The 57,671-nt window shown below is 36.8% G+C and carries 55 protein-coding genes, 9 tRNA genes, 2 rRNA genes and 3 pseudogenes (2 of these 69 cut by a window edge); 16 read left to right on the top strand and 53 right to left on the bottom strand.

What is annotated here, in order from left to right:
- The 6 genes from AB1284_RS23815 to AB1284_RS23790 form a co-directional block, all read right to left on the bottom strand.
- Nucleotides 1-192, bottom strand: the 5' end (the start) of a protein-coding gene (locus tag AB1284_RS23815; RefSeq protein ID WP_429752755.1) for an amino acid permease. The gene continues 1,224 nt to the left of window position 1, outside the view; only the first 192 of its 1,416 coding nucleotides appear in the window; its start codon is at nucleotides 190-192; its stop codon lies off the left edge, out of view.
- A gap of 306 nt (nucleotides 193-498) precedes the next feature.
- Entirely contained in the window at nucleotides 499-1,674 is a 1,176-nt protein-coding gene (locus AB1284_RS23810; RefSeq protein WP_429752756.1) for a homogentisate 1,2-dioxygenase, read from the bottom strand.
- On the bottom strand, nucleotides 1,634-2,590 hold the full coding sequence (locus AB1284_RS23805; RefSeq protein ID WP_429752757.1) for a fumarylacetoacetate hydrolase family protein: 957 nt from the start codon (nucleotides 2,588-2,590) through the stop codon (nucleotides 1,634-1,636). Before AB1284_RS23805 ends, AB1284_RS23810 begins: the two co-directional genes overlap by 41 nt.
- 299 nt (nucleotides 2,591-2,889) lie before the next feature.
- Nucleotides 2,890-4,008 carry a 4-hydroxyphenylpyruvate dioxygenase gene (gene hppD / locus AB1284_RS23800; RefSeq protein WP_429752758.1) on the bottom strand — a complete coding sequence of 373 codons (1,119 nt, stop codon included), beginning with the start codon at nucleotides 4,006-4,008 and terminating at the stop codon, nucleotides 2,890-2,892.
- A 317-nt stretch (nucleotides 4,009-4,325) separates the two neighbouring features.
- Nucleotides 4,326-4,439: a DUF3948 family protein gene (locus AB1284_RS23795; RefSeq protein WP_413789236.1), complete on the bottom strand. Its 114-nt coding sequence runs from the start codon at nucleotides 4,437-4,439 to the stop codon at nucleotides 4,326-4,328.
- 79 nt (nucleotides 4,440-4,518) lie between these two features.
- Nucleotides 4,519-4,629 carry a DUF3948 family protein gene (locus AB1284_RS23790; protein ID WP_336484529.1) on the bottom strand — a complete coding sequence of 37 codons (111 nt, stop codon included), beginning with the start codon at nucleotides 4,627-4,629 and terminating at the stop codon, nucleotides 4,519-4,521.
- A 328-nt stretch (nucleotides 4,630-4,957) separates the two neighbouring features.
- On the opposite strand from AB1284_RS23790, the gene AB1284_RS23785 reads away from it, so the two are divergent.
- Nucleotides 4,958-5,827, top strand: a complete 870-nt coding sequence (locus tag AB1284_RS23785; RefSeq protein WP_429752759.1) for a Cof-type HAD-IIB family hydrolase — start codon at nucleotides 4,958-4,960, stop codon at nucleotides 5,825-5,827.
- Between the two features lie 54 nt (nucleotides 5,828-5,881).
- Here AB1284_RS23785 and AB1284_RS23780 read toward each other — a convergent pair whose 3' ends face one another.
- On the bottom strand, nucleotides 5,882-7,804 hold the full coding sequence (locus AB1284_RS23780) for an N-acetylmuramoyl-L-alanine amidase (RefSeq protein ID WP_429752760.1): 1,923 nt from the start codon (nucleotides 7,802-7,804) through the stop codon (nucleotides 5,882-5,884).
- A 325-nt stretch (nucleotides 7,805-8,129) separates the two neighbouring features.
- Between AB1284_RS23780 and AB1284_RS23775 the strand changes: the two genes are divergently transcribed.
- Nucleotides 8,130-8,330, top strand: a complete 201-nt coding sequence (locus AB1284_RS23775) for a hypothetical protein (RefSeq protein ID WP_429752761.1) — start codon at nucleotides 8,130-8,132, stop codon at nucleotides 8,328-8,330.
- Between the two features lie 16 nt (nucleotides 8,331-8,346).
- On the opposite strand, the gene AB1284_RS23770 is transcribed toward AB1284_RS23775, so the two are convergent.
- The 8 genes from AB1284_RS23770 to AB1284_RS23735 form a co-directional block, all read right to left on the bottom strand.
- Nucleotides 8,347-9,492, bottom strand: coding sequence for an ABC transporter permease (locus tag AB1284_RS23770; protein ID WP_429752762.1), 1,146 nt, complete (start codon nucleotides 9,490-9,492; stop codon nucleotides 8,347-8,349).
- 12 nt (nucleotides 9,493-9,504) lie between these two features.
- Nucleotides 9,505-10,701, bottom strand: coding sequence for an ABC transporter permease (locus tag AB1284_RS23765; protein ID WP_429752763.1), 1,197 nt, complete (start codon nucleotides 10,699-10,701; stop codon nucleotides 9,505-9,507).
- A 14-nt stretch (nucleotides 10,702-10,715) separates the two neighbouring features.
- Complete coding sequence (locus tag AB1284_RS23760) at nucleotides 10,716-11,648, bottom strand: ABC transporter ATP-binding protein (protein WP_429752764.1); 933 nt, start codon at nucleotides 11,646-11,648, stop codon at nucleotides 10,716-10,718.
- A 138-nt stretch (nucleotides 11,649-11,786) separates the two neighbouring features.
- Nucleotides 11,787-12,449: a response regulator gene (locus AB1284_RS23755; protein ID WP_429752765.1), complete on the bottom strand. Its 663-nt coding sequence runs from the start codon at nucleotides 12,447-12,449 to the stop codon at nucleotides 11,787-11,789.
- A complete protein-coding gene (locus tag AB1284_RS23750; protein ID WP_429752766.1) occupies nucleotides 12,446-13,639 on the bottom strand; it encodes a histidine kinase in 1,194 nt (397 codons plus the stop codon). Before AB1284_RS23750 ends, AB1284_RS23755 begins: the two co-directional genes overlap by 4 nt.
- A gap of 220 nt (nucleotides 13,640-13,859) precedes the next feature.
- A complete protein-coding gene (abc-f, locus tag AB1284_RS23745) occupies nucleotides 13,860-15,749 on the bottom strand; it encodes a ribosomal protection-like ABC-F family protein (RefSeq protein WP_429752767.1) in 1,890 nt (629 codons plus the stop codon).
- A 132-nt stretch (nucleotides 15,750-15,881) separates the two neighbouring features.
- Nucleotides 15,882-16,016, bottom strand: a complete 135-nt coding sequence (locus tag AB1284_RS23740; RefSeq protein WP_098309333.1) for an RAxF-45 family protein — start codon at nucleotides 16,014-16,016, stop codon at nucleotides 15,882-15,884.
- A gap of 315 nt (nucleotides 16,017-16,331) precedes the next feature.
- The gene (locus AB1284_RS23735) at nucleotides 16,332-16,571 is read right to left on the bottom strand and encodes a hypothetical protein (RefSeq protein ID WP_429752768.1); all 240 of its coding nucleotides are present in this window, start codon (nucleotides 16,569-16,571) and stop codon (nucleotides 16,332-16,334) included.
- A 41-nt stretch (nucleotides 16,572-16,612) separates the two neighbouring features.
- On the opposite strand from AB1284_RS23735, the gene AB1284_RS23730 reads away from it, so the two are divergent.
- Complete coding sequence (locus AB1284_RS23730; RefSeq protein ID WP_429752769.1) at nucleotides 16,613-16,918, top strand: YciI family protein; 306 nt, start codon at nucleotides 16,613-16,615, stop codon at nucleotides 16,916-16,918.
- Between the two features lie 31 nt (nucleotides 16,919-16,949).
- On the top strand, nucleotides 16,950-17,717 hold the full coding sequence (locus tag AB1284_RS23725) for a DUF4931 domain-containing protein (RefSeq protein ID WP_429752770.1): 768 nt from the start codon (nucleotides 16,950-16,952) through the stop codon (nucleotides 17,715-17,717).
- Between the two features lie 18 nt (nucleotides 17,718-17,735).
- On the opposite strand, the gene AB1284_RS23720 is transcribed toward AB1284_RS23725, so the two are convergent.
- From AB1284_RS23720 to AB1284_RS23700, 5 genes and pseudogenes are all read right to left on the bottom strand, one after another.
- On the bottom strand, nucleotides 17,736-18,269 hold the full coding sequence (locus AB1284_RS23720) for a transglycosylase SLT domain-containing protein (RefSeq protein WP_429752771.1): 534 nt from the start codon (nucleotides 18,267-18,269) through the stop codon (nucleotides 17,736-17,738).
- A gap of 164 nt (nucleotides 18,270-18,433) precedes the next feature.
- Entirely contained in the window at nucleotides 18,434-19,192 is a 759-nt protein-coding gene (locus AB1284_RS23715; protein ID WP_429752772.1) for a TatD family hydrolase, read from the bottom strand.
- Between the two features lie 768 nt (nucleotides 19,193-19,960).
- Entirely contained in the window at nucleotides 19,961-20,569 is a 609-nt protein-coding gene (locus AB1284_RS23710; protein WP_429752773.1) for a lysophospholipid acyltransferase family protein, read from the bottom strand.
- Between the two features lie 243 nt (nucleotides 20,570-20,812).
- A complete protein-coding gene (locus tag AB1284_RS23705; RefSeq protein WP_429752774.1) occupies nucleotides 20,813-21,109 on the bottom strand; it encodes a hypothetical protein in 297 nt (98 codons plus the stop codon).
- A pseudogene (locus tag AB1284_RS23700) lies at nucleotides 21,096-22,053 on the bottom strand (substrate-binding domain-containing protein). Before AB1284_RS23700 ends, AB1284_RS23705 begins: the two are co-directional and overlap by 14 nt.
- A gap of 136 nt (nucleotides 22,054-22,189) precedes the next feature.
- Here AB1284_RS23700 and modA point away from each other — a divergent pair.
- From modA to AB1284_RS23685, 3 genes are all read left to right on the top strand, one after another.
- On the top strand, nucleotides 22,190-22,990 hold the full coding sequence (gene modA / locus AB1284_RS23695) for a molybdate ABC transporter substrate-binding protein (protein ID WP_429752775.1): 801 nt from the start codon (nucleotides 22,190-22,192) through the stop codon (nucleotides 22,988-22,990).
- Between the two features lie 8 nt (nucleotides 22,991-22,998).
- The gene (gene modB / locus AB1284_RS23690; RefSeq protein ID WP_429752776.1) at nucleotides 22,999-23,673 is read left to right on the top strand and encodes a molybdate ABC transporter permease subunit; all 675 of its coding nucleotides are present in this window, start codon (nucleotides 22,999-23,001) and stop codon (nucleotides 23,671-23,673) included.
- Between the two features lie 100 nt (nucleotides 23,674-23,773).
- Nucleotides 23,774-24,259 (top strand): NUDIX hydrolase, encoded by a 486-nt coding sequence (locus AB1284_RS23685; protein WP_429752777.1) that lies wholly within the window; start codon nucleotides 23,774-23,776, stop codon nucleotides 24,257-24,259.
- A gap of 161 nt (nucleotides 24,260-24,420) precedes the next feature.
- Here the strand turns inward: AB1284_RS23685 and AB1284_RS23680 are convergent, their stop codons facing one another.
- A complete protein-coding gene (locus tag AB1284_RS23680) occupies nucleotides 24,421-24,825 on the bottom strand; it encodes a GNAT family N-acetyltransferase (protein ID WP_429752778.1) in 405 nt (134 codons plus the stop codon).
- 381 nt (nucleotides 24,826-25,206) lie between these two features.
- Between AB1284_RS23680 and AB1284_RS23675 the strand changes: the two genes are divergently transcribed.
- The 3 genes from AB1284_RS23675 to AB1284_RS23665 all read left to right on the top strand — a co-directional run bounded on the left by AB1284_RS23675 (nucleotide 25,207) and on the right by AB1284_RS23665 (nucleotide 27,832).
- The gene (locus AB1284_RS23675) at nucleotides 25,207-26,058 is read left to right on the top strand and encodes a GRP family sugar transporter (protein WP_429752779.1); all 852 of its coding nucleotides are present in this window, start codon (nucleotides 25,207-25,209) and stop codon (nucleotides 26,056-26,058) included.
- Between the two features lie 135 nt (nucleotides 26,059-26,193).
- Complete coding sequence (gene proC, locus AB1284_RS23670; RefSeq protein WP_429752780.1) at nucleotides 26,194-26,997, top strand: pyrroline-5-carboxylate reductase; 804 nt, start codon at nucleotides 26,194-26,196, stop codon at nucleotides 26,995-26,997.
- 1 nt (nucleotide 26,998) lies between these two features.
- Nucleotides 26,999-27,832 carry an aldo/keto reductase gene (locus AB1284_RS23665; protein WP_429752781.1) on the top strand — a complete coding sequence of 278 codons (834 nt, stop codon included), beginning with the start codon at nucleotides 26,999-27,001 and terminating at the stop codon, nucleotides 27,830-27,832.
- A gap of 114 nt (nucleotides 27,833-27,946) precedes the next feature.
- Here AB1284_RS23665 and AB1284_RS23660 read toward each other — a convergent pair whose 3' ends face one another.
- The 4 genes from AB1284_RS23660 to AB1284_RS23645 form a co-directional block, all read right to left on the bottom strand.
- Nucleotides 27,947-29,086, bottom strand: coding sequence for a YhgE/Pip domain-containing protein (locus AB1284_RS23660; RefSeq protein ID WP_429752782.1), 1,140 nt, complete (start codon nucleotides 29,084-29,086; stop codon nucleotides 27,947-27,949).
- 53 nt (nucleotides 29,087-29,139) lie between these two features.
- The gene (locus tag AB1284_RS23655; RefSeq protein ID WP_429752783.1) at nucleotides 29,140-29,721 is read right to left on the bottom strand and encodes a TetR/AcrR family transcriptional regulator; all 582 of its coding nucleotides are present in this window, start codon (nucleotides 29,719-29,721) and stop codon (nucleotides 29,140-29,142) included.
- An 87-nt stretch (nucleotides 29,722-29,808) separates the two neighbouring features.
- Entirely contained in the window at nucleotides 29,809-30,339 is a 531-nt protein-coding gene (locus AB1284_RS23650) for a hypothetical protein (RefSeq protein WP_429752784.1), read from the bottom strand.
- 20 nt (nucleotides 30,340-30,359) lie between these two features.
- Nucleotides 30,360-31,259 carry a helix-turn-helix transcriptional regulator gene (locus AB1284_RS23645; protein ID WP_429752785.1) on the bottom strand — a complete coding sequence of 300 codons (900 nt, stop codon included), beginning with the start codon at nucleotides 31,257-31,259 and terminating at the stop codon, nucleotides 30,360-30,362.
- A 288-nt stretch (nucleotides 31,260-31,547) separates the two neighbouring features.
- Here AB1284_RS23645 and AB1284_RS23640 point away from each other — a divergent pair, with 288 nt between their 5' ends.
- Entirely contained in the window at nucleotides 31,548-32,009 is a 462-nt protein-coding gene (locus AB1284_RS23640) for a YusW family protein (RefSeq protein ID WP_429752786.1), read from the top strand.
- Between the two features lie 304 nt (nucleotides 32,010-32,313).
- Nucleotides 32,314-34,140, top strand: coding sequence for a glucosaminidase domain-containing protein (locus AB1284_RS23635; protein WP_429752787.1), 1,827 nt, complete (start codon nucleotides 32,314-32,316; stop codon nucleotides 34,138-34,140).
- 85 nt (nucleotides 34,141-34,225) lie between these two features.
- On the opposite strand, the gene AB1284_RS23630 is transcribed toward AB1284_RS23635, so the two are convergent.
- The 7 genes from AB1284_RS23630 to AB1284_RS23600 all read right to left on the bottom strand — a co-directional run bounded on the left by AB1284_RS23630 (nucleotide 34,226) and on the right by AB1284_RS23600 (nucleotide 40,295).
- Nucleotides 34,226-34,450, bottom strand: a complete 225-nt coding sequence (locus AB1284_RS23630) for a hypothetical protein (protein WP_429752788.1) — start codon at nucleotides 34,448-34,450, stop codon at nucleotides 34,226-34,228.
- Nucleotide 34,451: 1 nt separating this feature from the next.
- The gene (locus tag AB1284_RS23625; protein ID WP_429752789.1) at nucleotides 34,452-34,775 is read right to left on the bottom strand and encodes a YbjQ family protein; all 324 of its coding nucleotides are present in this window, start codon (nucleotides 34,773-34,775) and stop codon (nucleotides 34,452-34,454) included.
- 199 nt (nucleotides 34,776-34,974) lie between these two features.
- A complete protein-coding gene (locus AB1284_RS23620; protein ID WP_429752790.1) occupies nucleotides 34,975-35,499 on the bottom strand; it encodes a hypothetical protein in 525 nt (174 codons plus the stop codon).
- A gap of 309 nt (nucleotides 35,500-35,808) precedes the next feature.
- Nucleotides 35,809-36,432: a hypothetical protein gene (locus AB1284_RS23615; RefSeq protein ID WP_429752791.1), complete on the bottom strand. Its 624-nt coding sequence runs from the start codon at nucleotides 36,430-36,432 to the stop codon at nucleotides 35,809-35,811.
- 170 nt (nucleotides 36,433-36,602) lie between these two features.
- On the bottom strand, nucleotides 36,603-37,883 hold the full coding sequence (gene dctP / locus AB1284_RS23610; RefSeq protein WP_429752792.1) for a C4-dicarboxylate transporter DctP: 1,281 nt from the start codon (nucleotides 37,881-37,883) through the stop codon (nucleotides 36,603-36,605).
- Nucleotides 37,884-38,005: 122 nt separating this feature from the next.
- Nucleotides 38,006-38,704: a response regulator gene (locus AB1284_RS23605; RefSeq protein ID WP_429752793.1), complete on the bottom strand. Its 699-nt coding sequence runs from the start codon at nucleotides 38,702-38,704 to the stop codon at nucleotides 38,006-38,008.
- Nucleotides 38,694-40,295 carry an ATP-binding protein gene (locus AB1284_RS23600; RefSeq protein WP_429752794.1) on the bottom strand — a complete coding sequence of 534 codons (1,602 nt, stop codon included), beginning with the start codon at nucleotides 40,293-40,295 and terminating at the stop codon, nucleotides 38,694-38,696. The genes AB1284_RS23605 and AB1284_RS23600 overlap by 11 nt, the downstream gene beginning before the upstream one ends.
- A gap of 88 nt (nucleotides 40,296-40,383) precedes the next feature.
- Between AB1284_RS23600 and AB1284_RS23595 the strand changes: the two genes are divergently transcribed.
- The gene (locus AB1284_RS23595; RefSeq protein WP_429752795.1) at nucleotides 40,384-41,451 is read left to right on the top strand and encodes a TRAP transporter substrate-binding protein; all 1,068 of its coding nucleotides are present in this window, start codon (nucleotides 40,384-40,386) and stop codon (nucleotides 41,449-41,451) included.
- 371 nt (nucleotides 41,452-41,822) lie between these two features.
- A complete protein-coding gene (locus AB1284_RS23590) occupies nucleotides 41,823-42,329 on the top strand; it encodes a mismatch-specific DNA-glycosylase (RefSeq protein ID WP_429752796.1) in 507 nt (168 codons plus the stop codon).
- A gap of 100 nt (nucleotides 42,330-42,429) precedes the next feature.
- On the opposite strand, the gene AB1284_RS23585 is transcribed toward AB1284_RS23590, so the two are convergent.
- The 3 genes and pseudogenes from AB1284_RS23585 to AB1284_RS23575 form a co-directional block, all read right to left on the bottom strand.
- A complete protein-coding gene (locus AB1284_RS23585) occupies nucleotides 42,430-43,227 on the bottom strand; it encodes a putative protein N(5)-glutamine methyltransferase (protein WP_429754392.1) in 798 nt (265 codons plus the stop codon).
- 375 nt (nucleotides 43,228-43,602) lie between these two features.
- Complete coding sequence (locus AB1284_RS23580; RefSeq protein WP_429752797.1) at nucleotides 43,603-43,983, bottom strand: VOC family protein; 381 nt, start codon at nucleotides 43,981-43,983, stop codon at nucleotides 43,603-43,605.
- A gap of 256 nt (nucleotides 43,984-44,239) precedes the next feature.
- Nucleotides 44,240-44,604 (bottom strand): annotated as a pseudogene (locus tag AB1284_RS23575) (VOC family protein).
- Nucleotides 44,605-45,173: 569 nt separating this feature from the next.
- On the opposite strand from AB1284_RS23575, the gene AB1284_RS23570 reads away from it, so the two are divergent.
- Together AB1284_RS23570 and AB1284_RS23565 are read left to right on the top strand one after the other, a co-directional pair.
- The gene (locus AB1284_RS23570; RefSeq protein ID WP_429752798.1) at nucleotides 45,174-46,610 is read left to right on the top strand and encodes an APC family permease; all 1,437 of its coding nucleotides are present in this window, start codon (nucleotides 45,174-45,176) and stop codon (nucleotides 46,608-46,610) included.
- Nucleotides 46,611-46,642: 32 nt separating this feature from the next.
- Nucleotides 46,643-46,738: pseudogene (locus AB1284_RS23565) on the top strand (DNA gyrase inhibitor); the annotation flags it as partial.
- A 249-nt stretch (nucleotides 46,739-46,987) separates the two neighbouring features.
- Here AB1284_RS23565 and glmS read toward each other — a convergent pair.
- From glmS to AB1284_RS23475, 18 genes are all read right to left on the bottom strand, one after another.
- Nucleotides 46,988-48,790: a glutamine--fructose-6-phosphate transaminase (isomerizing) gene (glmS, locus tag AB1284_RS23560; RefSeq protein ID WP_429752799.1), complete on the bottom strand. Its 1,803-nt coding sequence runs from the start codon at nucleotides 48,788-48,790 to the stop codon at nucleotides 46,988-46,990.
- Nucleotides 48,791-49,275: 485 nt separating this feature from the next.
- Nucleotides 49,276-50,622 (bottom strand): phosphoglucosamine mutase, encoded by a 1,347-nt coding sequence (glmM, locus tag AB1284_RS23555; protein ID WP_429752800.1) that lies wholly within the window; start codon nucleotides 50,620-50,622, stop codon nucleotides 49,276-49,278.
- Nucleotides 50,623-50,624: 2 nt separating this feature from the next.
- Entirely contained in the window at nucleotides 50,625-51,941 is a 1,317-nt protein-coding gene (locus AB1284_RS23550) for a CdaR family protein (protein ID WP_429752801.1), read from the bottom strand.
- Nucleotides 51,934-52,758, bottom strand: a complete 825-nt coding sequence (gene cdaA / locus AB1284_RS23545) for a diadenylate cyclase CdaA (RefSeq protein WP_429752802.1) — start codon at nucleotides 52,756-52,758, stop codon at nucleotides 51,934-51,936. The genes AB1284_RS23550 and cdaA overlap by 8 nt, the downstream gene beginning before the upstream one ends.
- Nucleotides 52,759-52,962: 204 nt before the next feature.
- On the bottom strand, nucleotides 52,963-53,856 hold the full coding sequence (rocF, locus tag AB1284_RS23540) for an arginase (RefSeq protein ID WP_429752803.1): 894 nt from the start codon (nucleotides 53,854-53,856) through the stop codon (nucleotides 52,963-52,965).
- A gap of 159 nt (nucleotides 53,857-54,015) precedes the next feature.
- Complete coding sequence (locus tag AB1284_RS23535) at nucleotides 54,016-55,167, bottom strand: glycerate kinase (protein WP_429752804.1); 1,152 nt, start codon at nucleotides 55,165-55,167, stop codon at nucleotides 54,016-54,018.
- 193 nt (nucleotides 55,168-55,360) lie between these two features.
- On the bottom strand, nucleotides 55,361-55,492 hold the full coding sequence (locus AB1284_RS23530) for a zinc ribbon domain-containing protein (RefSeq protein WP_429752805.1): 132 nt from the start codon (nucleotides 55,490-55,492) through the stop codon (nucleotides 55,361-55,363).
- A 117-nt stretch (nucleotides 55,493-55,609) separates the two neighbouring features.
- A tRNA-Ala gene (locus AB1284_RS23525) sits at nucleotides 55,610-55,682 on the bottom strand.
- A gap of 10 nt (nucleotides 55,683-55,692) precedes the next feature.
- A tRNA-Gly gene (locus AB1284_RS23520) sits at nucleotides 55,693-55,764 on the bottom strand.
- 5 nt (nucleotides 55,765-55,769) lie between these two features.
- Nucleotides 55,770-55,845, bottom strand: a tRNA-Lys gene (locus AB1284_RS23515).
- A gap of 5 nt (nucleotides 55,846-55,850) precedes the next feature.
- Nucleotides 55,851-55,925: transfer RNA gene (locus AB1284_RS23510), tRNA-Gln, on the bottom strand.
- Between the two features lie 67 nt (nucleotides 55,926-55,992).
- Nucleotides 55,993-56,076, bottom strand: a tRNA-Tyr gene (locus AB1284_RS23505).
- 15 nt (nucleotides 56,077-56,091) lie between these two features.
- Nucleotides 56,092-56,167 (bottom strand) — tRNA-Val (locus tag AB1284_RS23500).
- A 5-nt stretch (nucleotides 56,168-56,172) separates the two neighbouring features.
- Nucleotides 56,173-56,247 (bottom strand) — tRNA-Glu (locus AB1284_RS23495).
- Between the two features lie 23 nt (nucleotides 56,248-56,270).
- Nucleotides 56,271-56,343, bottom strand: a tRNA-Thr gene (locus tag AB1284_RS23490).
- Nucleotides 56,344-56,346: 3 nt separating this feature from the next.
- A tRNA-Asn gene (locus AB1284_RS23485) sits at nucleotides 56,347-56,421 on the bottom strand.
- Between the two features lie 9 nt (nucleotides 56,422-56,430).
- Nucleotides 56,431-56,546, bottom strand: a 5S ribosomal RNA gene (rrf, locus tag AB1284_RS23480).
- Nucleotides 56,547-56,639: 93 nt separating this feature from the next.
- Nucleotides 56,640-57,671 (bottom strand): 23S ribosomal RNA (locus AB1284_RS23475); it runs 1,890 nt beyond the window's last position.

Here is a 57,671-nt window from a genome sequence, read left to right as displayed (position 1 = left end):
AAACGATAAAATAACGGCAGGCCCAGAATGTTTCGCAGCAACTACCCCTGTCAGCACGAAGATCCCTGTTCCGACAATTGCCCCTACTCCTAACAGAGTTAAGTCTAATGCCCCTAATGTTCTATTTAACTTTTTCTCACTTCCTTCTTTTAACAGTTGTGTCAGTGGCTTTTTTTGAAAGATTTGCTTCATTCTCTGCACCTCAACATTTTATAATTTTCTGAAAATTTTAATATTTATTTTTATTGTACTTATTACATCTTTTTTCGTCAATAACTTCTGTCGAATTTAATGGAAAAATCATATTTTTACATGAAATAAAAATTTTGCACGAAACAGATTGCGGTAAGTTACCATACTAATCGTTATAGTAAAATAAAAGTAAGAGGATCCTATAGTTATATTTTTATATCATTTTATAAATATTTTTGGTATTTTATATAATGTCGATTCTTTTATTAGAACAAGCACGCTCATAAATGAGCGTGCTTGTTTTGTTTATACAGTATATGAGCCTCGTTCTAGCCAACTATACATATATTGTCCATCTTCCATCTCATGTGCATGTTTTATCACACGCAGCGGACGGAATGTGTCAATCATAACCGCTAGTTCAATTGTTTCTTTTTTACCAAGACTAGCTTCTGTTTTCCCAGGATGCGGTCCATGTGGAATACCGCTTGGATGAAGCGTAATAGAACCTTCCTCCACACCTTTTCTGCTCATAAAATTGCCTTCTACATAATAAAGGACCTCATCACTATTTACATTACTATGATAATACGGTGCCGGAATTGCTTCTGGATGATAATCATATAGACGCGGAACGAATGAACAAACGACAAAGTTATGTCCCTCAAATGTTTGGTGTACTGGCGGTGGCTGATGAATACGCCCTGTAATAGGTTCAAAATCCTCAATATTAAATACCCATGGATATAAATGACCATCCCAGCCAACAACATCTAACGGATGATGCTGCAAAACATGCTTATGCATATAGCCTCTAGACTTTGTCATCACAACAAAGTCACCTTTTTCATCATGCGTTTCTAACATTTCTGGTCCACGAATATCACGCTCACAAAATGGACTATGTTCTAATAATTGTCCATACTCATTACGATAATTACGCGGTGTAGTAATTTGGCTATTTGCTTCAACAACGAGGAATTTTGATTCTCCAGCTTCAGGAATTACACGGTAAATCGTACCGATTGGAATAATAATATAATCTCCTTTTCGATAATGAATCGTACCGAACATCGTCTCAATTTTCCCAGATCCATAATGAACAAATAGCATTTCATCTCCATCGCCATTGCGATAAAAATAGTCCATTTTCTCCGTCGGATTGACAACCCCGATTAGTAGATCTTCATTTCCTAATAGAAAATTCCTTCCGTTCACGGCATCTCCTGTTTTTCTATATTCTTTCGTACGAAAATGACGATGCGCTAACGCCACGTCTTCTTCATACTGCAAATGACAAGATTCAGCTAAAGAAGCATGACCGACTTCAGTTGGCATGTAATGATGATACAAAATAGATTGCGTGCCAGAAAAACCTTTCGTCCCCATTACTTGCTCACGATAAAGCGACCCGTCTTGTTTACGAAATTGTACATGTCGTTTACGAGGAAGTTCCCCCATGCGACGATAATACATGCTCATCCCCCGCTTTCTTTTCTGCTTTTACCGTATTACGCAATGTTCCTAAGCTAGTAATCTTTAACTCTACCACATCACCAGCTTTAAGCCATTTCTCTGTTCCCAGCTCTAAAATACAGCCGCTTCCAACCGTACCAGAACCAAGTATATCCCCTGGGTACAACGTAACATCTTGAGATGCTCTTTCAATCATTTCAGCAAACGTATAATAGATATCTTGAAAATTACCTTTTGACCATTGTTCTCCATTAACATGAGCTGTCATTTCTAAATTGTAACGATCATCGCTTTGATATACGTCTAATTCATCTTTCGTCACAATATACGGCCCAAGTGAAGTAGCAAAGTCTTTTCCTTTTGCTGGTCCAAGTCCAACCTTCATTTCATTCGCTTGTAAATCTCTAGCGCTCCAATCATTCATAATGCAGTAGCCAAAAATATATTCATGAGCTTGTTCACGCGAGATATTTTTACCCTCTTTACCAATGACACATGCAATCTCTAACTCATAGTCAAGTTTCTTTGTTGCGCTCGGGCACAAAATAGCTTCTTCCGTCCCAATAACAGCACGATGATTTGTAAAATAAAAAACCGGAATATCATACCATTCTGGAACAACATCTAAACCGCGGCGGCCACGCGCTGTTTTTACATGTTGTTCAAAAGCATAAAAATCACGAATACTCCCTGGATTTGGTAAAGGCGCACAAAGCTGTACATCCGTAATATGATAAACACCGCTCGTTGGTGTGCCCATCTTACAAATTATTTCCATATATTCATCTGATTTCTCTAAAAAAGAAATCATTGTAGAGGGAAGTTTCCCTCCACTTGCTATATGCATATCAATAACCTTGTCACCTTCAAGCCAACCGGCTCTCATTTCATGTGAAGGAAGACGAAATGTAATAAACTTCATCGTTTTCTCTCCTCGCTTTGAAAGTAAAACCGCGGGCGGAAGGAGTATCTCTCCTAACCGTTATCCCGCTCTAACAGGCAGTATGTGGGAGATATGTCATGAAGAAAAACCGCCTGTAAGAGCCCGATTGGTTCAACTAACCTTCTGGGAAAAAATGCTCCCAGAAGGAAGTTTCACTTTATCCCGCTCTAACGGACAGCATAATACCTATCTATTTCCTGACAAGTCAAAGAAGATAGATCTCAGTACGAGTCCGTTTGATTCAACTAGCCATCAACTTGAAATCACTAAGTTTCACTTTATAGATTTCCTCGACGCGCTTGTTCTCTTTCAATTGATTCAAATAATGCTTTAAAGTTTCCTTCACCAAATCCCCTTGATCCTTTACGTTGAATAATCTCAATAAATAAAGTTGGACGATCCACAATTGGTTTTGTGAAAATTTGTAATAAGTAACCTTCCTCATCACGATCCACAAGGACTTTCAGCTCTTTTAATTTTTCAATTTCCTCATCAATTTGACCAACACGTGCTGTTAATTCTTCATAATACGTATCTGGCGTATCTAAAAATTCCACACCGTTTGCACGAAGTGCAGAAACAGTTTTTACAATATCATTTGTTAATAATGCAAGATGCTGTACACCCGCCCCGTTATAGAACTCTAAATACTCTTGGATTTGTGACTTTCTTTTCCCTTCTGCTGGTTCATTGATTGGAAACTTAATACGACTTCCGTTTGTCATTACTTTCGACATTAAAGCAGAATATTCCGTACTAATATCATCATCATCAAAATGAATCATTTGTTTAAAGCCCATTACATTTTCATAATAACTTACCCATTCTTCCATTTTTTCAACATTACCCACAACATGGTCAACAGCAATTAGTCCTGTTTCTTCAAAAGGAATAGTAGATTCTAGTGGTTCATATCCTGGCATAAACGTACCTTTATAATTTTTACGTTCTACAAGCGTGTGAATTGCATCACCATATGTGCCAATAACTGCCTTTTTAATTGTTCCGTGTTCATCAGATAGCACTTCCGGCGGAGCAATCGCAACTGCACCGCGTTTTACAGCTTCTGCATATGCTTTCTCTACATCTTCTACAAGAAGTGCCACATCTTTTACACCATCGCCGTGCAGTTTCACGAACTCAGCAATGCGGCTATTCGTGTTTAAAGCACCTGACACAACAAAACGCATATTTTTTTGTACAAGCACATAAGATACTTTATCTCGGTTTCCTGTTTCTAAACCGGAATATGCGGCTATACGGAAACCAAATGCTCTTGCAAGATAATAGCTTGTTTGTTTTGCATTACCAACATAGAATTCTAAATGATCAACATCACGTACTGGGAAAAAATCCTCCATTTGTGCCGCTAAAGTATCCATAGATTTTTGTTCCATAAATTCCTCATCTCCCTGTAATATAATTTTCCAATTCTTTCTCCCAAAATCGAAAACGCTTCCAAACATAAGTAAAAAAATAAATTGCACCCGCAATTATTTTTTGTCAATTTTAAATTTTCTATTTTTTACGCCAAATACCTCCCTTTTTCTTACATAGAAAATTCGACTTTTTTCTATTTTTTCTCTCTATATTATATAAATTGAAACTTCCATCAGTTCCTCTTTACTGATAACTCAACGAAAACACAAAGAGGGACTTCGTTTTTTTCGAAGTCCCTCTTTCTATTCACGTTCAAATTCACATAGAGTTTACATTATACTAAAGCATTTGAAAGAAACATGATAAGTGCTGTTAATGCTGTTGCTACTCCTGCTGATCCTAATAAATCCATTTTTGTTAATCCTAACACTTCTTTATTTTCCATCATTCTCATTCTCCTTTTAATAGACTTATATATGCACTTTGTAATAGTTTTCCGTTCTACTATGTACAAAAATTACTATGAATTATACTAACACGCTTGCAAAAAATACGATAAGCGCCGTTAATGCTGTTGCCATTCCTGCTGATCCTAGTAAATCCATTTTTGTTAATTGTAATACTTCTTTATTTTCCATTACCCTCATTCTCCTTTTTTATAGATCTTTATATTAAATTCCCAAGAAATAATTTATTTATAGTTTTTAACTTAATGTCATATTGAATCACATAATGTAACGTTTGTAACATTAATGTAACATAACTTTTTTATTTAAGCAATAGTTCGTATAAAATTATTTATGTTTTTTCAACAAATATAGGGTGCAGGTAGACGATACCTCTCATATTTTGACCATCTCAAACATATTAAATGGTCAAAATAAGTGAGTATATTTATGTAACAACAATGTAACAGTTTCGATATAACATTTAATTTAGTATGATTGAAACAAAGAGGTGATCAGCTTGAAATTAATCGCACTTGATATGGATGGTACGCTCTTATCATCCAATCTAGAAATCTCCCAGGAAAATTTAGAGGCAATACGCAATGCTGAAGAAGCAGGACATATCGTTATGATTTGTTCTGGTAGAGCAAAAGAGGATATTTTAAAACTGCTCGAGCAATACCGCTTATCTCTTCCTCTAGGAGCTAGTAATGGAGCAGTGGTATATGCTGATGGAAAAGTAATTCATTCGCGCACTTTACAAAAAGAAAAAGTATATGAGATTGCGAAAAAGCTCGAAGTTGAGGGATTTCCGTATAAACTCTATACAAATAAGGGTGTATACGCGCCGTATAATTGGAAAGAACAAGTAACAAAGTCTTTTCAACTAAACAAAGATTCCCTTGATGTTACAATTGAAGAAATTGAACGAATTAGCGAGAAGCAACTAAAAGCTAATTTAATTACAACTTTTCAAAGTATTGAAGATGTAGTACTTGACTCAGCCATTGAAATTTCAAAATTTTTCATCCTTACATTCCATAAAGAGGAGCGTACACAATTGCTACAATCTTTAGAGAAAGATGCGGCAATTATGGTGACAGCTTCCGCTCCAACAAACTTAGAGATTATGGACGAACATGGCCATAAAGGCAATGGATTGCAAGAAATGGCAAAACATTTTCATATTCCTTTACAAGATACTGTTGCTATTGGAGATAACTTTAATGATGTCCCAATGTTAGAGGTAGCAGGTTTATCAATAGCGATGGGGAATGCTGAACACGATGTCAAACAGCTATGTGACATTGTAACAGCGACAAATGATGAAAATGGCGTAGCTTATGCAATTAAGCACCACATTTTACAAAAAACAAAACAAAGATAATAGAAAGGGAGAAACCATTAAACTGGTTTCTCCCTTTCTCATAATATATATGATTTATTTAGAAAAATAATTTTGAATTCCTTCAAAAATAGATTGTGAAAGTGTATTTTGATAACTATCAGAAGTTAATTTTAATCTCTCTTCTGTATTAGATAGGAATCCTGTTTCTACTAAAATAGGTGGTGCTTGATTATCCGATTGTAATACGCGAAGTTCTGGACGCTCTACCACTTTTCTATCAGTAGCATTTGTATTTGCAATTAAAGACTTCTGCACAGCATTTGCTAATGCATATGCTTGGGTACTTTTTGGATGGTTAGGATTATATAATGTTTCAATCCCTTTTGCAGTTGTAGCGTCTGCAGAATTCACATGAATACTTACGAAAATATCCGCTTTATTATCATTTGAAATACGAACGCGATCTGCCAATGGAATGAAGACATCTGTCGCACGTGTCATAACCACATTTACACCGCTATGCGCCAATACTTTTTGTAACTTTAAGCTTACTGACAATGCAATATTCTTTTCATATGTACTTCCATATAATGTTCCAGAGTCATATCCACCATGGCCAGCGTCTACAACAATTGTTTTTCCAAATAAAATTGGATTTTCAATCCATTCACCATTCGTATCAAAGTAATACCATTTTCCATCTACTTCAATCCAACCTGTTTTCATTGTTCCATCATTTTGGAAATAATACCATGTACTTCCGTACTGCAACCAACCTGTTTTCATTGCTCCGTTACTTTGCAGATAGTACCATGTATTCCCGGATTGAAGCCAACCTGTTTGCATAGCACCGTTACCTTGTAAATAGTACCATGTATCCCCTAGTTGTAACCACCCTGTTTTCATTGCTCCATCTGCTTGCAGATAGTACCATGTATTCCCTAGTTGCAGCCAACCTGTTTTCATTGCTCCGTCTGCTTGTAGATAATACCATGTATCTCCTAGCTGCAACCAACCTGTTTTCATTGTGCCGTCTGCTTGGAAATAGTACTTCTTATTACCATCTACAATCCAACCTGTCTGCCTAACACCTGTATTGTCCAAATAGTATGTTACACCGTTAACCTTTACAAAGCCTGTTTGCATCACACCATTTGAATCAAAGTAATACCATTTATTATCTTGTTGGAACCAACCTGTTTTCACTTGACCATTTTCTAGTAAGTAATAGTTTTTATCACCGTCTACTACCCAACCTGTTTTTAACGTTCCATCTGGATTAAGATAATATTTCTTATCACCATCTGTAATCAAACCCGTTTTCATTGTTCCATCTGGTTGAAAGTAATATCTTTTGTCTCCTTCAGTTAGCCAACCTGTTTGCATGGCACCATTATTTTGTAGATAGTACTTTTTATCACCATCTACAAACCAGCCTGTTTGCATCGCACCGCTACCTTGTAGGTAGTACCATGTATCTCCTAGTTGCAGCCAGCCTGTTTTCATTGCTCCGCTACCTTGTAGGTAGTACCACGTACTTCCTTCTTGTAGCCAACCTGTTTGCATCGCGCCATTACTTTGCAGATAGTACCATGTACTTCCTTCTTGTAACCAGCCTGTTTTCATTGCGCCATTACTTTGCAGATAATACCATGCACTTCCTTCTTGTAGCCAACCTGTTTTCATTACACCATTACTTTGCAGATAGTACCATGTACTTCCCTCTTGTAACCAACCGGTATAAAACTTACCGTCTTTGTCCACGTAGTACCAGTTACCATCCTTGTTCATCCAACCACTTTTTTGCTGTGGCGCTTGCAGTAAATTTCCCTGTGTTTGACTTGTTGATGCCTCATTCACAGTCCCTTGTGTGCTTCCCGTACTTGCTGATCCTGTCGGGTTCCCTATCGTTTGTTGTTCAGTTGATAGTTTCACTTGCTGCGTTTCTGCTAAACTATATATGGGATTTATAACATAGCTTAACGTCAATGCAACAACTGCGGCTTTTTTTAACATATACCCTACTCCCTTTTTTTAGAAAAATAGTCACAATATTTATTGTAACAAGGTGGTCAGAAAATACAATATTCAGCTAATTTGTAAAAAAATTCAGAAAAACGTCATGCTTTTTTCATTCCCCCACTGATGGAAGGCTCTCACCAATCAGGCGCCTGCCAGCAGTTATCCCCCATATCCTCTTAGTTCTCTTTGCATCTTGAGTAGGGGCGAACAGCGGGAGAAATCCTCTGACCTAACATACAAGAACTCTACTAAAAAATTATTCTATTTCTTATAAAACGAGCATACAATAATAACAGATTCTTAATAAAGGGGAGAAAACATGGACAAGTTATTCCTACATGTTTTGAACTATATTTGTTTAATGCTCGTTATTTTAGGAGCATTACTCTTATTCCCGTTCTTCCCGACGTTCGTCCTCTTTTTAGTGTTTCTCTTCATGTTCGGGATTGCTATTATCATTTCACTTGGGTCATCGGAAGAACAACAAAAAGAAAGCAGAATTCAGCGTGCAAAGCTGTAAATTCTGCTTTCTTTTTTCAATCATAACGTATTCTTGTTAAACCGATAACAAAGAATATACCAGCAAAAAGAAGTAACACTCCAACATATCCTGTTATATCTGCCAGTGCTCCTCCTCTAGCAATTAATTCTGTAAAACCACGCATTGCCCATGTTTGTGGAACAAAGTTAGCAATCTTTTGCATAAACTCCGGCTCTATCTCAATTGGCCAATACAACCCACTAATCATACAAGTTGAAACAATGACGATATTTCCTAATGCCGATTGTTGCTCTGTCGTTTTTACAACACTTGCTAACAATAAAGCTAAACCGATTACTGCAAGCAGCAGCACCGAGACAAGAACGATAATCCCTAACGTATCTCCCCACTGCACATCAAATAACAGATTCGTTAATATCATAAGTGCTCCAAATTGAAACCAACCAATTAGGAAGAATGAAAGAATATATCCAGCTAGTACTTGAGCTCTTGTAACAGGTGTTTCTAACAATCGATGCCACACACCCATTTGCTTTGCTTTTAAAATCGTTCCTGTTGCACTGAGCATAACAATCATTACAAATAAAATTGAAAATCCTGCTGCTCTAGCTGATACACCGCTGATCGCTTTCTGTCCCGTTACAATAGATTCTTTTTGAATATGAACAGGTTCCGCTTTTGTATGAATGCTGTCATACATTATCTCCCAAGGCTTTCCGCTATTTTGGCTCCATTCATTTGCCCCTTTTACCTCCACCTCCATTTTTTTCAATGTGTTTTGCAACGCTTGTTCTACAGAAGCACCTCCTGTAAAATCAGCGCTAGATTCAAACCGAACTTTTTCATTTTCTCCATCTAGTATATGCTTTTGAAAGCCCCTCGCAATCGTTACAATACCAGAGGCTTTTTTATTTTCAATTTTCTTCGTTGCCTCTTCATATGATCCTTTTTCCACACTTACAAGATCGCTATGCGTTAAGGATTCGTAATAGGAAGCCGATAATTTGGATTGATCCTCATCAACTAAAATGATTTTCACCTTATCATTACCGCTTCCACCTAGAAGTCCGCCAAAAATTAGCGTAAAAATAATTGGCATACCTAACATAAGAAAATAATTTTGCGGCTTCATCAATATTTGTTTTAACTCTAGTGAACAAATCGCCCAAATTTTTTTCACTGCTCTCTCCTCCTATCTAGTACGTAACCGTAATGTTCCAATGATAACGGAAAGTATGCCAGCACTAGATAAACTTAAAATAATTGGTAGTAACGTATTCCAAGACGTTCCTGACATAATATCTAGGAAACTCGTAAGTGCCCATTTATTCGGCGCAATATTGGCAACCTTTTGTAATGTATCTGGAAATACATAAATCGGTAACATAGAGCCTCCTAATATTGCTAACAGTTGAATACCAATGCCCCCCATAACATCTGCTGTTTTTTCATCTCGAATAAATGCAGCAATCAGCATTGATAAGCCCGATACACAAATTGCATAGGAAATTCCTACTGCAGTAAGCTGGACAATGTCATCTCCCCAATTCACACTAAATGCATAATGAGTTGCAATAACAAAAACTCCAAATTGAATACACGCAAATAACAATGTTCCAAAAAATTTACCTAACAAAACAGAATAGGAACTTGTCGGTGTAGATAATAACCTTGCTAACGTTTCTGTTCTTTGTTCCCCTACAATTGATTTTGCACCAACTGTTACGTTATATAGTAGAAACATAACTAACATCGCCGCAGCATAATATTGCATAGCAACAACTGTCTTTTTACCAATTTTACCTGTCTCGACTCCACTTTTATTTGAAGTTGCAATAGCTTGTAAATCAGTTCCGACACTCTTTACTACTTCTTGCACATTGCCTTGCTGAGATTGCGCTAAGTCAGTTGCCACACTCTTTGTAGCAAAAGCTACTGTTTGCGCTCGTTCAGAAAAAGAACGAATCAATGAATCTGCAATTTTTGCTTGTATGTCTTTTGCGGGATCAGTAAGCAGTTCAACTTCTTTTAGTTTTCCATCTTGTATATGCTCACTCCACTGCTTCGGGATAATAATCCCAACATCAATTGTTTTCTTCTGCAACATATCTTCTAAATCGGTTCGCGAGGAAACTTTCTTAACTTTCACATCATCTTTTATTCCTTTTGCCTCTAATACATCTGTTCGAAACATATTAGCAAACGTATCCTCATCCTCTTGATAATATCCAATTACGGTTTTTGGTAATCCGCCCTCATCCATGAAACCACTTAAGGCTGATCCTAAAATAGCTGTTAATAAAAGCGGCATAAGCAGCATCATCATAAAGCCGCGCCGATCTGTAAACCGTATCTTAAAATCTTTCCATGCGATAATAAAACTTTTCATATTTTCTCTCCCCCCTAATCACGAAGTGAACGACCTGTTAGTTGTAAAAAGAGTGCTTCTAGATTCGGTTCTTGTACTTCAAGCTTCACAATTTGCACACGATTGCCAACAACCTCTGAAACGACCATACCAACTGCATCACCATTAACGAGAGCAATATCAATGGTATTAGAATCCTCATCAGCTACAATACGCTCTACAACAGGAAGTGCTTGTAATTTCTGCAATAATTCTTGATCATAACGATTCACCTGTAACTTCACCATGAAACCATCTGTAAGGCGGTTACATAATTCGCTTTTCGTTCCAAGCGCAATTACCTTGCCATGATCTACAATTGCAATGCGTTCACATAAATATTCAACTTCCTCCATGTAATGACTCGTATAAATAACTGTCATTCCCTTTTCATTTAACCTTTTCACTGTTTCTAAAATATGATTCCGTGATTGCGGATCAATCCCAACTGTTGGTTCATCCATAATTAATAGTTCAGGTTCATGCATAAGTGCTGCACCAATATTTATGCGGCGTTTCATACCACCTGAAAATGTTTCAATTTTATCTTTAGCGCGGTCTTCTAGACCAACATATGTTAGCACCTCATCTGCACGTTTCTTCGCAACTGCTCCGCTAAGGCCGTACATTTTCCCCCAGAAAATTAAATTTTCTTTAGCTGAAAGTGTAGGATATAAAGCAATATCTTGTGGAACAACACCAATTTTTTGTTTCGCTTCCATCGGATACTCCTTCACAGATTTCCCTCCAACGCGTATATCCCCACTATCATATGGAAAGAGCCCGCAAATCATGGAGATTGTTGTTGATTTTCCCGCACCATTTGGACCAAGTAATCCAAAAGTTTCCCCTCTCTCAATCGAAAATGACACACCTTTTACAACTTCTTTTTTCCCAAAGGATTTTGTAATATGATCTACGACTAACATGTCGATTCAACCCCTTTAATGTAATCTCATTCTGATTGTAAAAGAATTCCATCACATTTCCATCTCTCTTTAGATAGAAAATACATAATAAAAAAGCAGCATTAACTGCTGCTTTTTCATACTTATCTATGCCAAAAGTCATATGTAAGCTGTCACACCGTATCGCACTGCAAAAATAGCTGCTTGTGTGCGGTCGCGAAGCTCCAATTTACTAATAATATTGGAGACATGATTTTTTACCGTTCCTTCTGTAATAAATAATTTCTCCGCGATTTCTTTATTATTTAATCCATATCCTAGTTCCCGCAACACTTCTATTTCTCTCTCTGTTAACTGTCCTATTTGTTCTGGAACACGCTGCTCAGCAATACTATCTACTTTCGTTCTCTTTAATTCTTTCACAATTTGAGCGGTTATGTCTTGCGGAAGTACAACTCCGCCTGCATGTGCAGTCAATATTGCCTGCACAATTGTATCTGTCGCCATATCTTTTAATAAATAGCCACTTGCTCCTTGTTCAAGTGCTTCAAAAATAAGTTCACTATCATTAAACGTGGTCAACATCAGTACTTTTATGTTAGGAAACTGTTTCTTTATTAAACGTGTTCCCTCTACACCATTTGTATGAGGCATGCGAATATCCATTAAGATAATTTCAGGCTGAAATTCTTCAGCTTTTTGCACAGCTTCCATCCCGTTATTTGCAGTTCCAACCACTTCAAGCTCTGGGCGTAAATTTAACAACATCGCTAATCCATCACGAACTAACGACTGATCGTCAACAATCATAATTCGAATCATACCGTTCCCCCTATTACCCACGTCTTTTCCCGAAGTGGGAACTCCACTTTTAATTGAAACCCTTTCTCTTTTTCACTTTCAAACCGAATCATGCCCCCGCGTTCTTCTACACGTTCTTTCATATTAATAAGTCCAAAACCAGGATTCACTTCATTTACACCTGTTCCATCATCAGAAATAGATAAATGCACTTTTCCATCCAAACAAGAAAGCATGATTTCGCATGTAGCCGCCTTGCCATGACGTTTTGCATTTGTTAATGACTCCTGCACAATACGCAATATTGTTGGATGGAGTGACAACGGAATGGTGACTGGATCACCATGTAATTTAAATGTCGTTCTCACATTTGTTACCTTCGAAAATTCACCTAGCATCCGCCTAATATTACCAACTAAATCCCCTGTATTCTCTTCTTCTTTCAAAGTTCGAACTGATGCTCTTACTTCTTGTAACGATTTCCTTGCTAACTCATGACACGTTTGCAAAACCACTCCAGTCTGATCTGATTTCTGTTTCAATAACTCCTCAGCAAGCTGTAATTGAACAAGTAATGCCGTCATATTATGACCGACTGTATCATGAATTTCACGTGCAATATCATTTCGTTCTTTAACTGCAGTTAATTCTTCTACTTCTTTTGCATATAGCCGCAATTGCTCATGTGCTTCTTGAAGTGCTTCGTGTGATGAATTTAACTTTTCGTACTGTTCATCTACCGTTTGCCGAGCTAACATTAATTTTTTAATTAATCCTCCACTAAGAGCACTAAATACAACGAACATGAACGAAATCATATTTCCCCAAATTTCAAGCTCTCCAAAATATTGATATGAATATATTAAAATAGCAAACCAACCTATAAAGAAAAAGCCTATAAAAAACCGTGCTGTCACTTTCGAATGAATATTAATAAATAAAGTTACTGCATCTACACCAAATAAGATTAAATACAGGTCTACCTTTGGAAATAAAATTCCAAATATAACTGTTACAATTCCATTAGATAATAATATAAAAAATATCCGCCGCTCCCTGTTATGCGACATCATAAGTAAAAAATGATTCACAACATAAATCAAACAGGCAGTACCAACAAATATTTGTAGTCCTAGTACTCCATGTGGAATCTGCAGAGCATACACAATACAAATGAGAACAATCGTAAGTAGCCGGGCATATCCTAGCATACAGTTTCACCTCGTATTCAAACAAAATGTACAAACTTCATATTCTTCTCCTCTTTATGAACCTCCTTTTTAGAAATAAAAAAATCTAGTTTATCAAATTATCTTAATAATATACTAAAAGGAAATTTATAACAATGAACGTAAAATACAGTGAAACTTTCATTAGGGGGATCTTACCATGAATACACACGAGCTAAAAAAGCTGGCATACACCAGCTTTTTAATTCTTCATATCCATACTATTCTCTAAATCCTCATATAATTTTGTTCTTAATAATTCTTTTTGCTCTTTTTCATTATATAGGCTCTCCAGCTCTACAACATTTGTCGTTTCAGACATTTTGCATTCTAACTCGTATATACTTTGCTCCACACTTATAAGCTGCTCTTCCAAATTTATAATACCTTTATCTATAGGTATTTGTTTTGACACAGCTACTATTTTTTCCTTTTGTACAACAGTAACAGTTTGTTGTTCTTTTTCTCTGCTCTCTCGCCACTTCTCGCGTGCCCAAGCATAATTCCCAGCAAATCCATACACTGTTTGATTATCAATCCAATACGTTTTCGCAAACAATTTATTTAAGAAATAACGGTCATGGGATACAGCCAGAATAGTTCCATTATACTGTTCAAGCGCTTCTTCTAATACTTCTCTCGATTCAATATCAAGGTGGTTTGTCGGTTCATCGAGTACAAGAAAATTAATATCTTGATGCATGAGCTGTGCTAACCGCAAACGCATTCGCTCGCCCCCGCTTAATTGATTCACCTTTTTAAATACATCTGGTCCGTAGAATAAAAAACGAGCAAGTATATGACGGGCTTCTCCTTCTGTTACTGCTACCTGTTCTCGGAACATTTCTAACACCGTTTGTTTACCGTTAACGATCATATGTTGAGACAAATAGCCAAGCTTTACTCCACTCCCAATACGAATTTCACCCACATCTGGATTCATTTCTTGTAGTAATAAATTCAATAATGTTGTCTTTCCTGTACCATTACGTCCAACAATCGCAACGCGCTCTTGAAAACGAACATGTAATTCTACATTTTGAAATAAAACACGTTCACCAAAATTCTTTCCGACTTCTTTCATGATAACAACATCTTTCCCGCTGCGTTCTTGCCCTTCAAACTGAAGCCCCATTTGCTTATGCTCTAAGACAGGCTTCTTCAATTTTTCCATACGCTCTAAAGCACGTTCCATATTGCGGGCGCGTTTATGCAATCCTTCATTAGGCGGATTCGCCTGGTTAGCCCACTCCCTAAGTCTTTTGATTGCCTCTTTCATTTTCTTTATTTTCTTTTGCTGCTCTTGATACGCTTGGAACTCTCGCAGTAATCTTTCTTCTTTCTCCTTTACAAACTGTGAATAGTTCGTATGATATACATGCAATTCCCCATCTTCTAAATCAAAAATCTTCGTTACGACTTCATCCAAAAAATAACGGTCATGTGAAATCACAACAACTGTCCCACCGTATTCCTTTAAAAATTGCTCAAGCCATTCCACCGCGAATAAATCTAAATGATTTGTCGGCTCATCGAGAAATAATAAGTCTGGCTTCTTAAGGAGCATATAAGCTAGGCTTACTTTCGTCTGTTCACCACCGCTTAGCTCTATAAAACTTCGCGGAAATAATTCTGTTATTTGCAGTCCATTAGCGACTTTCATGATATTCGCTTCGACTTCATAACCACCTAAAAAGGAAAACTGCTCCTGTATTTCTCCGTACTCCGTCATCATTTTTTCCGTAACGCTCGCCTCATGCTCTTCTGCCATCTTCTGTTCAAGTTCACGCATCTTCCTTTCTAATGCTTGCTCTTTCGCAAATGCAGAACGTAATACATCATATACAGTCATCCCTTCAGTAAACTTTGGAATTTGGGCAACATGACCAATACGCGTACCCTTCTTCATATAAATAGCACCGCCATCCACATGTTCTATTCCAGTTAACAGTTGAAAAATTGTTGTTTTACCACTACCGTTACGACCAACTAAACCAATGCGGTCGCCTTCCTTTATCTCAAACGATATATTTTCAAATATGACATTTCCACCAAATGTCTTCGCTATATTATTTACACTACAAATCATCATCTTTTCCGTACTCCTTTCAACGTAAAAAAGCCATGAGTAAAGAACCTTACCCACGGCTTTTATTTCAAAATAGAAAAGGGAACCACCATCGTTCCCTTTTCACACGTTTCTATAAAATGGGTGAAGAGACCTCTATCGTTCAATAGTTGTTATGAAATTGCTAAAAAAGGGCATACGTATCCCGTTAGCAACTACACGATGAAAAATTGCACGACAAATGTAGATAAAATCTAAAAATTGCGTGCGTACAACTATAGAACGATTCATCTCTTTCACCTCTTTCGTACGGAATTTTATACTTACCATTTTATTATACTCTCCTAAAATACGTTTGGATAGTCATTTTTCTGAAAATAATGTAAATAGACACATTCATACATAAAAGACAGCTGTGGTTCAAAAATAAAAGGAGGCATAGCACATGATAGATATTGTAAAAACTGTTATTCAAATTTTAGTTGATGCAAAACCAATTGTTGATGAAATTAACAATTCATGAAAAGACGACGAAAAAAGTAAAGACGAGATATCCTAAATTAGGCAGGGTATCTCGTCTTTGTTTTTCTCTACCACAAATTGCTGTTATACAATTTTTTTATAATATGCGTGCTTCTCCATCAGTTCCTCATACGTACCTTCACCTGTAATATGCCCATCCTCTACTACAAGAATTTGATCCGCTTGTAGTATTGTCGATAAGCGATATGCGATGACAAACATCACTTTATTGGAAACGACACATTTCTTTCTTCTTTCATATGATAATCCCGTTTTCCATTTTTTCCCTAATCCCACTATAAAGGATTTAAAATGACTTTTCACGAATATGTACTAGTTGGAATATGGCAAATAGGGGGAGAAATATGTTTTTAACAATGGTAAATTATATCCAACCACTTGAGGTTGTGGAGCATTATCTGGAGGAGCATATTCAATTTTTAGATAAATACTATGATCTAAACAAGTTTATATTTTCAGGGCGCCGTAACCCTCGCGTTGGTGGAATCATTTTAATGAATGCTGCATCTGAACAAGAGGTAGAAACAATTATTACGGAAGATCCTTTTTATATTCATAACATTGCTCGTTATGAAATTATTGAATTTACACCAACAAAATACGCAGACCCTTTTCGAATATTCATTAATGATACGCCAAATATAGGATAATTCATATACATACGGTTACAGGGGGAGAATAATGGAGACACAACAACAGCTATTCTTTTTAAATCAGATTGGACAACAAAAGCCAAACAGCATGCAAAATAAAGAAACAGCTTGCCCATTTTGCGATCAAACACAACTAAGCAATATTTTAGAAACGGATGAAACAATTATTTGGCTAAAAAATAAATATCCGACATTACAAAATACATTACAAACAGTCATTATCGAAACTAATAATTGTCACGATCATATTGCAACCTATACACAAAAGCATATGCGAAAGCTTATCCGATTTTCAGTTAAACACTGGTTATCATTAGAAGAAAGCGGAAAATTCCAATCCGTCATTTTATATAAAAACCATGGACCTCTATCAGGGGGAACAATTCACCATGCACATATGCAAATTATCGGTATGGAACATGTCGACTATCGACAAAATGTAAGAACCGAACATTTCAAAGGAATCATTGTAAACAAGGAACACGGAATCGAGTTGAATATTTCCACTCATCCAATTATCGGTTTTACAGAGTTTAACATTATAATAGAAAATATGAATCAAATTGATCTGATGGCCGACTATATTCAAAAAACTGTACGCTACGTATTACACGATTTTCATAAGAGGTGTAATAGCTATAACATGTTCTTTTACAAACTAGATAGACAAATTATATGCAAAGTTGTTCCTCGTTTCGTTGTTTCGCCGTTATACGTTGGCTACAACATTCCTCAAGTTTCTACACAATTACAGGGAGTAAAAGAACAGTTAAGGACATATTTTATAGAAAAATAGAGTAGGTCATCATACAACCTACTCTTTCATAACACCTTTATTTTTATAATACACATCCTCTAACCCGATGTTGTAATTCATATTTTTATCCGTCCACTCCGTTCCAAGATTACCAGGCCAGCCGGATGTGTTCGCTGTATATTTTAGTAACTCAAATTCTGTTAAACCCTTCTGTACACCTCTTTTATAGCCCTTTGCCAAATGGGGCATGGCAATTTGAGCATTTGTTCGCGGATCTTTTAATTGCTCATCCGTTACATTTTCAGGAGCAATTCCACCACCACGATGCAATTGAAATAGCCCAAATGATGTTCCATGATCGCCAACGGCTCTTGGATTTAGACGGCTCTCATGCTCGGCAATTGTAAGGGGTATCCATTCTGGGAGATTATATTTCTTAGCCTCTTCGCTAATAATTTGTTTCATCTGTTTTGCTTCTTCTGAATCAACATAGCTTGGTTGATTTATAGCTCTTTCTATTCCTTTTGATTCGCCCCGAAAAAACATATATATTCCCACAACTGCTAAGAACCCTATAAAGAACTTCTTCACTTATCTTACCTCTTCTTTCGCTGAAATTTGTCCCCTTTCAGCCTTACATATATACAATTGCTTCATTATCTATCATACCAATAATATTCAATACCGACATCCTTCTGAGGTCTGATTTTGTGATGCAGAAGATACGAAACATACATGAAAAGGTAATATTCCTATTATATCTTATAAAATTGAACTGTATTTTTATAAATAGTTTCCGCTGCATCTTCAAGTGCTAATCCTTTTACTTCACTCACACTCTTTAACACTTGTAAAATTATACGCGGATGCGTCATTTCATCATTAAATTTCCACGGCCCATCCGTTTCTACCATAAGATGCGATAATGGATAAAAAGCAACAATATCCTTAATTTTTTCTTTATATACAATGTCAGGTGTAATAGAGATATAATATCCATTCTCTATCATTCTCTCCATCGTTTGTTGACTCCCCTTAAACCAATGAAAGTGAGCTCGGCGTATTTGATAAGATTCAAGTAAATCACAAACAACCTCTGCGTCGGAATACACAGCGTGTAATACAATTGGCAAATCATATTTTTGAGCCAAGTATATGAACCTTTCTAGTATTTCAATATATGGTTTCAATAACAAATTTGGATTTTCTTGTCGTAAATAGTAGGGTAAACCAACTTCTCCAATCGCTACAATGTTATGCGCTTCCTTTTCAATCAGTTGATAAATCTTTTCACATTGTTTGAAATCAATGTCTTGCTCGGGATGATATCCAAGAGCTGGATATATAAACGAATAGTTCCTTGCTAACTCCAACGTTTGTTGACAAGAATGATAATTCATGGAAACAGCAATCATTCCTGTGATTTCCTTCGCCTTTTGTATATCTTTAATTAACTGTAATTGCTCTTCTTTTTTATATTGATCCAAGTGTATATGGCTATCAATCCATCTCATTTCCATCACCTCTTTCTTTTATTTTAATATAATTTTCTATAGTTCTAAAAGGTATGTATAATAAAAAAACAAGAAGGCCATCCTTCTTGTTCATCTATCTATTAAACAATGAAATTGGTAATCACATCAAAAATCCCAATACATGCAATCGCAACGCCAAAGTAGCTAAAACACTCTACAAATGAAAACTTAACTACTTCTTCTTTTTGCATCCCTCTCGTCTCCCTTCTATAATCTCCCTAACTTCTATATTTGTTTTCATTATGAGCGAAATATGACAAAAGAGCCATCGAATTTACTTACGTTAACCTTACACTTTTGTAAGGTTTTAAAAAAATAGCCTCATCTCTCTTGAGATGAGGCTTACAGTTAGTTGGTTGTTAATCCTTTTCATCACATCATTGCTTCAGACAGAAAGACATATTTCATTCTTTCTACCTTTATTGTAAGTAATACTACCAAGTACAACCATCGAATTACATTACACGTACCTTACAAAAATGTAATGCTACTGTAAGCTAATTCGATAGTTATAACCCCTCCTATTTCGTACAATTAAGTCAGAAACAGGGCATCTAAAAAACTGTTTTTACTATATTAAACAAGTAAGGAGAGATTCTAATGGACTCGCTAACAGTGCGGCTCTTCTTACAGCATGAATTTATACTACCGCAATGAGTCTTATATAATTTTGTGTTCCCCTTTCCCCTTATATAGATAAAACCGAAAAGACGACCTTCTATGCCAGGTCGTCTTTTCCCATTTCCCTTATGCTATTTTACCCTCTTGCAACGCTTCTTTTAACTGTGTAAACGTCTCATTTAATTTTTCTGTCATTAGTTGCATCACTTCTTTACGATCCATCTGCGCTGCTTGCTCCACTTTAATCGGATCACCAAAAATTAACTGCGCCCTTTTTCCACGAAACAAGTCTTTTAAATTATTAGGCCCAATGTATGCAGCTGGAACTAACGGAACATTAGAGCGAAGGGCAATCGTAACAGCGCCAGCTTTCAGTGAAGTTGCTTCTGCAGATCTCGTTCCGCTCGGAAAAATCCCAACAACTTTTCCTTCTTTTAATAATCTAGATGGAATTTTCAGTGTACTTGGTCCTGGATTTTCACGATCAACCGGGAAGGCATTTACATTCTTAAAAAACCAATTCCCAAATTTACTTTGAAACAATTCTTTTTTCGCCATGTAATGAATTTTCGTTGGTAATATTCCCGTTGCTAACATTACAACATCCATCCAGCTTGTATGCGTACAAGCTACAACATACGCTCCGTCTTGCGGTAATTTTTCTTTTCCATACACTTCTACTTTTCCGAAAGTTTTAAATATATATTTCAACGACCTTGTAATGAATGTATACATTCGATCTGTTCCTTTCTACAATTCAATTTTTTATAACTGTATTTACCTTTAATTATAACACTAAGTATTAATAGTTAGTATTAAAAATAAGTGACAAATTTCAAAATATTGTTCTTACAAAAAATATAGTCCTACCTGAAGCTAATTCAGCAGTAACTTCTCCTCATATTACATTGCAGTGCAGCTCTTCTTTCAATAATCGTATGTACTTGTACCCGCTCTTTAGGTTCCCTGTTCTCCTTTCTATAAGGTAAAACTTCCATCAATGGTCTTTTCATTCCCCACCGATGGAAAGCTCCCGCCTATATTCTGTAGAAAAGCGGAAGCGCCCCGCCCAGAATCGCAGGACGCCCGCGCCCAAGGCAGAGAGGCGCTTTTCGCCTCGTCCGAGGGGGCGAAACGACCGGAGATTCTAGCCGCTAGAGCTGAAAAACGCTTCTCTCTCAACCTTGAGGTGGGGGTCTTATTGCCAGCGAATGGCGGGATAAATGAAAAGGGCTGCTTGTCATCATACAAGCAGCTCTTTTTAATTTGTTTCATACATAATTTCACCTGTTTTACTTATATCATAACCACCGATAGCACGCAGTTCATTTTGAAATTCAGAAGACTGTAATACTTCTTTTACTGTCTCAATCAACGCAGTATTTTCTTCTGTTTTTAAAATCACTAAATCATAACGTTCTTTTATAACTGGAACAAAATCTATATTTACAATTTGCGCTACCTTTTCTGTCCCTATCCCTACATCCGCTTTTCCATTCGCTACTTGAGAAGCAACGCCAATATGGTTTGACTCTTCCCAGTCATACCCGACAATACTCTTTTTAGATATTCCATTTATGCGCAATTGTTCATCAACAAGGACACGAATACCAGATCCTCTTTCCCTATTTACAAATTGAATGGATGCATCACATAAATCATGTAATGTCTTTATGCGTTTCGGATTTCCTTTTTGCACATAAAAACCGGATGTTCTTGATAATAAGTTAATAACAATACAAGGTTGTCCAACTAAAATTCGTTTCACATACGGAATGTTGTATTCTCCTGTATCTCCATCGAACAAATGGAGACTAACAATATCTCCTTTTCCTTGATACATTTGAATCAAACTTGCTAAGCTCCCTTGATATGCCCTTAGTATATTAGGAGCTTTCAAATGATTTTCTAAATGTTTGGTTAACATATCTAGAGACAAATCTTGTCCGCTAATAATACAAGAATGGGATTTATTTGTTTGATTTATTACCTGTATAGATGATGAATCAGCTTGTATCTTCCCTGTTTTCATCTTTGTAATATATCGCTCTAAATCACTTGCATCAATACGCATTTGCCTACCAACTCGATAAGAGGGCAAATCACCTTTTTTAATCAAATCATACACTGTTAATTTCGATACTTTTAATCGTTTCGCTACTTCTTCTGTTGTGTAGGAATGATGATCCATAAGCCGATTCCTCGCTTTCTGCCTTCATTGTAACAAAAACAATAGTTTTTCTTCTATTTATTTTTACTATCGTGAGAAAAATCACAACATATCTAATTATAACTATTTATAATTAGATATAATTAGTTATAATTAAAAAGGGATGAAAGAAAGGAGAAATGAAGATGAACAAGTACATATTTCGTTTTATTTACAGTATTTTATTCGCGCTATTTCTCGTAATAAGTACAGGATGTACAAACACAAGTAAACAAGAAAAAACAACTGCTAAAAAAGAAAACATTGAACTCACCATTTCTGCTGCAGCTAGTTTACAAGACGCTCTAAAAGACATTCAAACACAATATGAAAAGAAAGAACCAAATGTAAAGCTGTTATTTAACTTTGGAAGTTCTGGCGCTCTTCAGCAACAAATTGAACAAGGAGCTCCTGTCGATCTATTTTTCTCGGCCGCAGAGGACAAATTCGAAACGCTTGTAAATAAAGGTATCATTGATCAAAAAGAAGGAAAAAATCTGCTCGGCAATGAGTTAGTATTAATTATTCCAAAAGATAGTAACATAAAAGATTTTCAAACATTAAAAGAAGATCAAGTGACAAAAATTGCATTAGGTACACCTGAATCTGTTCCGGCAGGTAAATACGCAAAAGAGGCTCTTACTCATCTAAACCTTTGGAACGATCTCCAAAATAAAATGGTATACACAAAAGACGTACGCCAAGTATTAACGTATGTGGAAACAGGAAGCGTTAATGCAGGGATTGTTTATAAAACAGATGCACTTATTTCTAAGAAAGTAAAAATGGCTAACACAGCACCAACAAATTCGCACGAACCAATCCACTATCCACTAGGTATTATAAAAGCAACGAAACATAAAAAAGAGGCAACCGCTTTTTACGAATATTTACAGTCTAAAGACGCTATAGCTATCTTTAAAAAATATGGTTTTACAGTGCTGTAGTAATCATTATGATATTTGATGCATTTTGGTCGCCTATCATTCTTTCACTAAAAATTGCTGCACTTGCTACTATAATCGTGATGGTGTGTGGAACAATTATTGGACGTGTTCTAGCTCGTTCGTCAAAACGCTATAAAGTTTTATTAGAAACATTTTTCTTATTGCCAATGGTACTCCCGCCTACTGTAATTGGATTTTTTCTTATTATTATCTTTGGAAAAAACAGTCCCATTGGCCAGTGGATAGAAACTTTGTTTCAACAATCTATTATGTTCACATCTTGGGCCGCTGTTATTGCTTCAACTGTGGTTGCATTTCCACTTATGTACCAATCAGCAAAAACAGGGTTTATCATAGCTAATGAACAAATTGAAGATGGTGCTAGGGACCTCGGAGCAACTGAAATACAAGTGTTCTTATATGTAACATTACCACTTGCTTTCCCTTCTCTACTTGGCGGAATGATTTTAAGTTTCGTACGTGCCCTAGGAGAATTTGGTGCAACGCTTATGTTCGCCGGAAACATTCCCGGTAAAACACAAACAATTCCAACTGCAATCTACATGGCAATTGATTCGAGTAACATGTCACTTGCGTGGGCACTTGTTCTCACAACTGTCGGTATGTCACTTATCTTTTTGTTGCTCATTCAGCTTATAAACAAAAGAATAGCATCTTCCTAACAGCAGCTTTCGACAAAGCTGCTCTTTTTTGATTATTTCCCGCGAAATGAGATGAAAAGACGATTTCCTTGTAGAATTATAGAAGAAAAGGAGAGATTTCATGTTTAATCAAACACTTTGCTTTATAAGAAAAGATGATGAAATATTAATGCTCAATCGACAGAAAGCACCGCTGCAAGGCCTTTGGAATGGCGTTGGCGGTAAGATGACAGAAACCAAAACACCAACCGCATGCATTCTACGCGAGATCGAGGAAGAAACAGGTCTATCCTTAACAGGGAAAGAAGTTACATATAAAGGAACGTTATCATGGACAATTGACAATACACACTTCAGGGGATTATACCTGTTTACCGCAAACCTCCCAACCCATTTTCTTTACCACACTCCAAAAAAAGTAGCTGAAGGTATTTTAGACTGGAAACATATTTCTTGGATTTTATCTGAACAAAATCAAGGAGTAAATTCTTTAACGAAGAAATTTTTACCCGCGGTTTTACAAGAAGATATATATGAGCATACTTCTATCTTCCACAATAATCAGCTTGTGCACTACGAACGAAAGGCGTCTGTAAATATAAAGTAGCCTCTTTAGCGGAGGCTATTTTACTAAATGTTTCGACAGTATCGGTAAGATACAACCGTTTCTTCTTCTGTACTTCCTTGACTCGGACGCTCAAATTGTTTTACAAACCCTTTCGCTTCATAAAAGGGAATTCCTTTTTCATTTCCCTTTGCAACTGATACCTACTGCTCTAAAATTCCTTTTTCTTTTTGAGTTTCTGTGAAGTAATTTACTAACAATGTTCCAATACCTTCTCTTCTTCGGTTCGGATCTAAATATAATACAAAAATTTCTCCTCGCTTTTCACCTGTCGTTCCTCCACCAATCGCTCCAACAACTTGTTCGTTCTCCAATGCGACGAACCATCCATACCAATTTTCATTATCTGTCAGCACTTCCTTATGAATACACTCATGATTATAGTACTCTTCAATTACACGATCGATATATTCTTGACTATGTAAACCATCATATGTCGCTAACCATCCATCTGTACAAACCTTCGCAATCCCTTCTACATGACTTTCATTTGCTCTTACAACTTGAATTTTACTTGTTTCCTTCTCTTGCATTGCATGAAATTCCAAATCTTCCACCCCTTTTAAATTAAATCTCTAAATTAATTATACAGAATATTCCATCAATTTTTAAAACTCTAGCCCCCTTTGAACCTATCTACCTTTTCATACCTTTATAAAATATTAAAATTTTTCACATTCATAGAAATATACATTCTATTTGAATTTACTTTCTAAACGAGATACTTTCCTGTTATTATATGAGGGTGCGAAAAAGGAAATAAATGAAAACGCATTTATATAATGATGGTGCTCTTTCTATTCACAGCACTACTTCATAGATGTGGATTCATGTTTTAACAATCGGTAATCCTCTACTTCTCAAGTAGGAAATTACCGATTGTTAGAACGGAATACATTTTATTGATATAACAAGAAGGGAGCCTTGTAATGGACATTTTATTAGCACTTCTTCCTGCATTGGCATGGGGAAATATTTTATTAATAAGTGTAAAAATGGGCGGCGGTGCATATAGCCAAACAGTAGGTATGACAATTGGCGCTCTAGTCTTCGCAACAATCATGTATGCATTTACAACACCTGCATTATCCTTAACTATATTAATTGTTGGCTTTATTTCAGGTTTATTTTGGGCTTTGGGGCAAGTCAATCAATTAAAAACAGTTCAAACAATAGGCGTTTCAACGACTGTTACAATTTCAACAGGTATGCAGCTTGTAGCTACTACTATCTTTGGGGTTATCGCATTTCATGAATGGACAACAACTACTACAATCATTCTGGGAACGATTGCAATCCTGTTAATTGTGATTGGTGTTGTTTTTACTTCTTTAGATGATAAAGAAAATGCACAGCCACCTGGACAACTAAAAAAAGGAATCGTTACTCTAATTACTTCTACTTTCGGTTACCTTGTATATGTAGTCATTATTCGCTGGTACAACGTTGATGGTTGGTCTGCTATTTTACCTCAAGCGGTTGGTATGTTCGTTGGAGCTGTTATACTAACAGCTAAACATAAACCATTTAACAAATATGCAGTTCGTAATATTTTATCTGGTTTATTATGGGGTACAGGTAACTTATTCTTATTCCTTTCTCAACCAAAAGTTGGTGTTGCAACAAGTTTCTCGTTATCCCAAACTGGAATCATTATCTCAACATTTGGTGCAATCCTCTTCTTAGGTGAAAAGAAAACAAAACGCCAAATGGTATTTATCGCACTTGGTAGTGCATTAATTATTGGCGGTGCAGTTCTTCTTGGTATGACAAAATCTTAATTATATATCCTAGTTTCGGAAATGATACTTTCTGAGACTAGGATTTTTTTATGCGTAAGTCTTTTCTTTTTACAATTATCTTTCATCAATGTTATCGTTTTGTTACTACATTTCCTATAGGAAGGATTAAAGGATATGCAAAAGAAACAACGAATTTTATTTATTGGTGCAGGCCGTATGGCAGAAGCAATATTTACTGGTCTACTTAAGACGAGTAAAGAATATATCGAAGAAATTATTGTATCCAATCGAAGCGATACAGAAAAACTCAAGCAATTAGAGCAACAATATGGCGTATCAACTACAAATGATTGGAAACAGTACATCCAGGTTGTGGATACCATCGTTTTAGCAATGCCACCAGCTGCACATGAACAGTTATTAGCGGAATTATCTCCTCTTCTAACCCATCAGTTTGTAGTGACTGTTGCTGCTGGAATTGGCCCATCTTACTTAGAAGAAAAACTTCCTCAAGGTACACCAGTTGCCTGGATTATGCCAAATACAGCTGCGACGATTGGACAGTCTATCTCCTTATATACAATGGGACATTCTGTAAATGAAGAACAGCAAGAAACACTGCAACTGCTTTTAAAAGGCATTGGTACATCACAACTTTGCACAGAAGAAGAAATTCATCAACTAACTGCGGTTACTGGCAGTGCACCAGCCTTCCTTTACCACTTTGCTGAAGGTCTAATTGAAGCAACAAAAAGTTATGGAATTAATGAAGCAACAGCAAAACATCTTGTCATTCAAATGATTGCAGGTTCTGCTGCTATGCTCGAGCAAGAACAAGATCCAGCTATGCTGCGTGAACAAGTGACAACCCCAGGTGGCTCAACTGCAGAAGGTTTAAAAGTTTTATATGAGCATAATTTCTCAAAGATCATTCACCAAGCAATTGAAGCAACAAATAAAAAAGCTAGGGGGAATTAAAGTGAAATTAACGAGCTTACAAGATTACACAACTTTACATAATGGTGTGAAAATGCCATGGTTTGGTTTAGGCGTCTTTAAAGTAGAAGACGGATCAGAAGTTATTCATTCTGTAAAAGCAGCGATTAAAAATGGCTACCGCAGCATCGATACAGCTGCCGTATACAAAAATGAAGAAGGTGTCGGGCAAGCTATTCGTGAAAGCAACGTACCTCGCGAAGAACTATTTATTACTTCAAAAGTATGGAATAGTGATCAAGGTTATGAATCTACACTACAAGCTTTCGAAACAAGTCTACAAAAGCTTGGCTTAGAGTACTTAGATTTATACTTAGTACATTGGCCTGTAAAAGGTAAATATAAAGAAACGTGGAAAGCGTTAGAAAAACTTTATAAAGATGGTCGTGTTCGTGCTATTGGAGTGAGTAACTTCCAAGTTCATCATTTACAAGACATATTAGAAGATGCAGAAATTAAACCAATGATTAATCAAGTAGAATATCACCCGCGCTTAACACAAGAAGAATTGCATACGTTTTGTAAAGAACATGATATTCAATTAGAAGCATGGTCACCATTAATGCAAGGCCAATTACTTGACCATCCAACATTACAGGAAATCGCGGCAAAGTATAACAAATCAACTGCACAAATCATTTTACGCTGGGATCTGCAAAATGAAGTTGTAACAATTCCAAAATCCGTAAAAGAGAATCGTATTATTGAAAATGCAGACATCTTTGATTTTGAATTAACTACTGAAGATATGAAAGCAATTCAATCTCTAAACGAAAATCACCGTGTTGGTCCGGATCCGGATAATTTTAACTTTTAGAAAGAAAGCCACTGTATATGCACAGTGGCTTTCTTCTCTTTAAAAAACTGAATACAACTTACTTGTTTACTCATTGTATCTATGGTGCTTTAACAAAAACGGATACCCTTTTCTTTATGCCTCTTTTATCACACGTCTCTTCCCTTTTAATACAAATGATACCCCCGTCGCAACTAGCGCTACAATTTGTGTAATGATAATTATAAATAATAGAGAAATAATATTTTCTTTTAAACTTCCGCCGCCAAATATTATTGTATAATAACCATTCGCAGCGTATGTTGCGGGTAATAATTCACCAATTGTTTGGTATGTTTTGGATAACATTGCATGTGGAACCATAACACCAGAGCTTACAAGTTGTAATGAAAGCGAAATAATATTAAAAAGCATGCCTGCATTTCCAAATAAGGTAATAAACATTTGTGTTAATGATAGGAAAGCAAAAAAGACAATTGCTTGAAATATCCATACATTCCATACTGTTTCTTGCACTTCAATTTGAAATGCTTTCATTAAACCAATTGTAATGCATGCAAGTAGGATCGATACTGTGCCGTTAATTACTTGTCGCGATAAGTAATTATCCCAGCTGCCTCCTACCTGTTTTGCCACTTTAGATAATTCCATACTCATAATCATCGCTCCTACAAATGAAGCTAACACGATCATAAGCGGTACCATGTTTACGGAAAATCCTTTTGCATCATTGACTTTATGAATCGTAAATCCAACTGAATCTTCGGTTAAGCCTTTTATTGCTTCTATGCTTCCTGGTCCCATGGCTTGTAATTTCCCAGCAACTGCTTGCTGTTTATAATTTGATACTTCCTTATTTACATTGTCACGAACTTGTTTCGCGACTCCTTCCATCATCTGCTTTGCCATCATAGCGTTTGCTTGGTTAATATGAAAGGTTAAATCTGTTTTCCCTTTTTCGCTTACATCCTTTGAAAAAGAAGTCGGAATTTCAATAATCATATCGTATGCATGTGCATTCATTTCTTCTTTTGCTTTTTCCATAGATTTTTCTTTGGTTACTTGCAAAGGTAGGTTCTTCTGTAAACCTTCTGCTACTTTACTTCCCATGTTCGTATCCTGATTCACAATAGCAATGTGCATTTGATCCGCTCTTTCATTTACTCCATCGTACGCTGTAAGCCAGACGCAAAAGAAAATAAGTTGGAATGCTAATGCCACTACAATCCCTATATATGTACCCGGTATTTTTAAAAATTGTTTCAATGTATTCATCTTTCCACCCTTTCGCAAGCAAGTACATACTTGCTTTTAATTTTAAATAAATACTAGGGTCTTAATGCCCTAGCATATAAGGTTATATTATTTTCAATAAAATTCTCATCATTGATCTCTATAAGTCGATTTTCAAAACGCAATTTGGATAGAAAATAACCAAAATTAATCCATATAAAGTTCATTACTTGTGCTTCAATATTTGTATGAATAATCTTTCCTTCTTGTTGCATCTTTTCAAAATAAATCATCAATTCTTCTTTTAATCCTTTTGGTATCTTAGAAATTTCATCATCTAATTCAGGAAATTCCCCTGCTTCACGTATACCAATAGAAATTATATCTTTCGCTTCATTCAAAAATTTATGATAGTGCCTTGCTAAATTCTGCAAATCTGTTTCTAATTCCCACACAATTTCTGTTTGTAGAAACTGTTTTAAATGCGGCACATATGAAAATTCATAAACGGCTGCTTCAATGATGCCCTTTTTATTTTTAAAATTACGAAATATCGTTACTTCATTGACGCCAGCACGCATTGCGATTTCTTTCGTTGTTGCTGCTTTATATCCTCTTTCTTTCACTAACTCAATTGCTGCTTGAATAATTTTGTCTGCTGTCTTTGAGCGTGCCATACAATCCTCTCTTCCTCATGCAAGTGATCACTTACATTTAGATTATATAACTTTTCTAATTACTGTCAATCCATTTCTTGTAAATAATTAAGAGCGATACTCGTATAAACAACCAAGAAACTGAAATACAGTTAATATAAAACTAAATAAAAGCATGACTAATATACTCATATGTAAAGATGGCTGAAAAATAGTAATTGCTCCCCAAACGCTTATACTAATAAAGAAAAATTGAGCAATGACTCCCGTCGGTTTCAACCATATCCTTGTCTTTTGTTTTGTGATCTTCACTAAAAAACCGATAATTGAAAATAAAGTTAATGCAATAAATGCTAGCCATCTTCCATAGGCAATATCATAGGTTTCAACTTGACTCGGAAATATGAAATGAATGCTACGAAATAATAGAATACCAATACCGATACAAATAATTAAGGCAAGGAAACATTCTATAATAGCCTTAAATAGGGAAGGTAAAAGTGGCTTTCTTTTCCCTATTGCTTCTATCATTTCACTTAACACACCAATTATAAAGAGTACAAAAAACCATATAAGGAAATAAAAAGGCGTTTCTAATTTCAACAATTCCGATATTGAATAGAATAACATTTTCCACATATGTTCTTTCTCACCTTTACTTATTCTTCTATGTCTTCAAACTGCAAATTCGTAGGTTCTTCAGAAAGAGTCTCATAAAAATTTTCTGCTAAGTCCGTTGACGGCACCTTTTCATCAACTTCATCCAATCGAAAACTATCCGCCCATATACAGCCTTCTCCTGATAATAAAATACCAAATGCAATTCCGAGCGCTTCTTCTTTTATATCCAGCACAACTGAATAAAGCTCCCAGTTTGTCGTATTTTTAATTGGACGATTTTGCATATTATCCATCGCTAATGGTTCTGTATCTTTTCCGTCCACACGCATCCAAAGACCAGCCCAATCATTTACTCCCTCACTTTTAATAAACGCTGTTAGGCGTAACCGCTTTCCACGATATGTATCCGCTTTAAACATTTGCATAAGTGTTGTGAATCCACCATGAGTAACACCTTCTTTCGCTTTTATATAAGCCGATGTTTTTCCTTGATGGACAGTTTCATAGTCTAATCCCATCTCATATTCTGCAGGGTGGCTCCCGCTTAATACCCACCCTTTTGGTAATCCTTTTTGCATCGAAACGCCCTCTCTTTCTATATAAAAAGCTTGAAAATATGTACGATACCTTCTCGGTGGTAAATGGAACATACCTTTAAATGCCCTAGTAAATGCTTCTTGTGAAGAAAATCCATATTGCATGGCAATATCTAATACAGATCGATCCGTCATCACTAATGCCTGTGCCGCATATGTTAATCGTCTCTTCCGAATATATGTGTTGACACTCATTCCAATATTATCCTGAAAAATCCTATGAAAATGATACATAGACATAGCACAATAAGAAGCCACTTCTTCTAGAGTCAATTCTTCCTCAATATGTCTTTCCATATAATCAATTGCACGCTTTAATAGTTCACCATACCCTCTGCACATTCATCATCTCCCCTTATATTCCCAATCTAACATAAATATGCCATCTGTTTTTTGATTTAAATTGCGATATTTTCAATCCTTTTAGCATTCATGCTATTGCCCGTAATGACAGGGTGTATATAAAAAAGAAATAGTTTCTCCCAAAAACTTAAAATTATCCAACCTTTTGTAAGAACCACTTTTTCTTTATGCTTCATTTCCTTATTGTAAAAAATCATTACTTTTTCTTACATAAAAAGATAAAAATTGGAAAACCTTTTATTGAAAACTACTAAGGAGGCATACAAAATGAAAATCTTATTTTCAATTCTTTTAGCATTCATGCTAGTACCTGCAATGACAGGATGTACACCAAAAAAGCAGGATACAACTACTAATAAGAAAACGACAGAAGGAACAAAAGATGCAGTAAATCAAGATTTAAAATTAAGTTTTAATGAATTCGATTTAAAGGCAAATTATCAAGATACAAAGAAAGACTACGAAGCAGACTTTAAACAGAAAAAAGCAACTGACAAACCAGAAGCAAAAGTAGACGATAGTAAAACAAATGAAAGGTTGGCTGGAGATGAAGCAATGAATAAATTGGCTCCGCTCTTACAACAGCTTAAATTTGATAAGGACACAAAAGACCAAGATGTCGTTAATCAAATAGTAGATGTATTCCAACTCGATAAAGATTATCAAAAATTCGACTTAAAAGTTGTCTTTACAGATGGAACGAAAAAAGAATATAAAATGCCAAAATAAAGTGAAACTTCCTTCTGGGATCGTTTTTTCCCAGAAGGTTAGTTGAACCAATCAAGCTTTTACGGGATAAAAAGTTGACGTTCCAAGTCAGCTTTTTATTTTTCATATTCCTCACTTAACTACCTCACTTTTATATCTACATTTTCCTAGATATTTATTTCAACATTATCATAATATAAAATTATTTTAATATTATTCTATTAAATATCTACAATATTGCATTTGTTTTTTCCTCCTTCCTTGTTACAATAGTAGTTAGGTTAATATGAAACTAAAAAACTACTAAAAGGAGTATTAGTAAAATATGTTTAAAAAAGCTACAGCAATTATTCTAGCATCTAGTATAATTTCTATTCCTATAACAGGTTTAGCTGAAACCGCAACAACTTACAATAAAGCAACTACAACAAATGAAAATGCGACTTCTAAAACACAGACTGGATGGGTTCAACAAGATGGAAAATGGTATTACTTCAATCCAGATGGCACTGTAAAAAAAGGTTGGTTACAAAATAATAATAACTGGTATTACTTCAATTCAAGCGGAGTAATGCAAACTGGCTGGTCATTTGATGGTAGCGCTTGGTATTTTTTCAATTCCAATGGTGCTATGCAAACCGGTTGGCTTCTCGACGGGCAAAATTGGTATTTTCTAAATTCTAATGGAGCAATGAAAACAGGTTGGCTTCTTGATAATAATAATTGGTACTATCTAAATTCAAATGGAACAATGAAAACGGGTTGGTTATTAGACGGAGATAAGAAATATTATCTTGACCAAAGCGGTGTTCTAAAGAACGGTTGGCTACAAATAGATAATAAATGGTATCATTTTGACAATTCAGGTGTCCTTCAAACTGGATTTGTAACAGTGGACGGAAAAACTTATTATTTCGATAATAACGGCGTAATGAAAACGGGTTGGTTACAACAAGGAAATAACCGATATTACTTCCAAAATGACGGGGTAATGAAAACAGGTTGGCTTCTTGATAATAACAATTGGTATTACCTCAATTCTAAAGGAATAATGCAAACTGGTTGGCTGCAAATAGAAAATACATGGTACTATTTACAAAATGACGGTGTTATGCAAACTGGATGGTTTTCAGATGGTAGCGCTTGGTATTATTTAAATTCTAGTGGAGCGCTGCAAACTGGATGGTCATCCATAAATGGAAGCTGGTATTACCTGCAAAGCAACGGTGCAATGAAGACAGGATGGCTACAAGAAGGAAATACATGGTACTATTTACAGTCAAATGGTGTGATGCAAACTGGATTTGCTTCGATCAACGGAACAACGTACTACTTTGACAACAGCGGTGTTTGGATTCCTGAAAATGACATTTCCGCTACATCATACATAAATCTTGATTTAACATACGCTTCAAATGTTACTGGAGCAGAAATTGATGCAGATATTAAAAAATATCATCCAGATAGTCCATTAATTGGGCATGGAAATGACTTTGTTGCAGCTCAAACTAAGCATGGTGTTAATGCTCTTTATTTAGCTGCACACGCTATCTTAGAGTCAGGATATGGTCAATCTGAAATTTCATATCGCAAGCATAACCTATTTGGGTTACGAGCTTACGATTCTGATCCATTTAAATATGCGAAATATTTACCAACTTTCGGTGATAGTATTTCTTATAATGCCAATTATGTAAGAGAAAAATATTTAGAAGCAAGCGGACCGTACTTCAACGGTCCAACATTACAAGGTATGAATGTAATGTATGCAACAGACCCAGAATGGTCTCCTAAAATCGCAAAAATTATGGAACGTATTAAACCTTTCAAAAAGCAAGATTATTTATATGCAAAAAAATTACCAAAGAACCCAAGTACCTTAAACGTGGACGCATTATCTAGTGATATTCCATACAAAACATATCCACAAGGAACAACAGCAACTGCCAAACTACCTGCTTTCTATTACGTTGTACCATATCCATTTGATGGGGTAATCAAAAGTCAACCTGTGACAGAAAACTATCAAGGTACATTAGCAGCGGGCACACCTGTATTTGTTTATCGTGAAGATCCAAACGGATGGATTGAATTCTCTCTTACAATGACGGGAGAGAAATATTGGGCATTAAAAACCGGATTAAATATGTAAACAAAAACAGCTCTTTTAGGTTTCGTCTAAAAGAGCTGTTTTTATGCAGTCACAGTTATTTCTATTAATTTCTTATAACAATAAACTAACATTTTTTATGAAACCTTTTTCCATTCATTTCATTATAGTATACTTCATATTTCTCTCTCGTAATTGGATCAAAATATATTTCACCTGTAAACAAATACCCACTTGGTACTTCTGTGCCATGATTATCTTGTAATCTTTTATCTTTTCTTTTAGCAATCATTAAAATGACTAAAAAAATAATTATCTGTACAGAAAAATATATGAAAATGCCTTTCCACATACTATTCAGCCATTTCTACAATAACAGCTGTACCATATGCTACAATTTCACTCATATTATGACTAAGACTGCCTGAATCAAAACGAACCATAATAATTGCATTTGCCCCCATTGCTGCAGCATTTTCAATCATACGATCTAACGCATATTTCCTTGCATCCTCAAGCATTTCTGTATACTGTGAAATCTCTCCCCCAAATAAACCTTTGAATGCAGCCATAATATCTTTTCCTAAACCTCTTGCCCGTACTGTTAACCCAAACACAGTTCCTAACGTCTTTTTTACTTCATAACCTGGCACACTTTCCGTTGTTACAACAATCATTTCGTTCAACTCCTTCAAAAAATATCATTATTATCAATAATGATAATAATATATACAGAGAATGTCAAACATTCTATTATCCCATATCAAATTTTTTACAAAAGAACGCAAAAACCCTTACCTTGATTTCTTCAAATCTCAAGGTAAGGGTTTTACTACCGTTACATGCAAGGTAAAATAACTTGGCTTGTAAACAAAGTTATTTCGCTCCCTGCTCTTCTTTTTTATAACGATCATAATAATTAACTGCTGTAGAAAAATGTACTTCAACATCACGAATTAACGCAGAATTTTCTTCTTTCGCTAATTGCGCTAATTTTTTCATTGCCTGTTCTGTTTCATTTAAAAAACCCATATACTCGTCGTTTTCTCTTTCTTTTGATTTTGGAACTCGAATTTCTTTACGCACATTCTCAATATCTGCTAAGGTATTTTCTGTTACCTTTTGTACGTCTTCTTTAAACTTCGGAGATTTTAATGTCCCTTGAGATCCTTCTTTAGCTGCTTTCCAAATATCCATAGCCTGATTTACTTCGTCATTAATTTTTTTCTCATATTGACTATGTACGGAATTATACACTTTCACATCTTCCGGATTGTCTTCTTTATGATCTATTTGTTCTACTTTTTCTTTTGTTTCTTTTTTTGCTTCTTTATTACTAGTACATCCTGTTAATAGTAATGCACTACTAAGCAGAATCGCACCCCAAGCTTTTTGTTTCATTTCAAACTACTCCTTTTATCCGCTGTATTTCTTCTATATATTATATGACAATAAGTAAAAAATTACATGTTTCCAGTATCTTTTGTATCTATGACAGTTTCTATTTCACAATATTGTCACTTTATCTACGCTACTTATACTAAAAACCTATACGACAACTACCAAATAACAGGCTGAAACATTCTTTTTTTTGAAGAATGAAATTAGCAAAACAATTCCCAAATAAATTTTAAAAGCTGATTTATTTGTTTCTAACAGTATAAAACTCCTTCAGAAGTATGAAGGAGTTTTACTCTCTGCTATTGTAAGTCAATACTTAAATTGCGGCTCCGTTTGCAGATAATAGCCATTTCTCACATGTCCTACCCAGTTAGCAAAGAATTCTCTCCATGAAACACTATTAAAAAATGCGTCTACAGATTGTGTTTCAGAATTCCAGTCTAATATTAAAAATGGAGCATTTCCTAACTGCCAAATCCCTCTTTGAGTATCCGTACCTGTTTCTCGAATTAATAATAATGGTAACCCATATTGATAACCCATCGATGGTTCAATTTGTGAAAAGGGAGTACCTTCCCAAAATGGTGTTTGAGGTTCAAACGCTCCTACATTTGTTTTTAATCCTTGAACAAAAAATCTTTGAAAATTAACTGCTACTAGTCCATAACTAGATAACACCATTCTTCGTATACTTGTTAATGGTGTTTCAGGATATAGATCACTTCGCGGGATTGTACGGGGAAACAGAAGAGCTTGTTCAATTTCTAAAATAAGCCGATCCAAAAATTGCTGTTGCAATTGATTCAGAGTATTTACTGTACTTAAAAATACAGGAATTCGAAAAGCTTGATCCATCGCTTGTTGTAATTTTGCAGAAGTATATACACCTTCGTCAGTATTTATATAAGGACTGTTCGTCGTATTTTCTTCCATCTGCATTTCTCCTTTCATTTTATTAATCAGTATATGTAATTCTAGAGAGAAGGCTTGGGAAACTTTACAAAAAACTACCCACCAATTATAGTGGGTAGTTCCTTCATGGCCTTTGGTTATTTACTTGTTACCATTTGCTTCATTCCCTTTAAACCAAACGCCTCCAACTCTTATGCACTAATTTCCTTCGTCTCTTTCAATACTTTCATCCCAGAAACTGCTTCTGCATATTTCGCTTCGTCAAATTCGTTTTCACTCTTTGCGACAATTATTGTAGCAATCCCATTTCCAATTAAATTTACAATGGCCCTTCCTTCACTCATGAAGCGATCGACTCCAAGAAGTAATGCTAATCCTTCTAAAGGAATAACCTTTAATGCTGCTAACGTAGATGCTAATACAATAAATCCACTTCCTGTCACACCTGCAGCCCCTTTAGACGTTAACATAAGCACTAAAATAATTGTAACTTGCTGTCCAATTGTTAAATCGACACCAAATACTTGTGCTAAAAAGACAACTGCCATGGATAAATAAATAGACGTACCATCAAGATTGAAAGAATAACCTGTTGGAATAACAAGACCAACAACAGATTTTGAACATCCATATTGCTCCATCTTATTCATCATTCTTGGCAGTACAGATTCAGAAGAACTTGTTCCTAATACGATTAATATTTCATCCCGAATAAACTTTAAATAATTCCATAAACTAAACCCATATATCTTACAAATAATATTTAAAACAACAAAAACGAATAGGAACATCGTTATGTATACCGACATCATTAGTTTCCCAAGTGGCATAAGCGAAGCAAGTCCAAAGTAACCGATTGTATATGCCATAGCACCAAATGCTCCGATCGGTGCAGCTTTCATTACATAGCCAATAATTTTAAAGAATACGTGTGAAAGTTTGTCTAAGAAATCAATCACTGAGTTTCCTTTTTCTCCAAGAGCCGCTAGCCCTATACCAAATAAAATCGAAAAGAATAATACTTGTAAAATATCACCTTTTGCAAACGCATCAACCATATTAGAAGGAACGATATGGGTTACAAAATCAATCCAGTTAATGCCATGTCCCCCGCCTTGTGTATATTTTGATACGTCTCCTTTTGCAAGCTCATTGAAATTAAGGCCTTCCCCTGGCTTCATAATATTTACAACAATTAAACCAACAATAAGTGCAAATGTAGTCACAACCTCAAAATAAATAAGTGCTTTTCCACCGACCTTACCAACCTTTTTCATATCTCCCATTTTGGCGATACCGAGTACAATTGTTAAGAAAATAATCGGTGCAATTACCATTTTTACAGCGTTGATAAATGTATCGCCTAATGGCTTCATTTGTTTACCGACACTCGGCCAAAGTAATCCAACTAACACACCAAGCACAATAGCCGTTAATACTTGAAAAGTTAAATTTTTAAAGAGTCGTTTCACCTTTCTTCCCCCTCCTCTAATTTTATAAACTTTTCTACCCCTTTGTTTCTAACATAATGATAGCGTTTACATGACAAAGAGAGAAGCTTATGGTCATAACGAATATTTTGTTCATTTTGGTCTTAGTTTTTCGTTTCGTGAAACACATAACGGTTAATTGGTCTTCCAACTCCACCATATTGAACTGCCAAATGAATTACGCCCCTTTTTTCTAAGTAATCTAAGTAGCGTCGAGCCGTCACTCTAGCTATACCAATCGCACGAGCCACTTCTTCAGCAGAACGAGGTTCTTCTTGCTTTTTTACATACGTTACAATTTCATTTAATGTAAATTCGTTCAAACCTTTTGGCAAACTGCTCACTGTTTTCTCAGAACGCCCAGAGTATAGTAATAAATCTAGTTGCTCCTGCGAAATAGCTCCAGAATCTCTCAAACTTGTTCTATATTGACGGTACTTCTCTAACGCTTGCTGAATCCGATACAACTTAAAAGGCTTAATAATATAGTCTAATGCGCCATTTTGAAGCATGAGTTTAATTGTTTCCCTATCTTTAGCAGCAGACACAACAATTACATCCGTTTCTAATTCTTGCTTTCGAAATTCCTGCAGTACTTTAATACCATCCTTTTTAGGCATAAAGATATCCAAAATAACAAGATCTGGATTCATTTTTTTGACAAAACGAATCCCCTCCTCACCATCGTTTGCAACAGCTATGACTTGAAACCCTTCTACGCTTCTTATAAACTCTTTATTCACTTCCTGAACCATTGGATCATCTTCTATCAACACTACTTTAAATTCCTCTTTACATGCCATACAATTCCGCCTCCATCTCCATTGGAAAAGTAATGATAAAAGAAGTTCCTTCATCTTGAAAAGATGAAATCCTAATTTCTCCTCTTCCCTTTTCAACAATTTGTTTTACTAGAAAAAGACCATAACCTGTCCCGCTACGCTTATTGACCGTAAACCCTTTTTCATATACTCTTGGTAAATACTCTTCTTTTATTCCGCAGCCATTATCTTCAACTAATATTGCACATACGTCCTCTGACTGCTCAATACTAATATCAATTCTTTTGTTCTCAATCTCAATTTGTTCAAATGATCCAAATGCATTTTCTATTAAATTACCTAATAATACAACAAAATCGTGTTGATCTAATTGGTACGGAAAAGCTTCCAAATAACTATTTTGATCAATAAGGACCTGAATTCCGAGCTCTTTCCCTCTACTAATTTTACTTAAAAGAAGACCTGCAACGGCATCATTTTTAATTGTCTCATTTAAAAAATTTGTTACACTTTCCTGTTCTTCTGAAGTGTTATATGCAAGTTGTAATGCCTTATCAGATTTACCAAGCTGAATTAACCCTGCTATTGTATGAAGTTTATTCATATGCTCATGGCTTTGCACACGCAATGCCTCTACAAAGTTCTTCACACCAGTTAATTCCTCCGCTAGCTTTGTTACTTCAGTACGATCTTGGAAAATTGCTACAGCTCCAATTAATTCATTACCCTTCTTAATAGGGATACGATTACTTAAAATAACCTGTCCGCTGACTTTTATCTCTTCATTGTACACTGCCTGATTTTTCTCCACGATTTCTGGAAGCCTTGTATCCTGTAATACTTTACGAATAGGCTTTCCTACAACATCTCCATCTACATGAAAAACCTGCTTTGCTTTCTCGTTGAAAACCGTAATAATTTCTTGATTATCAATTGCAATCACACCCTCATTCATTGAATGAAAGGTTGCTGTCCTTTCTTCAAGTATCCGTTTAATTTCATATGGCTCTAACTGAAACATTTGCTTTTTTATATGGTTGGCAAGCATTAACGAACCTATCAATCCAAATATTAAAGTTAGTATGACTATAAAAAGAATTTCTCCTCGTAATTCAACCATAATCCCCCAAAAGCTTGGTATTTTATTTCCCACAACAACAACACCAATTTGGTTTAAGTTTTGATCTTTAATAGGCATAAACGCACGAATTACAGTATCTATATCTCCCTTTGCTTTTGAAAAATAAATATGCTCTGCAAATGCTGGTTCTTCATCCGCTCCTTTTGAAGGTTTCCCGATCATTTCTTTCACCGGATGCGAATATCGAATTCGATCCATATTCATAACTACAATATAATCTGTTTCATTAATTATCCTGATCTTTTCAATAACAGCATTTAATGTAATCCATCCACTTGCTTCTTGAAGAGCCCTCTTTACATCTGACATTTCTGCTACCGTTCGCGCTGTATTCATAGATCTAATTCTTAATTCTTTTTCTTCTTTTTGTTGAATATTTGCGATTATAATTCCTCCGCTAATCATAAGCGAAAATATAACTACTGCATAAGAAAGAATCGTAATTTTCCAACGGATCGGTAATTTTCTCACTTTTGGTCCTCCTTCCCTCTAAAAGCATCTTTACGAATAGAAATCTTCTCGGTATGCTTACAATAACGACCTCAAGAGGAGGACTAAGATGAAAAAAGCAGCTACTTTTATACTCCTTTTCATCACTTTAATTGCAAGCGCTTTACTTATTAAATATCAAGGTTATTTTTTTCAAAATAAACTCTCATATGATGATGACCAAGAAGGACTAAAAGACCAAATCGTCTTTAAATTTAGCCATGTTGTAGCAGAAAACACACCAAAAGGACGTGCTGCCAACAAATTTGCTGAACTCGTTGATGAAAAATCAAATGGTAAAATAAAAATAGAGGTCTTCCCTAACGGAAGCTTATATTCTGATATAGAAGAATTTCATGCTTTACAATCTGGGCAAGTACAAATTATTGCCCCCTCTACATCAAAACTTGGAGCATTCTCCCCTGAATGGGGCGTACTTGATTTGCCATTTGCTTTTTCAAGTTATGAAGCCTTACAGGAAGGCCTAAACGGAAAAATTGGGGATCAATTACTTCAATCCTTACAAAAAAATGGAATAAAGGGGCTTGCCCACTGGTCCAACGGCTTTAAACAAATCACTTCAAATAAAGGACCCATTTATACACCCGAAGATATAAAGGGACAATCTTTTCGCATCATGCAAAGTGATGTAATCAAATCCCAATTTGATTTATTAAAAGTTCACACATATCCTGATTCATTTAACTCTACATATCAATTAATTGAATCAGGAAAAGTTGACGGCGAAGAAAATACTATTTCAAATATCTACTCTAAAAAATTCTATAACGTTCAAAACTATTTGACAATTACTAACCATGGGTATTTAGGATATGTTGTTATGATGGATCAAAAAACCTGGGACAAACAAACGAAAAAAACAAAGCAAATATTAATGGAAGCAATGGAAGAAACAACTGCTTGGAATAATCAACAATCCATTCAAATGAACAAAGAACAGCTTGAACTCATTAAACAAAACTCATCAATTCAAATTCATGAATTAAACGACGAACAACGAAAAGAGTGGGAAAAGACACTATCACCTATATACGACAAACTTGCTCCTACGATTGGAGAGAATTTGGTGAAGGAATTGAAAGAATTACAACGAAAATACGACACACAAGTTCCATAATAGCAAAACACATACATATTCAAGGGTAGATGCAAAAAGAGGCTGGGACATAAATCAAAGAAAAATCTGGTTTACGCTCAGCCTTTTTGAAAATATTTCAATGTCTTTGTTTAAATTTAAGAATTCACATCTGATATGTCTAACTTGAATCCATATCTAAGAACAAGAATGATAAAAACACTTTTTCAGCCTATAACTTTTTTAACAGCCAGAAGTATCATGAAATTTGTCCATTTTTAATTCACTTAAACTTCCCCCTTACATCTTTCTGGAGGAAATTTAATCCAACACATTAAAAAGAAACTAAAAAGGTTGTGGTAAAATAAAAAAATTTTATCAGTTTGTATTCCAAATAAGGAGGCAATTTAATCTTGAACCCAGTTAATGATCATATTAAAAAAGGTTTAAAAATTTTGTTTGTCGGCTTTAATCCAAGTATTCGTTCAAGTGAAACAGGGCGTCACTTCGCCAATCCTAATAATCGTTTTTGGAGAATTCTCCATGAAGCGGGACTAACACCGAGAAAATATGATGCTTCGGAAGACTATAAATTATTGGATTTGGATATGGGTATTACAAACATAGTAGCAAGACCAACTAAGGCAGCAGATGAGATTACCAAGGAAGAGTATAAAGAAGGAAAAGAAATTTTAAAACAGAAAATTACACAGTTAAAGCCTGAAGTAGTCTGTTTTGTTGGGAAAGGCGTTTATCAAGAATATAGCGGTCGAAAGGTAGCACCATGGGGACAACAGCCTGAGCCAGTCATACCCGGAACAATCGATTTTGTTGCCCCCTCCTCAAGTGGATTAGTAAGAATGAGGCTTGAAGAAATTGTGAAGATCTATAAGCAGCTGGCTCAATTAGTATGCAAGTAAGACATTGGTAGGTATTTAGTACCGTCGTTTTTTTGCATCGAACTACCCCCACCTATCTTCTTTGTTTTTCTCTAAATCTTGAGGTGGGGGGTCTTACTGCTCACAAATAGCGGGATAAACAGGCAGGCCTAGTTCCGATGACAACGGTGGCATCTAGTTCATTAGAACAGGCCACTTGCGGTATCAGCCCATTACGAACGAAGATCTCGACAGTTTGCTTTGTCTGCCGTTCACTAGTCTCGACCAGCAAATGGCCGCCAGGTGCCAGCCAATCTAGCGCTGCAGCCGCCACCCGTCGCTGGACATCAAGCCCGTCCACACCTCCGTCGAGTGCCACACGCGCCTCATGTATGCGAGCCTCTGAGGGTAGTATCCTAATCATCTCAGTAGGTACGTAAGGTACGTTGGCGACCAGGATATCAACGCGGCCCCGCAGTGTAGTAGGCAAAGGTTCGTAAAGGTCACCTTCATACACGTGACCACCGGTGGCAGCGACGTTGCGCAAGGCGCACTGTACCGCGGCTGGGTCAATGTCAGAGGCGTATAACTCAATCCGTTCCTGCGCTGCCGCCAGCGCCGCGCCCAGCGCGCCCGAGCCGCAGCACAAGTCAACCACGACGGCTCCTGGCCGTGTGAGGGCGGCAGCCTGGCGGACGAGAAACTCTGTGCGGCGGCGAGGTACGAAAACGCCCGGATCCACCGCTATCCGCAGACCGCAAAACTCCGTCCAGCCGATAACGTGCTCAAGGGGCAAACCAGCTACTCGTCGGTCTACCATAGCAGCGAGATCCTCCGGCGTCCTGGCCGCAGAAATGAGCAACCGTGCCTCATCTTCGGCGAAAACACAACCAGCAGCCCGAAGCTTAGTAACGACGTCTGTACAGATGGTATCATTCACAAATGATCCTACCTCGGCATGGGATGTTACATCTTCACTTTTTGAAGTTCCATCCTTAATTGTTAACTTACTTTCATCAACACAATTGACTCTCCCGAAGTTCAAAGATACTTTCCTTGATTCCATCAATTCCCCTCATTCCCCTCTTCATAATCTGTCCGTTTATTTAATAAATTAAATTGCAGTTCAGTCTAATTGGAGCTGAAATTTTTCTTATTATCCTTTACAAAAAAACACACCAAAAGAGATATCATTATGGAATCTCTTTTGGTGTGTTTTAAATGACTCCATTTTATATTAAATAACTTTATTGTCACTCAACATGAAAACGACTAACATTCGTTTTCATATTTGTTTCTCCTATAATTTTGTGATTTACTTCTTTTCCATGACTGCAAAATAATTGTTTTCATTATCAGCAAAATTAAATACTCTACCAGAAGGAATACTTACAATTTCTCCGACTGTAATTTTTTTATCCGAAAAGTCTTTATATAACTTATCAAGATCTTCCGTAAAAAACATCATCGAAGGTGTACCAAGATTTAATTCAGGCTGCATTTTAGCAATTAATTCTTTATCATGAAGAACGATACTCGTCCCCGCTTCCTTTGTTGGAGAAACTTCAATCCACCTAAACCCTTGGCCGTTATCTTCTTCAGAAACGACAATAAACCCTACTTTTTCTATCCAAAATTGCACTGCCTCATCTTGGTTATTTACATATAACATAATTTGACCGACTTTATTAATCATTTACTTCTCTCCCTTTCTTCTCGTTTAGTTAATATTAATTTTTTTCTTTTAAGCATTCCATTATACTTTGGTATTCATATCATATAATCGCCTAATGATGATATCAAATATAAAGCCTAAATAATTTTTCATGGTTCCATTTATAACATTACTTGAAAATGAACAAATAAAGTTAAGCCACTACAATTGTTTGTTTTAGAAATCCGCCCTGTTAGAGTAAATTTCAAATAATGTTTGATCAAAAACACCTAACTTTTTATGCTTCAGTATTAGCTTCAGATACTCTAACAAGAAGTCCTTGATTATCTAAACAATAAGCAAAGTAACCCATATTAGGAATAGCTGTTTTAGATACAACTACTTGTCCACCATTTTCAGTAACTTTTTTATGTATTTATCAACTGAAGGTACTTCAATAGAATTAGTAGTTCTGGGAACACCGTCAGGGGATTTCATCAATCCACCATCGATACCAGGTTTACCGCTCTTACCCGTAATAATAAATCACTAGTCTTGTGGTCCAGGCATCTTTTCAAACTTCCAACCAAAACTATTTGTATAAAATTCAATTGCTTCTTCAGAATTGGGAACTTGAAATTCAAACCTTAAAACTTTACTCATTTTCATACCTCCTTTTGTTTTACAAAACAATTATACAAGAACATACGTTCTATTGCAATTTCAATTAGAATTACTTTCAAATTATTTCAAGTTTTAATGCGCTGCACAATCTCTTATTCCAGAGACTAGCCCTTTAACGGAACAATTCTATCATCAATCAACAGTTCCTTAATTCATCTTTTAATTCAGATATTCTTTTCAATGTAAAAAGCCCCTTTAGATAAGCCATATCCAAAAGGGGCAAACGATATCACTTTTTTATAAACATCGCGACCTTATGCAAATGTTACCTTAAAATAAAGTTTGTTCAAAATACGTTCTTAAAATATTCTAATGGAATATGAAATTTTGAATAAACTATTCAAAATTTCATATTGGGACAACATTTTAAACAATGAAGAACTTACAAAATTCAAGCATGACGCGAATTGTATAATTGGTATGGTACTTGCAATAGAGGAGAGTGAATGAAGTCGCTTAAAATAGACTGAATTTTCAGTCCAAAAAGAAAGGAGAGAAACAAGCTAGGAGCGTATACAACGTACAGGAAAATCGAAAGGAGGCTTTTTATGCAAACAAAAATCAAACAGGAAACGAGTAACGAGCAGCAATATCACTACAAGCAAGAATTAAAGAGGTCTTTAAAGTTTTTTAGCTCTTTTGCAGTCGCGTTTTCATTTATGTCCATCACAACGGGCATTTTCACGAATTTTAGTTTTGTTTTAAACAATGCGGGGCCCGCAGGTATTTGGACATGGCCAATCGTATTAGCAGGTCACTTGCTTGTCGCCCTTGTTATTGCAGAATTGGCGGGAAGAATGCCACTCAGCGGCTACTCGTACCAATGGGTGACGCGGCTGGCAAACCAAGGATTAGGGTGGTTTTCCGGCTGGCTCGGATTTTGCTTTTTTGTCATTGTCATTCCTGCCGTCGATTTCGGCCTGTCTCCACTCATTGCTGATGCATTCGGCTGGAATATCGGGGGAAAAACCCTTTTGTATATTACACTCGCAACCCTACTGCTACAGGCTGTCCTCAACATTTTTGGCGTAAAACTGGCTTCTCGTCTCAATGACATTGCAGTATATACCGAGGTGATCGGTCTGGTAGGCATTCTTGTTATTCTTGCTGTTGTTGCGCTATTCACAACTCCGAATTGGGATATGCTAACAAATATCGGCGCGCAAAAAAGCGGCACGTACCTTGGCAGCTTTGTGATTGCTATGCTAATGGGATCGTGGACCATGGTCGGCTTTGAAGCCGCGGCGAACCTTTCGGAAGAAACAATTGACGCAAGTAAAAATGTACCACGTGCTGTATTTTTCGCGTTACTGATTGGTGGTATCATTGGGTTTGCTTTTCTTTTTACTGTTACAATTTCCATTACGGATTTAGCCGGTGTGACAGCTTCTTCCAATCCGCTTCCACTTATTATTAAAACAAAGCTCGGCCAATTCATCGGCACTTTGTTTATGCTTCTTGTTATCATTTCCATTTTTGCATGCGGATTAATCGGAATGGCTTCCGCTTCCCGTATCATTTATGCAATGGCGCGGGACAATGTATTTTTTGCTTCACGTTCTTTTAAAAAGGTAAACCCAGGAACATCTGTACCGGTAAATGCAATTTTGCTTGTATTAGTTCTTGATATTATAGCAATCCTATTCTCTGATTCTTTAACTTTACTAGTCGGATCAACATCTGTTGTTCTTACCGCTTTATACTTCATAACAGTTCTGGCTTACTATTTGCGTAGAAAAGATTTACCTGACGCGGAAACGTTCAATTTAGGGAAATGGAGAGCACCTGTCACGTATGGCGCTTTAATATGGCTTGTGTTCGAAATGGGGATATTAACTATCCCTGATATGTTTCATGGAGTGGCAATTGTAGGCGGAACACTATTTGCATCGGGAGCTCTTGTATATTTTGTGTTGTTCCGAAGCAAGATTAAAGCAGGAAAAATCGGAATTCAAAATACAAACATTAATGAAGGGCACTCGTAAGCAATCTCTCCCTTACTGAAGTGAGCCCTTAAAATGGATATCAAATTGATAACAAGCCCATTTTGGAAAGATACACTGGTGATATGATTAACAATCCTTATTGCGAAATATGTGTGCCTGTAGTTTGATTAGCTTTTTTACTTGTTTCATACTTCATCATTAACAAAAGGTAGAAATAAAAAGAGAAGAACAAGTGGCTTATCTTCTTGTTCTTCTTTCATTAACCCACCTATCGTTAAAGTGTAACCCTTCATAATATCATCCTGAATAATCCAATTTACTTATTGTGCAACAATATGGCCCGATTGCGGAACAAAAAAAGTCCTGCATATCATACAGGACTTTTAATCAAACTTTATTCCAAATCTATAAAACTCTTACTCAACAGTAACTGACTTAGCTAAGTTACGAGGCTTATCAACGTCACACTCACGATGAAGCGCTGCATAGTATGCAATTAACTGTAATGGAATAACTGCTACAAGCGGTGCTAGTGCTTCGTGCACAGCTGGTACGATGAAGCGGTCGCCTTCCATTTCTAAGCCTTTCATTGCGATGATGCAAGGGTTTGCTCCACGTGCTACTACTTCTTTTACATTGCCGCGAATACCTAAGTTTACGTGCTCTTGCGTAGCAAGTGCGATAACTGGTGTACCTTTTTCAATTAGCGCGATTGTACCGTGTTTTAACTCTCCGCCAGCAAAGCCTTCTGCTTGGATGTAAGAGATTTCTTTTAGCTTCAATGCGCCTTCTAAACCAACATAGAAGTCAACGCCGCGGCCAATGAAGAAACAGTTGCGTGTTGTTGCTAAGTATTCTTTTGCAATTGCATCCATTTCATCTTTTTGATCGCAAAGTACTTCCATTGCGTTTGCAACAAGACCAAGTTCTTGGATTAAATCAAAATCAACTGCTAAGCCTTTTGCTTTTGTAATATCAGCTGCTAAAATCGCTAGTACTGCAAGCTGTGCTGTGTATGCTTTTGTAGAAGCTACTGCGATTTCTGGGCCAGCATATAATGGTAATGTATAATCAGCTTCACGAGATAGCGTAGAGCCTGGTACGTTTGTAATTGTTAATGCCTTATATCCCATTTCATTTGTTTGTACAAGTACTGCACGGCTATCTGCAGTTTCACCACTTTGTGAAATGTAGATAAAGAATGGTTTTTCTGTTAATAATGGCATGTTGTAAGAAAATTCACTCGCTACATGTACTTCTACTGGTACCTTTGCAAAACTCTCAATGAATTGTTTTCCAACAAGACCCGCATGATAACTCGTTCCACATGCGATGATATAGATACGATCACTTTCTAAAATCGCATCACGAATCTCTTGATCTAGTTCGATTTCGCCATCTTCATTTTGGTACTTTTGAATAATGTTACGAATTACAAGTGGCTGTTCATCAATTTCTTTTAGCATGAAATGAGGATATGTTCCTTTTTCAATATCACTTGCATCTAATTCTGCTGTAAATGGTGCACGATCAATTGTTTCACCTTGTAAGTTTTGAATTGTAATCTTTTCTTTTGTTACAAGAACCATTTCTTTATCCATTAATTCAATAAATTGATCTGTAACTTGTAACATTGCCATTGCATCACTTGCAACAACATTAAATGTATCTCCAGTTCCCACTAATAGCGGGCTTTTGTTTTTAGCAACATAAATCATGTCTGGGTTTTCTGCATCAAGTAATGCCAATGCATATGAACCATGTAATAGTGTTAACGTTTTACGGAATGCTTCTTCTACCGTCAAACCTGTTTTCACTTGCTTTTCTATAAGCTGAACGATTATTTCTGTATCTGTTTCACTTACGAAGTTCACATCTTGAAGATATTCATTCTTTAATAGCTCATAGTTTTCAATTACACCATTATGCACAAGGGTAAAGCGCTCTGAAGCACTTTGATGTGGATGTGCGTTCACCTGACTTGGTACACCATGAGTTGCCCAACGTGTATGACCGATTCCCACGTTAGCTGCAACATTTTCATCCACGATTTCGCGAAGCTTTGCAATACGACCTTTTTCTTTAAATACAACAACACCATTTGTTGCTTGTACTGCAATACCAGCTGAATCATATCCACGGTATTCTAGCTTCTCTAAACCTTTTAATAAAATTTCCTTTGCATCTTGTTCACCAATAAATCCTACGATTCCACACATGTTTTGTCGCCGTTACAACATACTTATATTCTCACATAAACATGTAACGACATAGTCCGATCCTTATTATTCATATAAAAAAAACGGATTTTACATATCGCTAGCTTTGTAAGCTTGTAACGGCTTTCACCTTCCTCTCATTTTTGGTTTCAGTCCGTATACTTCATACTGCTAGTGTAATCCGTTCCTCTTCTCTCATCACACTTTCACCTTTGTCCATAGAGTCACCTCAATGCTTTAAGTAAAAGTTTTCGGTTGTGATGAACAACCGGGAGCCATCCGCCGAAATCTCGATAAACTCCTCCTCGTCAACTACGTCTTAGGTAGTTCTGGCGCTTCTTACTTCAATCTATTTTGCTGAGAAAAAGAACAAAATCATCTTATAACAAATGGAATAAAGCGTCAATGAAATTTTTTCATTGCAGATAAAAATTATATGCAAAAGGAGCACAAAGTGTGCCCCTTTTTATTATAAAATTCCGCTGTTATTCAGCTCCAACTTCTGCTTTCACAACTTCTACAATACGATTTACATATTGATTACAAAGCTCCTGTGTTGGCGCTTCTGCCATGACACGAATTAATGGCTCTGTACCAGAAGGACGAACAAGAATACGACCATCGCCATTCATCTCTTCTTCTACCACATGAATGATCTCTTTAATTTTTTCATTTTCTAATGCTTGTTTTTTATCTGTTACACGAACATTCACAAGTAATTGCGGGAATTTTGTCATTTCACTTGCAAGCTCAGATAATGATTTTTTCGTCATTTTCATAATGTTTACAAGTTGAAGTGCGCTTAACATTCCATCGCCAGTTGTAATGTAATCCAAGAAAATAATATGACCGGACTGTTCACCACCTAGGTTATAACCACCACGTTTCATTTCTTCCATTACATAACGGTCACCAACAGCTGTCTGATCACTTGTAATACCATTTGCTTCTAAAGCTTTATAAAAGCCTAAATTACTCATAACTGTTGAAACAATCGTATTATGTTTTAACTTTCCAGATTCGCTCATATACTTCGCACAAATGTACATAATTTGATCGCCATCTACAATATTTCCTTTTTCGTCAACAGCAATTAAACGGTCACCGTCTCCGTCAAATGCTAGACCGATATCAGCACCTTTTTCTTTCACAAACTCTGCTAATACTTCAGGGTGCGTAGAACCTACGCCCTCGTTAATATTCATACCATTTGGCGCTGTTCCCATTGTAGAAATATCCGCTTCTAAATCAGCAAATAAATACGGTGCTAAGGAAGATGTCGCACCGTGCGCACAATCTAATGCGATATGTAAGCCCGCAAAATCTTCATCTACAGTTTGTTTAATGTATTGTAAGTATTTCTGTCCGCCCTCAAAGTAGTCGTTTACTTGACCTAACGCTGTCCCCACAGGACGTGGAAGTTCATCTACTTCCTTATCTAATAATGCTTCGATTTCTTGCTCTTGCTCGTCTGTTAATTTAAAGCCATCTGGGCCAAAGAACTTAATTCCATTATCCTGTACAGGGTTATGAGATGCAGAAATCATCACACCAGCTTGCGCATCTAACGCTTTCGTTAAATAGGCAACCCCAGGAGTAGAAATGACACCAAGGCGCATTACTTCCGCTCCAATTGATAATAATCCAGCCACTAAAGCACCTTCTAACATATGACCAGACACACGTGTATCACGACCGATAATGACCTTTGGACGCTCTGTATTCTTTGTTAATACGTAGCCACCAAATCGACCAATTTTAAATGCTAATTCAGGCGTTAACTCTTTATTCGCAATACCGCGTACGCCATCAGTACCAAAATATTTTCCCATTACTATTCGCTCCTTCTTTCTTGCTCATTTGCTTTATCCGGCTTCTGCTCCGGTTGACCTTGTACTTCTTTTCCTGCTTCTTCTTTCTTCTTTGCAAGTTCTACCTTCGCATTTTTTTGTTTTAATTCTAATGTGACATTATCAGGACCCGTAATTTGAATTGGAACATCGGGTGTTCCTACATCCATATTTCCTAAATTAATTGATGCTTTAATTTGTGATGCATCTACTTTTGCTACAGCACTTGCATCCCCAAAAATATCAACACTGATTTTCCCATTTGCCGGGTCTAAAAGTTTCATTGTTAATAAATCCGATAACCCATTTACCTGTAAAGGAATACCGTCTATTGTTTTGCTCTGTTGCTTTTGTACTTCAACCGTTATCTTTACTTGGCTAGGTTCTGCTTTTGTAACACCTTTAGGTAAAGAAACAGAGGCATCGAAGGTTGTAGACTCTGTAATTTTACTTAAGTCTACTTCGACGCCATCAAGGGATGTAATATTATCAAGTACTTCTTTTGAACCATAAATCGTCACTTCGCTTGGTTCAACTTTTATATTGGTTACAGTTACACCTTCTTGTAAGCTCCCCTTTTTTGTTACACCTAAGGAAACTGTTTTTTCAGGTGTTGAAACTGGTATAGTGACATTGACAGTAGAAGAACCTGTTTTCAAATCCAAACGATTCCCATCTTTATCATACAATACAATTTTCGCTTCTTTTGTGACTGTTTTATTAACACCTTTCAAATCAACATACGCTCGTACAAGTGCAATTCGCGAAAGCTCTTCCTCTGTACCGGCTACTTCAATCGTACTTGGCTTTACAGTAGGTTTGTCTACACTCGTTCCTGCCTGTAGTTGATTCTCATTTAAATACTTCACTTCTACAGGAAAAGATTTTACTTCTTTCTTTTGAATTGTAACTTTTATTTTCGCTGGCTGAACCTTCAAATGCAAATTGCTCGGAACACCACTATATTTTAAAGGAATCTCATATGTCCCCGGTGTATACCCTCGCAAATTGATAAACACCTCATACTGTCGTTTCACTTTAGCTGCAGCTACAACATTATTTTGTCCTTCAAGAGTAACTGTTACATTTTCCGGAATACCACTTACAATATACTTATCCTCGTCATAGTAAGCTGATACAGGAACTCCTGATATTGTTTCTGTTGTATCTCCTACCGGAAATGGCGATGGATTAAAATTACCTGATACATTTTTATCTAGGTTTGTTGACATGTAGAGCATAATTGCCAACAATAATGAAATTCCCCGTAAAAACCAATGGTTATCCATTAACTTATCCATGGCGTTTTCTCCTCCAATTCCATAAAGATGAAGAAGATTCTTTTATATTTCCACTTAGCTCTTTCATAAGCATTTCCTTTAATTGCTCACTTTTTAAATCACGATGTAATTCACCATTTTTTGTTAAGGAAATTTGCCCCGTTTCTTCTGACACAACAATTGTCAAACTGTCTGTTACTTCACTTACCCCCATCGCTGCCCGGTGACGCGTTCCTAATTCTTTAGAAATAAACGGGCTTTCTGATAATGGTAAGTAACAACCAGCTGCTTTAATACTATTTCCTTGCATAATGACAGCCCCATCATGAAGAGGCGTATTCGGTATAAAGATATTAATTAATAGCTCTGATGAAATATTTGCATTTAGTGGAATTCCTGTTTCAATGTAGTCTCCCATACCAGTCTCTCTAGCCATTGTAATAAGTGCACCAATGCGGCGCTTCCCCATATATTCTGTTGCCTTTACAACAGCATTGACGACAGACTCCTGTTCATCTTCCTCTTGGTTACCTCCACGTGAAAATAAACTTCCCCGTCCAAGTTGCTCAAGGGCACGTCTTAACTCTGGTTGAAAAATGATAATAATCGCTAAAAATCCCCAAGTTAACGCTTGATCCATAAGCCATTGCAAGGTATGCAATTCAAAAACATAACTTAAAATGCGAACAATAATAATTACTGTAATCCCTTTCAAAAGTTGTACAGCTTTTGTACCACGGATTACAAGAATCAATTTATATATAACAAACCACACAAGGGCGATATCTACTATAGTGCTGAGATATTTCAAAAGAACATTCATATCTCCAAAAGGCATTCTGACCCTTCCTCCATCTATATGTAATTTACAACAACTAGGTTAATTATAACATACATTATATGAACCACAATTTCAAACCTCCTTCCTAAACCTGACATACAATCGTTAGATATCAGACTTTAAAAAGGGGTTATTAACATTATTTGTTGCTATACCTCTATTTTAAAATAAAAAAAACAGCTTTTCAGCTGCTTTTTAAAATTATTTCAACTTTTCACCAAATAAAGATCCCATTAATGCAACGGCTGCAATTGCAGTTTTATTTTTCTCATCTAAAATTGGATTTACTTCCACAAACTCAGCAGATGTAATTATACCTGATTCAGCAAGCATTTCCATTGCCAAGTGGCTTTCACGATATGATAATCCACCCATAACCGGCGTGCCCACGCCAGGTGCATCATGCGGATCAAGACCGTCTAAATCTAAAGATAAATGTACGCCGTCTGTATGTGATAAGTATGCAATTGTTTCTTCCATTACTGCCGTCATTCCCATACGATCAATTTCATGCATAGTGAAAACTTTAATGCCCTCTTTCTGAATAAGTTCTTTCTCTCCATCATCTAAAGAACGAGCACCAATGATAACCACATTTTCTTTTTTCACTTTCGGATACTCACCGTATAAATTAACAAGTGATGGATGACCATGTCCTAAGCTTGCAGCTAATGACATGCCATGAATATTACCAGACGGAGAAGTTTCTTCTGTATTTAAATCCCCATGCGCATCATACCAAATAACCCCAAGATTTTTATAATGTTTGGCAACACCAGCAAGTGTTCCAATTGCAATGCTATGATCACCGCCCAATACAAGCGGGAAACTTTTTTTCTCAATAATGTTATCAACTTTATCTGCTAGTTCGTGACATACTTTTACAACTTGTTCAAGATTTTTTAACTTTTCATTTTCATTTATTTGAAATTCTCTTTCAATACATATATCCCCTAAATCTTCCACGTTATATCCTATATTTTGAATTCTTTCAACAACTCCAGCATAACGAATTGCACTCGCTCCCATATCAACACCGCGGCGCGTTTGTCCTAAATCCATTGGTACTCCCACAATTGAAATTTCTTTCTTCATAGATGATCTCCCCCTTTTATGCTTTCACTAAATATTTTAAATCTTTTCTATTGTCTGACTCAACTTAACATTTTTTTGTATTTATATGCATTTAATACAATATAAAAGAGCGATAAAGTTAGATTTTCTCGTTAAAATATGCATAAAAAAAAACATCTCTTACGAATAGAGATGTTTTTGTAATCCAAGTTTCCATACAGCTGCAATATTTCGTGCTGTAATATAAATATTTTCTTTTCCCATTTCATACGCTTCTTCTAATGTCATTACTCCTGAAACAATGCTAAATACAGCATCAATACCTTCTTCATAAATAGGAGTGTGATTCGAATGAACAGCTCCAGCAATTGCAATAACAGGAAGGTTATGCTCTTTAGCACGTTTTGCTACTCCTATGGGCGCTTTCCCGTACACTGTCTGTCCATCAATTCGTCCTTCTCCCGTAATTACTAAATTCGCATCTTGCAAATGAGCATTAAAATTCGTGTAATCAAGTACAATGTCAATACCTTTTCTAAGGGTACCATGTAAAAAGGCAACGATAGCCGCACCAAGTCCGCCTGCAGCACCTGCTCCTGGAATAAATTCAATATCAATATGAAGAGTTTGTTTGATTAATTGAGCATAATGCTTCAAATTACAGTCTAACCTCTCTATCATCTCGTCTGTGGCACCTTTTTGTCTTCCAAATACAAACGATGCCCCTGTTCCTCCTGTTAACGGATTCGCAACGTCACAAGCTGCTTCAATTTTAACCTTCTTTAAACGAGAATCGAGCTGTGATATATCAAAAGAAGTAATAAAATCTAAATTCCCGCCATTCGGCTCTATCACATGATTGTCACTATCAAAAAAACGCACACCTAAAGCAGATAACATTCCTACTCCTCCATCATTTGTAGCACTTCCTCCAAGCCCTAAAACAATATGATGGACTCCATGTTCTAGCGCATGTAAAATGAGTTCCCCTGTTCCCCTTGTTGTCGTTAGAAGTGGGTTTCTTTTATCAAGTGGAACATGGTGTAAACCAGAGGCAGCGGCCATTTCAATAAAGGCAGTCCGTTTATCTGAGGAGAGACCGTAAAATCCTTCTACTAAATCTCCTAACGGACCTGTAACAGGAATATTCACGATTTTTCCCTGTGTTGCATCAACAAGAGCTTGTACTGTTCCTTCCCCACCATCTGCAATGGGAATTTTTACATACTCTGCTTCAGGGCATATAGAGCGAAATCCTTTCTCTACTGCTTCACATACTTCTAATGCAGTTAAACTTTCTTTATAAGAATCAGACGCAATGATAATCTTCACATGAAACAACGCCCTTTCACTATATGAAAAACCAGTGAATAATCCCTCCTTATCCACCTTCCGTTCTGATTGAAGAAGAGGCTTCCTGTTTCATAGACTATTGCATAGTGGGGTGTTCCACTGCGTCTTACACAGTCTCCACAGGCGTAGATTATACTGTTCGGACATAACCTTGCCCTACAGTTTGTAGACTTTAGTTTGTGGCAAACAATTCTTCTAATCCTTTTTGTAAGATGTTCCGGCTCACGTTATAGTCTCTATCCAATACGATTCCACACTTTGTACAAATATGAGTACGAATACGGGGGGGTTCTTCATCCCCCATCTAGCTTCTTCGATTCCCCCTCAATCTTGAGGTTGGGGTCTTACTGCCCGCAAATAGCGAGATAAACAAAAAAGCTTGAAATCCTATATTGGACTTCAAGCTTTTCTTTTATGTGTATGGAGCCTAGCGGGATCGAACCGCTGACCTCCTGCGTGCAAGGCAGGCGCTCTCCCAGCTGAGCTAAGGCCCCGAAGTAACAAAGCGGAAGACGGGATTCGAACCCGCGACCCCAACCTTGGCAAGGTTGTATTCTACCACTGAACTACTTCCGCAAAAATGGTGAGCCATGAAGGACTCGAACCTTCGACCCTCTGATTAAAAGTCAGATGCTCTACCAACTGAGCTAATGGCTCGTAAATGGCTGGGCTAGCTGGATTCGAACCAGCGCATGACGGAGTCAAAGTCCGTTGCCTTACCGCTTGGCTATAGCCCATTAATATTTACTAGTATGCTTGTCTCACCAAAAAAATAAACCTTTGTAAGGTTAATTTTTTTAAAAATGGTGGAGGGGGGCAGATTCGAACTGCCGAACCCGAAGGAGCGGATTTACAGTCCGCCGCGTTTAGCCACTTCGCTACCCCTCCGACATTAAAAAATTATGGTGGAGGATGACGGGATCGAACCGCCGACCCCCTGCTTGTAAGGCAGGTGCTCTCCCAGCTGAGCTAATCCTCCAAAAGTGGTGACCCGTACGGGATTCGAACCCGTGTTACCGCCGTGAAAGGGCGGTGTCTTAACCACTTGACCAACGGGCCAAAAATTTTTGATACTTCGCGCAAGCTTCCAACCGGGCTTGAACCGGTGACCTCTTCCTTACCATGGAAGTGCTCTACCAGCTGAGCTATGGAAGCATATGGCTCCGCAGGTAGGACTCGAACCTACGACCGATCGGTTAACAGCCGATAGCTCTACCACTGAGCTACTGCGGAATAATGCAAGCCTGGCAACGTCCTACTCTCACAGGGACAAAGTCCCAACTACCATCGGCGCTAGAGAGCTTAACTTCCGTGTTCGGTATGGGAACGGGTGTGACCTCTCTGCCATCATTACCAGACTTTTATTATTATACACATTCTTTTCAGAATGTCAACAGGAATTTCAAAAAAATATATTCCTTCAAAACTAGATAACATTTGCTTCATATTATATGGTTAAGTCCTCGATCTATTAGTATTCGTCAGCTCCACATGTCACCATGCTTCCACCTCGAACCTATCAACCTGATCATCTTTCAGGGATCTTACTAGCTTACGCTATGGGAAATCTCATCTTGAGGGGGGCTTCATGCTTAGATGCTTTCAGCACTTATCCCTTCCGCACATAGCTACCCAGCTATGCCCTTGGCAGAACAACTGGTACACCAGCGGTGCGTCCATCCCGGTCCTCTCGTACTAAGGACAGCTCCTCTCAAATTTCCTACGCCCACGACGGATAGGGACCGAACTGTCTCACGACGTTCTGAACCCAGCTCGCGTACCGCTTTAATGGGCGAACAGCCCAACCCTTGGGACCGACTACAGCCCCAGGATGCGATGAGCCGACATCGAGGTGCCAAACCTCCCCGTCGATGTGGACTCTTGGGGGAGATAAGCCTGTTATCCCCGGGGTAGCTTTTATCCGTTGAGCGATGGCCCTTCCATGCGGAACCACCGGATCACTAAGCCCGACTTTCGTCCCTGCTCGACTTGTAGGTCTCGCAGTCAAGCTCCCTTATGCCTTTGCACTCTACGAATGATTTCCAACCATTCTGAGGGAACCTTTGGGCGCCTCCGTTACTTTTTAGGAGGCGACCGCCCCAGTCAAACTGCCCACCTGACACTGTCTCCCGGGTCGATAAGACCCGTAGGTTAGAATTTCAATACAGCCAGGGCGGTATCCCACCAGCGCCTCCACCGAAGCTAGCGCTCCGGCTTCAAAGGCTCCCGCCTATCCTGTACAAGCTGTACCAAAATTCAATATCAGGCTACAGTAAAGCTCCACGGGGTCTTTCCGTCCTGTCGCGGGTAACCTGCATCTTCACAGGTACTATAATTTCACCGAGTCTCTGGTTGAGACAGTGCCCAAATCGTTACACCTTTCGTGCGGGTCGGAACTTACCCGACAAGGAATTTCGCTACCTTAGGACCGTTATAGTTACGGCCGCCGTTTACTGGGGCTTCAGTTCAGAGCTTCGCTTGCG

Source organism: Bacillus sp. S2(2024) (assembly GCF_050474045.1).
Classification (GTDB): Bacteria; Bacillota; Bacilli; order Bacillales; family Bacillaceae_G; genus Bacillus_A; species Bacillus_A yunxiaonensis.
The sequence above is the reverse complement of the archived record's forward strand: the minus strand, read 5'-3'. Positions and strand labels throughout refer to the sequence as shown.

Bases quoted from the DNA above. Each gene is read 5' to 3' on its own strand.
- AB1284_RS23810 (WP_429752756.1), bottom strand. From the start codon at position 1,674: ATGAGCATGTATTATCGTCGCATGGGGGAACTTCCTCGTAAACGACAT.
- AB1284_RS23805 (WP_429752757.1), bottom strand. From the start codon at position 2,590: ATGAAGTTTATTACATTTCGTCTTCCTTCACATGAAATGAGAGCCGGT.
- hppD (WP_429752758.1), bottom strand. From the start codon at position 4,008: ATGGAACAAAAATCTATGGATACTTTAGCGGCACAAATGGAGGATTTT.
- AB1284_RS23795 (WP_413789236.1), bottom strand. From the start codon at position 4,439: ATGATGGAAAATAAAGAAGTGTTAGGATTAACAAAAATGGATTTATTA.
- AB1284_RS23790 (WP_336484529.1), bottom strand. From the start codon at position 4,629: ATGGAAAATAAAGAAGTATTACAATTAACAAAAATGGATTTACTAGGA.
- AB1284_RS23780 (WP_429752760.1), bottom strand. From the start codon at position 7,804: ATGTTAAAAAAAGCCGCAGTTGTTGCATTGACGTTAAGCTATGTTATA.
- AB1284_RS23775 (WP_429752761.1), top strand. From the start codon at position 8,130: ATGGACAAGTTATTCCTACATGTTTTGAACTATATTTGTTTAATGCTC.
- AB1284_RS23765 (WP_429752763.1), bottom strand. From the start codon at position 10,701: ATGAAAAGTTTTATTATCGCATGGAAAGATTTTAAGATACGGTTTACA.
- AB1284_RS23760 (WP_429752764.1), bottom strand. From the start codon at position 11,648: ATGTTAGTCGTAGATCATATTACAAAATCCTTTGGGAAAAAAGAAGTT.
- AB1284_RS23755 (WP_429752765.1), bottom strand. From the start codon at position 12,449: ATGATTCGAATTATGATTGTTGACGATCAGTCGTTAGTTCGTGATGGA.
- AB1284_RS23750 (WP_429752766.1), bottom strand. From the start codon at position 13,639: ATGCTAGGATATGCCCGGCTACTTACGATTGTTCTCATTTGTATTGTG.
- abc-f (WP_429752767.1), bottom strand. From the start codon at position 15,749: ATGATGATTTGTAGTGTAAATAATATAGCGAAGACATTTGGTGGAAAT.
- AB1284_RS23740 (WP_098309333.1), bottom strand. From the start codon at position 16,016: ATGAATCGTTCTATAGTTGTACGCACGCAATTTTTAGATTTTATCTAC.
- AB1284_RS23730 (WP_429752769.1), top strand. From the start codon at position 16,613: ATGTTTTTAACAATGGTAAATTATATCCAACCACTTGAGGTTGTGGAG.
- AB1284_RS23725 (WP_429752770.1), top strand. From the start codon at position 16,950: ATGGAGACACAACAACAGCTATTCTTTTTAAATCAGATTGGACAACAA.
- AB1284_RS23715 (WP_429752772.1), bottom strand. From the start codon at position 19,192: ATGAGATGGATTGATAGCCATATACACTTGGATCAATATAAAAAAGAA.
- AB1284_RS23710 (WP_429752773.1), bottom strand. From the start codon at position 20,569: ATGTATACATTCATTACAAGGTCGTTGAAATATATATTTAAAACTTTC.
- AB1284_RS23705 (WP_429752774.1), bottom strand. From the start codon at position 21,109: ATGAAACAAATTAAAAAGAGCTGCTTGTATGATGACAAGCAGCCCTTT.
- modA (WP_429752775.1), top strand. From the start codon at position 22,190: ATGAACAAGTACATATTTCGTTTTATTTACAGTATTTTATTCGCGCTA.
- modB (WP_429752776.1), top strand. From the start codon at position 22,999: ATGATATTTGATGCATTTTGGTCGCCTATCATTCTTTCACTAAAAATT.
- AB1284_RS23685 (WP_429752777.1), top strand. From the start codon at position 23,774: ATGTTTAATCAAACACTTTGCTTTATAAGAAAAGATGATGAAATATTA.
- AB1284_RS23675 (WP_429752779.1), top strand. From the start codon at position 25,207: ATGGACATTTTATTAGCACTTCTTCCTGCATTGGCATGGGGAAATATT.
- proC (WP_429752780.1), top strand. From the start codon at position 26,194: ATGCAAAAGAAACAACGAATTTTATTTATTGGTGCAGGCCGTATGGCA.
- AB1284_RS23660 (WP_429752782.1), bottom strand. From the start codon at position 29,086: ATGAATACATTGAAACAATTTTTAAAAATACCGGGTACATATATAGGG.
- AB1284_RS23655 (WP_429752783.1), bottom strand. From the start codon at position 29,721: ATGGCACGCTCAAAGACAGCAGACAAAATTATTCAAGCAGCAATTGAG.
- AB1284_RS23650 (WP_429752784.1), bottom strand. From the start codon at position 30,339: ATGTGGAAAATGTTATTCTATTCAATATCGGAATTGTTGAAATTAGAA.
- AB1284_RS23645 (WP_429752785.1), bottom strand. From the start codon at position 31,259: ATGTGCAGAGGGTATGGTGAACTATTAAAGCGTGCAATTGATTATATG.
- AB1284_RS23640 (WP_429752786.1), top strand. From the start codon at position 31,548: ATGAAAATCTTATTTTCAATTCTTTTAGCATTCATGCTAGTACCTGCA.
- AB1284_RS23635 (WP_429752787.1), top strand. From the start codon at position 32,314: ATGTTTAAAAAAGCTACAGCAATTATTCTAGCATCTAGTATAATTTCT.
- AB1284_RS23630 (WP_429752788.1), bottom strand. From the start codon at position 34,450: ATGTGGAAAGGCATTTTCATATATTTTTCTGTACAGATAATTATTTTT.
- AB1284_RS23625 (WP_429752789.1), bottom strand. From the start codon at position 34,775: ATGATTGTTGTAACAACGGAAAGTGTGCCAGGTTATGAAGTAAAAAAG.
- AB1284_RS23620 (WP_429752790.1), bottom strand. From the start codon at position 35,499: ATGAAACAAAAAGCTTGGGGTGCGATTCTGCTTAGTAGTGCATTACTA.
- AB1284_RS23615 (WP_429752791.1), bottom strand. From the start codon at position 36,432: ATGGAAGAAAATACGACGAACAGTCCTTATATAAATACTGACGAAGGT.
- AB1284_RS23605 (WP_429752793.1), bottom strand. From the start codon at position 38,704: ATGGCATGTAAAGAGGAATTTAAAGTAGTGTTGATAGAAGATGATCCA.
- AB1284_RS23595 (WP_429752795.1), top strand. From the start codon at position 40,384: ATGAAAAAAGCAGCTACTTTTATACTCCTTTTCATCACTTTAATTGCA.
- AB1284_RS23580 (WP_429752797.1), bottom strand. From the start codon at position 43,983: ATGATTAATAAAGTCGGTCAAATTATGTTATATGTAAATAACCAAGAT.
- AB1284_RS23570 (WP_429752798.1), top strand. From the start codon at position 45,174: ATGCAAACAAAAATCAAACAGGAAACGAGTAACGAGCAGCAATATCAC.
- glmS (WP_429752799.1), bottom strand. From the start codon at position 48,790: ATGTGTGGAATCGTAGGATTTATTGGTGAACAAGATGCAAAGGAAATT.
- glmM (WP_429752800.1), bottom strand. From the start codon at position 50,622: ATGGGAAAATATTTTGGTACTGATGGCGTACGCGGTATTGCGAATAAA.
- AB1284_RS23550 (WP_429752801.1), bottom strand. From the start codon at position 51,941: ATGGATAAGTTAATGGATAACCATTGGTTTTTACGGGGAATTTCATTA.
- cdaA (WP_429752802.1), bottom strand. From the start codon at position 52,758: ATGCCTTTTGGAGATATGAATGTTCTTTTGAAATATCTCAGCACTATA.
- rocF (WP_429752803.1), bottom strand. From the start codon at position 53,856: ATGAAGAAAGAAATTTCAATTGTGGGAGTACCAATGGATTTAGGACAA.
- AB1284_RS23530 (WP_429752805.1), bottom strand. From the start codon at position 55,492: ATGGGGGATGAAGAACCCCCCCGTATTCGTACTCATATTTGTACAAAG.